Origin of the sequence: Shewanella sp. 10N.286.51.B7, assembly GCF_002873615.1 — a bacterium.
Lineage (GTDB): Bacteria > Pseudomonadota > Gammaproteobacteria > Enterobacterales > Shewanellaceae > Shewanella > Shewanella electrodiphila.
This window is the reverse complement of sequence record NZ_MCUF01000013.1, coordinates 13,207-70,877: the sequence shown is the minus strand read 5'-3', so window position 1 is coordinate 70,877 and position 57,671 is coordinate 13,207. Positions and strand designations below refer to the sequence as shown.

General features: G+C 41.0%; 46 protein-coding genes (1 of these 46 running past the window's edge). 10 read left to right on the top strand and 36 right to left on the bottom strand.

From position 1 onward, the window contains the following. Both BCU84_RS01450 and BCU84_RS01445 read left to right on the top strand, forming a co-directional pair. Positions 1-412 carry the end of a methyltransferase gene (locus BCU84_RS01450; protein ID WP_102526322.1) on the top strand. Its footprint begins 665 nt before the window's first position, so 412 of the gene's 1,077 nt are visible here — the last part of the coding sequence; its start codon lies off the left edge, out of view; its stop codon occupies positions 410-412. 562 nt (positions 413-974) lie between these two features. After that, the gene (locus BCU84_RS01445) at positions 975-3,647 is read left to right on the top strand and encodes a TonB-dependent receptor (RefSeq protein ID WP_102526321.1); all 2,673 of its coding nucleotides are present in this window, start codon (positions 975-977) and stop codon (positions 3,645-3,647) included. Positions 3,648-3,764: 117 nt separating this feature from the next. Here the strand turns inward: BCU84_RS01445 and yfcC are convergent, their stop codons facing one another. The 22 genes from yfcC to BCU84_RS01335 all read right to left on the bottom strand — a co-directional run bounded on the left by yfcC (position 3,765) and on the right by BCU84_RS01335 (position 31,518). Further along, complete coding sequence (gene yfcC / locus BCU84_RS01440) at positions 3,765-5,300, bottom strand: putative basic amino acid antiporter YfcC (RefSeq protein WP_102526320.1); 1,536 nt, start codon at positions 5,298-5,300, stop codon at positions 3,765-3,767. Positions 5,301-5,475: 175 nt separating this feature from the next. After that, positions 5,476-5,955, bottom strand: coding sequence for an AAA family ATPase (locus BCU84_RS01435; RefSeq protein ID WP_102526319.1), 480 nt, complete (start codon positions 5,953-5,955; stop codon positions 5,476-5,478). Positions 5,956-6,094: 139 nt separating this feature from the next. Further along, on the bottom strand, positions 6,095-7,279 hold the full coding sequence (locus BCU84_RS01430; RefSeq protein WP_102526318.1) for a BamA/TamA family outer membrane protein: 1,185 nt from the start codon (positions 7,277-7,279) through the stop codon (positions 6,095-6,097). Further along, entirely contained in the window at positions 7,276-8,595 is a 1,320-nt protein-coding gene (locus tag BCU84_RS01425; protein WP_241906329.1) for a DUF4056 domain-containing protein, read from the bottom strand. Before BCU84_RS01425 ends, BCU84_RS01430 begins: the two co-directional genes overlap by 4 nt. Continuing rightward, positions 8,592-9,509, bottom strand: coding sequence for an alpha/beta hydrolase (locus BCU84_RS01420; RefSeq protein WP_241906328.1), 918 nt, complete (start codon positions 9,507-9,509; stop codon positions 8,592-8,594). Before BCU84_RS01420 ends, BCU84_RS01425 begins: the two co-directional genes overlap by 4 nt. 2 nt (positions 9,510-9,511) lie before the next feature. Continuing rightward, a complete protein-coding gene (locus tag BCU84_RS01415; RefSeq protein WP_102526317.1) occupies positions 9,512-10,375 on the bottom strand; it encodes a virulence protein in 864 nt (287 codons plus the stop codon). A 520-nt stretch (positions 10,376-10,895) separates the two neighbouring features. Continuing rightward, on the bottom strand, positions 10,896-11,294 hold the full coding sequence (locus BCU84_RS01410; protein ID WP_102526316.1) for a hypothetical protein: 399 nt from the start codon (positions 11,292-11,294) through the stop codon (positions 10,896-10,898). Beyond that, positions 11,294-12,070, bottom strand: a complete 777-nt coding sequence (locus BCU84_RS01405; RefSeq protein ID WP_102526315.1) for a class I SAM-dependent methyltransferase — start codon at positions 12,068-12,070, stop codon at positions 11,294-11,296. Before BCU84_RS01405 ends, BCU84_RS01410 begins: the two co-directional genes overlap by 1 nt. Positions 12,071-12,331: 261 nt before the next feature. Then, positions 12,332-14,326 carry a methyl-accepting chemotaxis protein gene (locus BCU84_RS01400; RefSeq protein ID WP_102526314.1) on the bottom strand — a complete coding sequence of 665 codons (1,995 nt, stop codon included), beginning with the start codon at positions 14,324-14,326 and terminating at the stop codon, positions 12,332-12,334. 190 nt (positions 14,327-14,516) lie between these two features. Continuing rightward, a complete protein-coding gene (locus BCU84_RS01395; RefSeq protein ID WP_102526313.1) occupies positions 14,517-16,112 on the bottom strand; it encodes an ABC-F family ATPase in 1,596 nt (531 codons plus the stop codon). A gap of 330 nt (positions 16,113-16,442) precedes the next feature. Beyond that, positions 16,443-16,655, bottom strand: a complete 213-nt coding sequence (locus BCU84_RS01390; protein ID WP_229368873.1) for a hypothetical protein — start codon at positions 16,653-16,655, stop codon at positions 16,443-16,445. Between the two features lie 228 nt (positions 16,656-16,883). Then, positions 16,884-17,642 carry an SDR family oxidoreductase gene (locus BCU84_RS01385; RefSeq protein WP_102526311.1) on the bottom strand — a complete coding sequence of 253 codons (759 nt, stop codon included), beginning with the start codon at positions 17,640-17,642 and terminating at the stop codon, positions 16,884-16,886. A gap of 66 nt (positions 17,643-17,708) precedes the next feature. Further along, entirely contained in the window at positions 17,709-18,614 is a 906-nt protein-coding gene (gene mmsB, locus BCU84_RS01380) for a 3-hydroxyisobutyrate dehydrogenase (protein WP_102526310.1), read from the bottom strand. Positions 18,615-18,626: 12 nt separating this feature from the next. After that, positions 18,627-19,742 (bottom strand): enoyl-CoA hydratase/isomerase family protein, encoded by a 1,116-nt coding sequence (locus tag BCU84_RS01375; protein ID WP_102526373.1) that lies wholly within the window; start codon positions 19,740-19,742, stop codon positions 18,627-18,629. Then, entirely contained in the window at positions 19,742-20,515 is a 774-nt protein-coding gene (locus BCU84_RS01370) for an enoyl-CoA hydratase (protein ID WP_102526309.1), read from the bottom strand. Before BCU84_RS01370 ends, BCU84_RS01375 begins: the two co-directional genes overlap by 1 nt. Before the next feature lie 21 nt (positions 20,516-20,536). Beyond that, positions 20,537-21,694: an acyl-CoA dehydrogenase family protein gene (locus BCU84_RS01365; RefSeq protein WP_102526308.1), complete on the bottom strand. Its 1,158-nt coding sequence runs from the start codon at positions 21,692-21,694 to the stop codon at positions 20,537-20,539. Between the two features lie 264 nt (positions 21,695-21,958). Then, positions 21,959-23,452: a CoA-acylating methylmalonate-semialdehyde dehydrogenase gene (locus tag BCU84_RS01360; RefSeq protein WP_102526307.1), complete on the bottom strand. Its 1,494-nt coding sequence runs from the start codon at positions 23,450-23,452 to the stop codon at positions 21,959-21,961. A 162-nt stretch (positions 23,453-23,614) separates the two neighbouring features. After that, positions 23,615-24,808: an acetyl-CoA C-acyltransferase gene (locus BCU84_RS01355; RefSeq protein WP_102526306.1), complete on the bottom strand. Its 1,194-nt coding sequence runs from the start codon at positions 24,806-24,808 to the stop codon at positions 23,615-23,617. Positions 24,809-25,105: 297 nt separating this feature from the next. Then, on the bottom strand, positions 25,106-27,076 hold the full coding sequence (locus BCU84_RS01350; RefSeq protein WP_133146608.1) for a GGDEF domain-containing protein: 1,971 nt from the start codon (positions 27,074-27,076) through the stop codon (positions 25,106-25,108). A 373-nt stretch (positions 27,077-27,449) separates the two neighbouring features. Further along, on the bottom strand, positions 27,450-29,777 hold the full coding sequence (locus BCU84_RS01345; protein WP_102526304.1) for an immune inhibitor A domain-containing protein: 2,328 nt from the start codon (positions 29,775-29,777) through the stop codon (positions 27,450-27,452). Between the two features lie 287 nt (positions 29,778-30,064). After that, the gene (gene metA, locus BCU84_RS01340) at positions 30,065-31,009 is read right to left on the bottom strand and encodes a homoserine O-succinyltransferase (protein ID WP_102526303.1); all 945 of its coding nucleotides are present in this window, start codon (positions 31,007-31,009) and stop codon (positions 30,065-30,067) included. 95 nt (positions 31,010-31,104) lie between these two features. Next, the gene (locus BCU84_RS01335) at positions 31,105-31,518 is read right to left on the bottom strand and encodes a YbaY family lipoprotein (RefSeq protein WP_102526302.1); all 414 of its coding nucleotides are present in this window, start codon (positions 31,516-31,518) and stop codon (positions 31,105-31,107) included. Between the two features lie 126 nt (positions 31,519-31,644). On the opposite strand from BCU84_RS01335, the gene BCU84_RS01330 reads away from it, so the two are divergent. Next, positions 31,645-32,385 carry an SDR family NAD(P)-dependent oxidoreductase gene (locus BCU84_RS01330; protein ID WP_102526372.1) on the top strand — a complete coding sequence of 247 codons (741 nt, stop codon included), beginning with the start codon at positions 31,645-31,647 and terminating at the stop codon, positions 32,383-32,385. Positions 32,386-32,484: 99 nt separating this feature from the next. Here BCU84_RS01330 and ompW read toward each other — a convergent pair whose 3' ends face one another. Then, positions 32,485-33,159 (bottom strand): outer membrane protein OmpW, encoded by a 675-nt coding sequence (gene ompW / locus BCU84_RS01325; RefSeq protein WP_102526301.1) that lies wholly within the window; start codon positions 33,157-33,159, stop codon positions 32,485-32,487. A 425-nt stretch (positions 33,160-33,584) separates the two neighbouring features. On the opposite strand from ompW, the gene BCU84_RS01320 reads away from it, so the two are divergent. Then, positions 33,585-34,697: a hypothetical protein gene (locus tag BCU84_RS01320; protein WP_198589507.1), complete on the top strand. Its 1,113-nt coding sequence runs from the start codon at positions 33,585-33,587 to the stop codon at positions 34,695-34,697. 23 nt (positions 34,698-34,720) lie between these two features. Here the strand turns inward: BCU84_RS01320 and BCU84_RS01315 are convergent, their stop codons facing one another. The 6 genes from BCU84_RS01315 to phhA form a co-directional block, all read right to left on the bottom strand. Next, positions 34,721-35,272 (bottom strand): nucleotidyltransferase family protein, encoded by a 552-nt coding sequence (locus BCU84_RS01315; RefSeq protein WP_241906327.1) that lies wholly within the window; start codon positions 35,270-35,272, stop codon positions 34,721-34,723. A 219-nt stretch (positions 35,273-35,491) separates the two neighbouring features. Beyond that, positions 35,492-36,142 carry a maleylacetoacetate isomerase gene (gene maiA / locus BCU84_RS01310; RefSeq protein WP_102526299.1) on the bottom strand — a complete coding sequence of 217 codons (651 nt, stop codon included), beginning with the start codon at positions 36,140-36,142 and terminating at the stop codon, positions 35,492-35,494. 103 nt (positions 36,143-36,245) lie between these two features. Continuing rightward, the gene (locus tag BCU84_RS01305) at positions 36,246-37,232 is read right to left on the bottom strand and encodes a fumarylacetoacetate hydrolase family protein (RefSeq protein WP_102526298.1); all 987 of its coding nucleotides are present in this window, start codon (positions 37,230-37,232) and stop codon (positions 36,246-36,248) included. Between the two features lie 371 nt (positions 37,233-37,603). Further along, positions 37,604-39,145: a transcriptional regulator TyrR gene (gene tyrR / locus BCU84_RS01300; RefSeq protein WP_102526297.1), complete on the bottom strand. Its 1,542-nt coding sequence runs from the start codon at positions 39,143-39,145 to the stop codon at positions 37,604-37,606. A gap of 219 nt (positions 39,146-39,364) precedes the next feature. Next, positions 39,365-39,703 carry a 4a-hydroxytetrahydrobiopterin dehydratase gene (locus tag BCU84_RS01295; RefSeq protein ID WP_102526296.1) on the bottom strand — a complete coding sequence of 113 codons (339 nt, stop codon included), beginning with the start codon at positions 39,701-39,703 and terminating at the stop codon, positions 39,365-39,367. 50 nt (positions 39,704-39,753) lie between these two features. Then, a complete protein-coding gene (gene phhA / locus BCU84_RS01290; protein WP_198589506.1) occupies positions 39,754-40,551 on the bottom strand; it encodes a phenylalanine 4-monooxygenase in 798 nt (265 codons plus the stop codon). Between the two features lie 361 nt (positions 40,552-40,912). Here phhA and galE point away from each other — a divergent pair, with 361 nt between their 5' ends. From galE to BCU84_RS01275, 3 genes are all read left to right on the top strand, one after another. After that, positions 40,913-41,926 (top strand): UDP-glucose 4-epimerase GalE, encoded by a 1,014-nt coding sequence (galE, locus tag BCU84_RS01285; RefSeq protein ID WP_102526294.1) that lies wholly within the window; start codon positions 40,913-40,915, stop codon positions 41,924-41,926. Positions 41,927-41,961: 35 nt separating this feature from the next. Beyond that, positions 41,962-42,456: a ferredoxin-type protein NapF gene (gene napF / locus BCU84_RS01280; RefSeq protein ID WP_102526293.1), complete on the top strand. Its 495-nt coding sequence runs from the start codon at positions 41,962-41,964 to the stop codon at positions 42,454-42,456. Positions 42,457-42,615: 159 nt separating this feature from the next. Then, positions 42,616-43,047, top strand: a complete 432-nt coding sequence (locus BCU84_RS01275) for a polymer-forming cytoskeletal protein (protein ID WP_102526292.1) — start codon at positions 42,616-42,618, stop codon at positions 43,045-43,047. 22 nt (positions 43,048-43,069) lie between these two features. Here BCU84_RS01275 and BCU84_RS01270 read toward each other — a convergent pair whose 3' ends face one another. The 7 genes from BCU84_RS01270 to BCU84_RS01240 form a co-directional block, all read right to left on the bottom strand. After that, on the bottom strand, positions 43,070-43,771 hold the full coding sequence (locus tag BCU84_RS01270; RefSeq protein WP_102526291.1) for a DUF2982 domain-containing protein: 702 nt from the start codon (positions 43,769-43,771) through the stop codon (positions 43,070-43,072). Continuing rightward, complete coding sequence (locus tag BCU84_RS01265) at positions 43,764-44,540, bottom strand: ElyC/SanA/YdcF family protein (RefSeq protein ID WP_241906326.1); 777 nt, start codon at positions 44,538-44,540, stop codon at positions 43,764-43,766. Before BCU84_RS01265 ends, BCU84_RS01270 begins: the two co-directional genes overlap by 8 nt. A 206-nt stretch (positions 44,541-44,746) precedes the next feature. After that, the gene (gene mak, locus BCU84_RS01260) at positions 44,747-45,646 is read right to left on the bottom strand and encodes a fructokinase (protein ID WP_102526289.1); all 900 of its coding nucleotides are present in this window, start codon (positions 45,644-45,646) and stop codon (positions 44,747-44,749) included. 147 nt (positions 45,647-45,793) lie between these two features. Further along, positions 45,794-46,612 carry a 3'(2'),5'-bisphosphate nucleotidase CysQ gene (gene cysQ, locus BCU84_RS01255; RefSeq protein ID WP_229368896.1) on the bottom strand — a complete coding sequence of 273 codons (819 nt, stop codon included), beginning with the start codon at positions 46,610-46,612 and terminating at the stop codon, positions 45,794-45,796. A gap of 309 nt (positions 46,613-46,921) precedes the next feature. Further along, a complete protein-coding gene (locus tag BCU84_RS01250) occupies positions 46,922-48,988 on the bottom strand; it encodes a glycoside hydrolase family 16 protein (protein WP_102526287.1) in 2,067 nt (688 codons plus the stop codon). Between the two features lie 133 nt (positions 48,989-49,121). Next, positions 49,122-51,683, bottom strand: coding sequence for an exo 1,3/1,4-beta-D-glucan glucohydrolase (locus BCU84_RS01245; RefSeq protein ID WP_102526371.1), 2,562 nt, complete (start codon positions 51,681-51,683; stop codon positions 49,122-49,124). 148 nt (positions 51,684-51,831) lie between these two features. Further along, complete coding sequence (locus BCU84_RS01240) at positions 51,832-53,124, bottom strand: sugar MFS transporter (RefSeq protein WP_102526286.1); 1,293 nt, start codon at positions 53,122-53,124, stop codon at positions 51,832-51,834. Positions 53,125-53,422: 298 nt separating this feature from the next. Here BCU84_RS01240 and BCU84_RS01235 point away from each other — a divergent pair, with 298 nt between their 5' ends. The 3 genes from BCU84_RS01235 to BCU84_RS01225 all read left to right on the top strand — a co-directional run bounded on the left by BCU84_RS01235 (position 53,423) and on the right by BCU84_RS01225 (position 57,394). Continuing rightward, positions 53,423-54,757: a GH1 family beta-glucosidase gene (locus tag BCU84_RS01235; protein WP_102526285.1), complete on the top strand. Its 1,335-nt coding sequence runs from the start codon at positions 53,423-53,425 to the stop codon at positions 54,755-54,757. 64 nt (positions 54,758-54,821) lie between these two features. Next, complete coding sequence (locus tag BCU84_RS01230) at positions 54,822-56,141, top strand: glycoside-pentoside-hexuronide (GPH):cation symporter (RefSeq protein ID WP_102526284.1); 1,320 nt, start codon at positions 54,822-54,824, stop codon at positions 56,139-56,141. Positions 56,142-56,371: 230 nt separating this feature from the next. Further along, complete coding sequence (locus BCU84_RS01225) at positions 56,372-57,394, top strand: LacI family DNA-binding transcriptional regulator (protein WP_102526283.1); 1,023 nt, start codon at positions 56,372-56,374, stop codon at positions 57,392-57,394. Positions 57,395-57,671: the final 277 nt, after the last annotated feature.

Genomic DNA, 57,671 nt, shown 5'->3' with positions numbered 1-57,671 from the left:
CGCGCGTAATAATAACGTTGCGGATCGTGTGTTGCCATTTGAAACTGACTTGTTAGATGAAACTAAACCTTTTTGTCAGCATGCAGACTTGTACTGGATGAGCCAATTTCTAGACTGTTTTTCTAAACCGCAAATCATCACAATATTAAAACGCACAGTGGCTGCAATGAAGCCCAATAGTGAACTGTGTATTTTAGAAACCTATTGGGATAGACAGCCTTATGAAGCTGGTGCTTATTGCGTTAATGCAACCTCGCTATACTTTACTGCTATTGCTAATGGCTACAGTCGAATGTATCACAGCAAAGATATGCTCAAAATGATCAATGAAGCTGGGCTTTACGTCGATGAGGATATCGACAATATTGGTTTAGGCCATACATTACTGCGATGCAAAATAAAGCCCATCTAAACTTTCTTTAACATGTTAACTTATCCAAAAGCCCTTCAAGGGCTTTTTTTAACATTTAATACCCTCCATTTTTAAACAAGACTCCAGCTAACAGCCGTTTCAACGGCGATGACAGCACATGTTAAATAGTGATTAACTTCACAAATCCAATTGCGCAACATTAAATTTCCAATGTAAAAATGATGCATATTGTAACAATTGATAGTTCGGTTAAATTAAACCGGCCTCAGTCACATCATAAACAAATCAACAAACAGATAACCAATTAAACACATATTTATTAAGTTTGTTTACACAAATCTCTTAACTTATTCAGCAAAGTCCCCCGTCAAGCCCAAAATCAATATCAACACTCAAAACCACGTTAATCAAATGATCACAAAAAACAACCTAGCGCGCAACAATTACAACATCTAACACATGTAATCAGTCCGTTGTTTATGTTGAATAAGTATGGTTTTATCCGTTTTCCGCAAACTCCCGTTAACGCAATTCACAAGTTAGCAATGAGATCTACTAAATAAAAACGCGGTTTAAATAAAAGTTATAAGGAAGAGATGAGATGCAGCTTAATACAAGATTGGCCAACGCAATTCGCATTGCATTGGTAGGCGGTGCTTTTACCGCTGCCATTAGTTCGCCAGTAGTTCTTGCAGCTGAAGAAGGCGCTGATGTAGAACGAATTCAAATTACCGGTTCACGTATTAAAAGAACCGACCTAGAAACAGCAACGCCTGTCACGGTGTTGAGTGCTGATGATATGGCAAAGCAAGGCTTTACCACTATTCAAGATGCCCTTCAAAATCTCACCTCAACTACGGGTGCGATGACCACACAAGAAGTACATGGTTTTACCCCTGCTGCTTCATCAATCAGTTTACGTAATGCTGGTGCAAGTCGTACTCTGACGCTTATTGATGGTAAGCGTTTGAACCAGTACCCAAAACCAGCTGGCGGTACTGATAACTTCGTCGATACAGCAAACCTACCAATGGAAGCTGTAGAACGCATTGAAGTATTACAATCTGGCGGCTCAGCGATTTACGGTGCTGACGCAGTGGGTGGTGTGATTAACATCATCCTTAAAAAAGATTTTGATGGCGTTGCACTTAAATATCGTCATGGTGATACCACTGAAGGCGGCGGTATGAATGACCGCATCGCATTATCACTGGGCTCTTCAAACGATAAGGGCAATGTCTCAACCTTTATCGAATTCAGTAATAACGAAGCGTTAAAAGCAACAGATCGTGAGAATTTTGGTCTCCATACCGATAAAGTGCCGCACAGTGATTACTCAGCGTATAGCTCATACGGCGCTAGAATTGCAGGTACTGGTACTGGCGCACGCCAATTAACTCCAGAGCAGTGTGATGCTCGTGGATTTCTATGGACTGGAAGTACATGTGGATTTGATCGTTCAGAATGGCGCGATCTAGAACCTGAAAGCTACCGCTTTATCAGTACCACCAATTTTAATTACGAAATCGCAGACGATATTACCTTTTTAGGTCGTCTTGATTTCGCTAATGCCAAATCAACAACAAACTTTGAACCGATGGCCATTAATGACTACGATATCAAGGTTGCCGGTGATGACTTAACGGTCAGTTACGGCGATAGCATGAGCAAGACATTCAACAAGTCAACAGGACTTGGCGGTGACTTTGCCAACGCTACTGATGGTGATTATTACTATGCTCGTCGTTTACACGAGTTCAGTAACCGAAGCGGTGAAACCAACACCAGTAACTACTTCTTCTCTGCTGGCCTTCAAGGCGTATTAGTTGATGAGTATGACTGGGATATGTCAGTAAATTACGGCCGTACTAACGTCGATGTTTACCGCAGTGGTTTTGCTACTGTAGGCGGTATGTTCGATTACATCACAGCTGGTGAGAATGGTAATTCATTACTTGAAAACATGTCAGATGCTGACGTAGAAGCCGCATCTTACTCTCCATTTGAACGCGCTCAATCTACTCAAAAGAACATCCAAGCTAACATCACTGGTATGGCGTTTGAAATGCCTGAAGGCGATGCCATGTTTGCATTTGGTGCTGAGTATACTGAACAGGATTATGAAACAGAGTCTGATACCGAAACCCAAAATGGATCAGTATTAACAACTGGTGGTTCATCTGGTGCTGGCGAACGTGACTTCTGGGCAACTTATGCTGAAATCAGTGTTCCGGTACTTGACGAGTTAACTGTTGCTGCAGCGCTACGTTACGATCATTACAGCGACTTTGGCGGTAACTTATCACCACAAGTAACGGTAGAATACCGTCCAGTTGATGAGTTATTGATTCGTGGTGCTTGGAGCAGTGTATTCCGTGCACCAGACATGCACCGCGTGTATGGTGATGCCACAAATGGTTTCACTCAAGTCATCGATTACAAGCAATGTCAGGCTATGGGCGGCCAACCTGGTATTAAAACCGGTAATGAAACCCTTGATGAAATCTGTAATGAATTACACATTGATACGACCACAGGTGCCAACAAAGAACTTGAAGCTGAAACTGGTTATACCGCTAACATTGGTGCGGTTTGGGGCGGCGATAGCTTAGAAGCCTCTGTTGATTTATGGGAATGGAAACTTGATGACATGGTAAGCGATATTAGCGCTTCTACTGCCGCACAAGAATACGATACCTATGAAGATATGATTACCCGTGACGCTAGTGGCACTATTACCCACATCAATACAGTGGCACAAAACTTAGCATACCAAAAAGTTCGTGGTATTGATTTAACAGCTGGTTATAGCTGGGATTTCAATGACATGGGTGAACTAAGAGTAAACTTCAACGGTACTTATATCCTACTATCTGAAGGTCAGTTAAACCCGACCTCAGATGTGGATGATGACATTGAAGATGGTGGTTTACCTCAGTACCGCGCTAATATGATCTTTAGCTATTTTATCAATGATTTTGAAACCACATTAGGTGCTTATCATACTGCTCGTATGCATGGTTCATCTTACAGTTCATTCATTGATGAAGACGGCTTTAATGAAGAAGATTTAGAAGTCGCCTCACAAACTAAGTGGAACCTAACAGGTGCGTACAACTTCTCTGACAACATGAAGTTAACTGCAGGTATTGTAAACCTATTTGATGCTGGTCCTAACTTTGACCCAACCAATACATCATGGCCTCACTACCCTCGTGGTGTTTATAACGCTCGTGGACAAGAGTGGTTTATTGAAGGTGAAGTGAAGTTCTAATCAAACATTAGCTTCTGATTAGACAATTAAAAAAGCGGCATCTTTCGATGCCGCTTTTTATTAGAATAAATGTAATATCACAACTTGTCGCATAACTTTTGCCATTAACAAACTCGTTTAGCTAAACCCTAAGTAGTGCGCTAACACCACGATAATGCTCGAAATAACAAATAAACCCAGCATAAAGCGCCAGATAAACTTAAACCAATTTCCCCAATCAACACGGCACACACCTAATGTCGCCATTAATGAAGCTGATGTCGGTACTAATACGTTGGTAAAACCATCACCAAGTTGAAACGCTAATACCGCCACTTGGCGAGTCACACCGACAATGTCAGCCAAAGGTGCCATGAGTGGCATGGTTAACGCCGCTTGTCCTGAACCTGAAGTCACAAAAAAGTTGAACACTGATTGGAATAACAACATAAACCAAGCTGATAATGCCGTCGGCAATTGGCCAATCACATTACCGGCGCTGTGTAAGATGGTATTTAATACGCTCGGCTCTGTCGCCCCCGCACCACCAAGTAACAATAAAATACCTGAAGCACACCCTACTAAAACCGCTGGTTCTAACATGGTGCCTGCACCTTGCTTAAAGCTAACCGCGACTTTGTTCATGTCCATTTCATTAAGCTTAAATACCACCCCAATGATGCCAACAATGATCCCCATGGTAAAAAACTGACTGGCAATTTCAGGGATAAACCAAGCATGAGCAATCACGCCCCAAATAACCCAAGCAATAGTAGCTACAATGGTAAGCAGTACTAAAATATCGCCGAGATTAAAACGACTATCTTTGACATTACCTTGCTGGTTATCGCGAAAGAATTGATCCGTTTGATAACTAAAGGATGCACTTGGATTACGTTGAATTTTACTCGCATAGCGCATGGTAAAACCAATACCTATTAAGGTAAAACCAAGCCACATAATAGAACGTACACCCGCACCTGAAAGCACTGGAACACCTGCAATACCTTGGGCAATAGCAACACTAAACGGGTTCATCCAAGAACTGGCAAAACCGATTTGGGTCGCGACATAAGTGACCATCACTGTACAAATAGAGTCATAACCTAATCGAATCATTAACGGACAAATGATAATGGCAAAGGCTATGGCTTCCTCCCCCATCCCAAATACCGCACCACCCAACGAGAACAAACTGAATATGACAGGAATAAACAGCTTTTCATTGCCTTGAGTTTTATCTATTAAGCGTAATATGCCGTTATCAATCGTGCCCGTGGCCATGACGACGCCAAAAGAGCCGCCAATGACCAACATAAACATGATAACGCCAATTGCGCTGCCCCACTTAGAGCCAGAAACCATGCCCTCAAAAGCAAAATTGAAAAAGCCGATTTCGCCATTTCCTTTAAATAATGAAATGGGATCAAGCTTAGGCTCACCCGCTTCATTCAAGGCATATTGAAAAGAGGCTGGGTCGATTACACTGCGCGTTTTCTCAACTCCATCGATAACATAATGCGCATCTTGGGTTGAAAATGAGCCTATGGGAACAACAAACGTTAATAATGCGGCAGCAAGAGCAACAAAGAAAATGATCACTAAGGTATCGGGCATTTGCCGCACGGTGGCACTCGATTGTGCAGAAGAAGGGCTTGGGTGTGGAGAATTCATTAACAGTCCATTTATAAGTTATTGTTTTATGGATTGATGCCTAACGCCTTATACGTATTGGCAGCCAATGGCATACTACAATAGCTAATGGAAAATTCCCATCACCCTAACTGTCTTATCTATCTTAATTAAGGTAGCAAGTAAGGTTAACTGACTGCAGTTGATGGTAAAGATATTATCGATTCGAAGTGAGCATAGTTTTACTGCCTAAAAATTGCTCAAATAGTCTTTCATGCGCAACTTTAGAGAAGGTATCGCTACGGCTGTCATACTGCGCAATCCAACCGATTAGCATAGCTAAATTTTCATCTTGAGCTTGTTTACTGTCATATTTATGAGGTTCCCAAGGACGGTTTTTAGCATTTTCAATACACGCTGAAGTGGGTAAATTGAGAAAGATAACCTCATCGGTTTGTGGAAAGACTAATTCAAGCAAGTCGCTGTAACAGCCTTCAATAACCCATGATTGATTAAGGTTTAAAAACTTATCAATTAAAGTTTTTGAAACCGCTATTGGCATTCTTTGAGGAGGATTAACTGGCAACCAAGCAATAGTATCTAAATCTAGGTGTGCCAGCTTTTTGTTAGCTGCAACTTGTTTTGCTAGTGTCGATTTACCCGAGCCTGAATTACCAAAAATGACCACTTTACTCACAATAACTCCTCATAAAAGCACCTCACAAGAGCACCTCACAAGAGCACCTCATAAAATCACTTAATTAAGCAACCTATCTCAACAGGTATTTTAGAGTAACATATTCAATTTGGCTGATTAACTTAATGCCAAGTGGAAATTAAAAGGCTTCATTTACGTTAAAGTAAAAACCAGTATCACCATCACCAAAGGCTAAATCTAATCTTAGGTTTACGCGAGGTTTAACTTCGAACCTATAGCCTATACCTGTATTGGGTAGTACACTCGCCGAAGTCAGCTCACTGAATTTTTCCGAAATAACCCCTGCACCTACCCAGTAAACCATCCCATGACGGCCAGATAAGTTCTGTCGATATTCCACTTGTGCTAACAACATTTGCTTGTCGCGGTAACGACCTGAAGTATACCCTCTAAGTAAATCTCCGCCACCCGCTTTTGACAGCTGATCCCAAGGCACATCACCATGAGTAAAACGGCCACGAATTTGCCACGCTAAAACATCATCATCTGCAACTTGATAATAGGTACTGTAGAGTGCATTAACAATTTCAAAGTCGGTCTTACTGCCTAATTCTTTGCGATATATCCCCGTATCAATTTGGGCAATTCTCCCTTGTTCAGGATTAAGTACATTATCTCGACTATCGTAGTTGATTAAAAAATTCACCCCGACACTGCGTGATGTCTCTAGCAAAGGGTTGATCTCGACATCTGAATCTAGCTTATCGATACTGCTGGCTTTAGCGTAATTAAAATCAAAGCCTGCACCAATAAAAACGTTGGATGATAATCGGTTCAAGAACATTGGGTTTACACGGACAGTTCGACCATTAAAATCAACTCGGTTATCATCTTGGTGGTTTTCATCATAGCCAACGCCATAGAACACATCAGGAATATCAAACATCTCTGCAGTTAGATAAAAACGCTGTTGATCTTCATTTAGGAAGGTTTTATTTTCAAGTGAAACACCTAACGCGCCATTAATGGAAGCTAAACCGTTAATCACTAATGACGATAATTGACTGACTTCATCAGTAGGATCCACTTGATATAAACCTACGGCTGAAATGCCTACACCTAAGTCCATTTCGGGATTATAAAAAGGCCCAGGAAGAAAACTAAAATCAATCAATTTATCAGCGTCAAACTCACCATCTGCACCAAGCTTTTGTAAAAAGCTTTCCATCCAGCTCAACTCTTCATCAGAAGCTAGCGTCTCAGTTGTTTGCTCAACACTCGCTTTTTCTGAAGCAAATGACGCTGCACAAGCCAATAGCCCTATCGAGAAAAAGCCGATTCTCATGCCGTGGAATAAGCTCATTTCAACTCACCTTGTGATGTTTGTTCTATCGCTAACGGTAAGTGAGAATGTTGAGATAAATGCTCACTCAATAATGTCTCATCCAATTTTTCGTTATATCGAGTTAACGCTAAAAATGATTGCTGAGTAAAACCATCACGCCATAAAGACTCAGGTACATGTTCAAAATGCGATTCAAATTTTGCATCTACATGTAACCATTGCTTAGCGACATTATCGATAGTAATTCCGTGGACGTGATTGGCTAAACTTAAGTCGTGAGCGACGTTAGGTGTTTCATAAACACTTACAACATCGGGCCAAGTATCACTGTTTTTCGCCATATCCATCGGCACTAAATAAGGTGATTGATGTTCGCCCAGATCGTAATGGCGTTTAAGTAACATAAATTTGTTAGGCATAGGTTCATTTGAGTCCCACCAATAGCCATCAATCACATCAAAAAGTGCATCCGTTTCTGCTGCAGTGACAGGCTCTAACCAATCTAATGTTGCGGCAATCCATGACGTCATATGATAATTATATTGCTGTCGAGTCATGGCCAAATTATTGGTCAGTACTGCAAGCGCAATTTTTGCACCTAGCATATTGGAGTAAAGATCTTCTGGTGAGTATGCCGAAACATCTTCGGTCCACGGTCCAAAGCTGCGATAACCGTGGTACTGAGCAATTTCATGAGCTTCAGCCATCGAATAGGCAAGGCGCACAGCCATTGCCGCTGCCAGCTCCCAACGTTGAGTTGCGGTTAAAAGTTTTACTTCAAAACGATCAATTTCAATCGTTCGAGGACCAATTTCAAATGGCAATGCAATGGATTGCTTTTCACCAAGGTTTGGGTGGATTTGGTAAAACAGCGCCACCGCGTTGTCTGCAGTGTCTCTTACATGAGCTAAATCAATAAAGCCGCCCTTTCTGGTATAAATAATACCGTTGTTCTCGCCACTGCGGCCTTCATCAGGTGCCGATTTTTGATGACTAAAACTGCCTGCTTCATAAGCATGAGCACCTAAATCTTCTAACGAGATAGTATTGGCATGACGATAAAAAGGGATGGTCATAGCACCAAGCTTTACCTTCTGACCATTACCAAATGCACAACATGGTCGAACACTTGTCGGTAAAGTCATAGCCGCTTGTTGAGGTAATGCAATATCACGTAAAAGTGCAGGATCGGGTTGATTATCTAACGCCGCAGATACAGCGGAGTCAGATGGGGTTGCACTCACCTGCCATTCGCTACTTGAGCATGCTGACACTAGCGAAACCATTAAACCTACACTCAATAAGATGACGCGTTTTTGAGAATGAAACATCATTGAATAAAGTCTCTTATCATTTGGCTAATTGACTCTGGAAAATCATTACTTAGGCCATGGGATGCATCAGGGATAATTATGATTGGAGCATTTAAAAATTCAGAAAATTCAATGCCTTTTTCAAGTGGAAACACACTGTCATTTTCGCCCCAAATTAATAATGAAGGCGGAAGCTTAACTTTAAATTCTGCAGGGTTAAGTTGATCTCGATATGCAGGTAAAGTGGTAATCAATGATTTTTTCTGTATATGAAAATCTGCAAAGTAGCTTTGATAGATTTGCTCATCGATAAAACTTGGGTACCAAGGGTGATCAACAAACGTATGCTCAAGTAAATGTCTTACACCTTCTTTATTCTCAGGCACAAACACAGCTTCTGGCACACTTTGTCCAAAACGTTGACTCATGGCATCCATGTCTTCATCGCCAAACACAATACCTGGGCTTGCCAACATAATAGCTTTATTGACGGTAGGTTCTTTGATCATTAGGTCAAACGTAATAAACCCGCCAAACGAAATACCCACCACATTGACATTTTCAAGCGCGAGCTCTTCAATCAAGTGTTGAATAGCTTGGGTTTCGCTACTGATAGTTGCTGGAGCGTTACTGAAAGATGCACCAAACCAAAGTAAATCAGGCACGATAACGTGATAATCAGACGCAAGCTGTTGCATAATCTCATACCAGCTAGTTAAGCCCGTACCGCCAAAACCATGAAGCAAGATAACAGTGGGAGCACTCGTATCTCCACCTTGCCAGTAGTGCAATTCGCCTTGACTCTCTAGCGACAACTGTTGCCGTTCAAAACCCGCTTTCATTAATTGGTTTTGCTGATAATTATCCACCATAGAAACTGCTGAGCAGCCACCTAGGAAGAAAATAAATACACTAACAATCATTAGTCGCATCATGGTTAGAACCTATAGCCAATGCCAGCCATAAAGCTTGTGCGTGTGCCAAAACCACCTTCAAGTAACAAATCAAACCCCTTACCTAAGTTGATTTGACCACCAATCAAGCTATTCCACTTATCTTCGAGGTGTTGGGTAACTTCAAATTTACCATTACCTAAAGGAATGCCGATATCTTTAAGGTAACCACTAAAAGTTTGCTCAACATTTTGATACATAGCACCGACCCAGAACTGGCTTTCATGGCCATAAACAGTGGTGCGGTAACCTACACGCGGTGAAACAACAATTGAACTGATCTCACCATCAAGAATATCAAGATCAGTATTAGTGTAATTAACATCTAATAAAGCAAACCAATTGCCTATGCCACCCACGATTGTGCCGCCCGCACCGTATGTAGTACCTTTAAAATTCAGCTCAAAATCAAATGGGTCAGAAACCACTGGCGGCAAAGGCCATGGCATTTCTACTTCAACTTGAACATTGGCGACACTACTGCCTTTTGTTTGGCCAATCACGCCATAAAGGTTTAGAAATGGAAGTACCCACATATCAGCTCTTAAAGTAATGGTTTCTGAATCTTGCATCGCTTCACTACCATTAATACTCACTCTGTCATCAATAATATCGCCAAGACCTGAAAAGGTGACACCATCAACCACTAACGGTTGCTCCATCGACATATAGTTAACAGTAAAACCATATGGCTTAGGTAATTCATGGCCTAAATCCATCGCTTCTTGTGCCCAAATAGGAAATGCGCGTTGATATTTTTGCGATACTTCTATGGCTTCATCAGCCACTACAAACTGACTGTATAGAGTGAAAATAGATAACAGAATAACGGAGGAATTTCTTAGCATTCGAACAGGTAATCCTTATACAACTCAACAATAAGCTTTAAGTTGCTCTCAATATTAATTGCTCCGCATGTCATCAACTCTGAGGCAGTTCCTGTAACAAGGTTGTAGATAATTTAAACAGCGGAAATCTGGGAGGAAGGATAATAGAGATAGAATATTAATTTAAACTTAAAAGAATTGAATATGAATTATTTCTAATGAGGCACATATGTTATCTGGTTAACCCGATAACAGTCGTGGTTAAAGACTTAACACTCAACACGAGCGCTCACCTACGTGTAACAGCTGTATCCAAGGTGATACATAAAGCTGATAAAGCTACGAGCAGTTGAATAAACCACTGCACTGTAATAATAAAGTTTTTTTCTCTAGCACTTAAACTTTACCAGATTTGATTAGCCAAACATTTTCAGTCAAAGTTGTAATCAAGGTGCCAAGGTGCAGTGTATTGGCTTAGCTTTATGATTTAATGACAAGCCAAAAACACCACGCTATTATGATTAAAAGGATAAAGCGAAGATTAAAATTGACAGCTAATTTCACCAATATCATTCAAAACAAGCACTACCCGCTTATTAATTTCAAAATTAGTGATATAACCACAAGTTCCTTCGAGTAAATCGCCACTATCAAGCAGCAAATGGTACTCATATTGTCCATCTAGCTGAGCTAAATCATAATAAATGGTATTGTCTTGTGATGTATGAATCTCGCCAAAATCAAGTCGACTCAAAGGCAAATTTATAATCGCTGACTCAATAACAAACTCTGAACGATTTTCAAGCGTGACACTTGGGCTCGCATAAAAATAACTTAAATACATCAACACTATGACTGCTGAGATACCTGCAGCGACTTTGATAAAAATGCTGCACCAACGATTGGTCACATCCAGTTTTTGTTGTGATTCAAATAGCATTAACACTTAGTTCCTTTGATGGAAAAAACCAACGGAATGGGTTGCCCCTTCACAATGGATTGAAATTGTTTAGGCTGTTTTTCTATTAGGTTTTCAAAGCAATTGTATGGGCTGAATGGAAATTCGTTAACCGCATCAATTCGAATCCCCGCTTGAATTAACGCATTAATCACTTCGCTTAATGAATGCGCCCACGTCACCATAGTCTGCTCATGGTCTGAATTATTACCCGCTTGTGTATAACTCCCCTCAACGACCACATCAGGCTCAGCTTGATGAAAATATGGGTAACCATCTAGGACGTCCTGTACTGGATGAAACTCAGCCATATAAAATGTACCGCCTTGGTTCAAGCTGTCACTAATGACCTGCGCCCATTTAGTTAAACAAGGTAACCAACAAATTGCGCCAAAAGACGTGAACACAATGTCGAAACTTTTCGAGCGCTTATTTGCAAATTCATAGACATCAGCACAAACGAACTCAGCCTCGATATTACACTGAGTCACAAGTTCACGTGCCTTATCAATCGCTTCATCAGATAAATCAACACCAGTGACACTCGCGCCCAGCCTTGCCCATGACAAAGTATCTAAACCAAAGTGGCATTGAAGGTGCAGCAAAGACTTACCCGCTACATCGGTGAGTTCCGCAGTTTCAATTTCTGTTAATGAAGAATTACCTGCAAGAAAGCTCGGCACATCATAAAAAGATGAATCAAAATGTACTTTTGCTCGTTCATTCCAAGCTTGTTTATTGATGTTGAGGTAATCCATTACTCGTCCTTTATTTATCGGCAATCGTTTATCGACAATAGTTTATCGACAATAGTTTATCGACAATTGTGTATCGACAATAGTTAATCGGTTTCTAATTTAGGCGTCATGTTAGCAAAGTATAATTAAGATTCACATTTTGTCGCATAAGTTTACTTTTTCTTGTCCATAAAAAAACCGACGTAAATCACGTCGGCTTTAAAATACTGATTAAAAATACTGATTATAAATCAATTATTTCTATTTCATTTTTCTCATTGGTTAACGACTGCTCAATGTAAACTTCTGCACTTGCTCAGACATTGCTGCGGCATCTTCTAGTAAGCTGTCATTTAGTAGGCTCAGCGATTCTGCAATTCTTTGAGTTTGGCTATATATTTCACTGATCCTCATCGCATTTTGATTCACTTCTTCAGCGACTGCAGCTTGCTCATGAGTTGCAGAAGCAATTTGCTGATTCATGTTGTCAATAATATCGACATCGGCAACAATCTGTTGTAACTCTTTACCAGCATGCTCTACTTCATTGACACTTTCTTCAGCACTGACCATGCCTCGTTGCATGGTTTTAACCGCCAACTGCGCACCTGACTTTAATTTCTCGGTCATGCGCTTAATATCATCTGTTGAAGACTGAGTGCGTTGGGCAAGCGTTCTGACTTCATCAGCGACCACAGCAAAGCCTCTACCTTGCTCGCCTGCCCTTGCTGCCTCAATGGCTGCATTTAATGCCAGCAAATTGGTTTGCTCTGAAATGGCACTGATCACATCCAAAATGGTGACAATAGAATGTACGTCTTGATCTAACGTTTCTATGGCATTTGACGCCTCATTAATTTCTGATGCAAGGTGCTTGATCGAAACAGTGGTTTTTGACACTTCTGTATTACCAATATGCGCTTCTTTATTGGCTGAAGTTGAAGCGTCAGAAGCTTGTACTGCATTGGCTGCAATTTGCGTCACTGTCGCGCTCATTTCTGTCATTGCTGATGCAACTTGCTCAGCTTCGAGGTAACCGGTTTCAACATCTTTTTGCATAGTGTGAGCATGACCATTTACTTCTTCTACGACCTTAACCACCTGCGTTGCACTTTGACGAACCTGCAAGATAATGGTTTCAAAGTCATTCATCATGGCGTTAAATGCATCAGAAAGTTGCCCAAATTCATCTGCTGACTGATGTTCAATCCGGGTGCTTAAATCAAAGTTATTTCCCGCATGAGTGACCTTACTGAATAAATGACTCAGACTGCGATTAAGGTATTTCGATACAGATAAGCTTAACCAACCTAATAATACAATTGATATGGTTAAGGTTAGCAAAGATAACCACATATGTTGGTTAGCTGAATTTAAACGTGTTTTGGTCAATAGAATTAAATCATTCACAAGAAAGTGCTCGAAATCTGTGAGTACGTTAATTCTCGCAGTCGAAGTTTTAAACCACTCTTCTGGGTTTTGCTTACTGATGTCACTAGCAACTTGCGCTAAAGCTATTTGACGCATCTGCTCTACTTCACTCACTTCCCGTGAGCGAGCCACTTGTGAAAATCGAGATAACCAATCTGCTGTCGCTAAGGCATTAAAGCGCTCGGCATAGGTATTTTGCTCTGACATTAACGTAACAAAGCGCGCATACACGCCATCTTTAAAGCCTTCTTGTCCAAAGGTGGTACTTAACACTGCTCGCTCAATGCCAGCACGCTCTTTTAACTGTAAAAATGCACCAAAGGATGCAAGCTTTAAAGATAATTCGCTATCAGGGCTTTGCATGGCTGCTTCATCAACCACAGACAATAAAGCCGTATTCAACCCCGTGTAATACTTCACTTCTTCAGCCACAGAAATGGTTAAGTTATCGACAGAACGTCTAATGGATTGTAATTGCTGTAACTGATTGTGAATTTGCTGCAAGGTTGAGCTGATTTGTACTGGGAAAGCATTGATATCAGGAATATTGTTAAACTGGCTGATTTGTCTATCGGCTGCAACTCTCTGATTAGGTAGCAAACTTGCAAACGATTTACCTTGTGAACCAATAAAGCCTGCACTCATACCACGCTCAATTTGTAATTCATGCACCAAGGCACTATTGATTACGGCCAGCTCGCTTAATGAAAGTACTGTGGTCAATTCCGATTTGGTTTCATATTTATTATGAACAAACATGCCACCATATATGAGGCAAATAACCAAGGGTGGAATAATCAGTAAAAGAAGTTTATGTAGCGTTTTAAGATCGGTAATCCATTTCATTATATCTTTACCCTTAGAGTAAGTGCTCCATGCAATTTTGCGATAAATTGCATGCTTTGATGCAAATAAGGCGACTTAATTCTAGATCAAAAAAAGTTGCTGAGTATCGTTCGCGCAAAAAAAAACCTGTATCAGCTAAAAAACTAGCCTTACAGGTTTCTTATCGGCGATTAAAGTAAAAGCTTTAAGCTTATCCTTCAACACCTTTGCTTGCTAAGAACTCATCATAAGTTCCTTTGAAATCGTTAATGCCGTTTGGTGTCACTTCTAAAATACGTGTAGCAAGTGATGATACAAACGCACGGTCGTGAGAAACGAATAACAAAGTACCTTCATACATTTCTAAGGCATTGTTCAATGATTCAATTGATTCCATATCCATGTGGTTTGTTGGTTCATCAAGAAGTAGGATATTTGGCTTTTGCATAATCAGCTTACCAAAATACATGCGACCTTTTTCACCACCAGAAAGGACTTTGACAGATTTTTTAATATCGTCAGAACCGAATAGCATACGCCCTAAAATACCACGAACAGATTGATCATCATCTTCTGGTTTGCGCCACTGGCTCATCCAATCAAATAACGTCATGTCGTTAGCAAAATCTGCTTCATGATCCTGAGCATAGTAACCAATGTTTGAATTTTCAGACCATTGGATAGTACCAGCATCTTGAGGCAAGTCATGTACTAAGGTACGTAATAGTGTCGTTTTACCCACACCGTTTTCACCTAAGATAGCAATACGCTCGCCTACTTCAGCCATCATATCGAAGTTACTGAATAATGGTTTTTCATCAAAGCCTTTAGCGAGTTGCTCAACCACTAATGCGTTACGGAACAATTTCTTTTCTTGTTCAAAACGAATGAATGGGTTAACACGGCTAGATGCTTTGATTTCTTCAATTTTAATCTTATCGATTTGCTTAGCACGTGACGTTGCTTGCTTTGCTTTAGACGCGTTAGCAGAGAAACGAGCCACGAAGCCTTGAAGTTCAGCAATTTGTGCTTTCTTCTTAGCATTGTCAGACTGCAGACGCTCACGAGACTGCTGCGCAGCCATCATGTATTCATCGTAGTTACCTGGGTAAACACGTAATTCAGCGTAATCGATATCAGCCATGTGAGTACAAACAGAGTTTAGGAAATATCTATCGTGCGAGATAATAACCATGGTGCTGTTACGCTGGTTCAACATTTCTTGTAACCAACGAATAGTGTCGATGTCCAAGTTGTTGGTTGGTTCATCAAGTAACAAAACATCTGGATCGGAGAACAATGCTTGTGCAAGTAGTACACGTAACTTGAAACCTGGTGCGATTTCGCTCATCAGACCGAAGTGTTGGTCTACGCCAATCCCGACGCCCATCAGTAAGTCACCTGCACGAGATTCGGCAGTGTAGCCGTCCATTTCAGCAAATTCCATTTCAAGCTCAGAAACTTTGATACCGTCTTCTTCACTCATTTCTGGTAAAGAATAAATACGGTCACGTTCCTGCTTCACTTCCCATAGCTCTTTGTGACCCATGATCACTGTGTCTACAACAGAATAGGCTTCATAAGCGAACTGATCTTGATTCAGCTTACCCATGCGCTCACCTGGATCAATCGACACATTACCGCTTGTCGGTTCAAGGTCGCCAGTTAAAATTTTCATGAAAGTGGATTTACCACAGCCATTGGCTCCGATAAGACCGTAGCGATTACCGCCACCGAATTTAACTGAGATATTTTCAAACAGTGGCTTTGAACCAAACTGCATGGTGATGTTAGCTGTAGTAATCAAAATGAGATTCCAAAATTCAAGTTATGACAAAAACAAAAAACCAGCGCTGACTTTATTAGCTGCTTTGTTAAACAAGTCAGTATTCATTGACGAGTATAGCGGCTGTACGTAAATAGCACTGGTTTTAAACCACCCTTAAAACAATAAGCATGGTCACAATAATTAGGCGGCGTACTATAGCATTTCAGCTTATTTTTTCAACTTAACTTATCAGAAGTAGAGGATAATTCGAGGGAGATTTGATGAATTTAATGTGTCTGTTAACACCAAAGACAAAATAGCCAACACACTCGGCCATTTTTACAACAATGAACGGTAAGTACGGGGGGGTTACTTTTTAGCTGTGAACTTTTTGAAGGAAAACTTTTTCGTGAACCACGCAAGCGTGTCGATTTGCTGTTGTTGGTTCAAGCCAAAATAAACACAAATCCAAGGTGACAGCAAAAAGTACCAAGGCATAGTCATCCCCAGTTGGTCATTGAATTGCAGATAGAAAAAACCAAAATAGATCACTGCGATGCCTGCAATTCCTACAGTCATCATCGTCATCCTCATTGCCTTTTCTAGCCTATCCATCTGTTATTCCTGTTTATCATGTCTTTTTATTAGTTTTATTGTGACGACTTTTACGAAAATATGCATCTTGGTTAATGCTGCCAAGATGGTAGCAATAAATCCACCAATAAAAAAGCCAACCTTTAACAGGTTGGCTTTCATTTAATAACAAAGAACTGACACTAGCATCAATCCACCATTATCATCGCCAGCAGATTACATGCTTAAGCCGCCATCAATTTCAAATACACGGCCATTTACGTAATCGTTTTCAACGATAAATTTAACTGTCGCAGCCACTTCTTGCGCTTCACCCAAACGGCCTACTGGCACCATTTTTTCTAGACGCTCTAGCGCTTCTGGTTTCATGCCTGCTGTCATTTCAGTAGCAATCACACCTGGCGCTACTGCTGCACTGCGAATATTGTAACGTGCAAGCTCTTTTGCCCAACCCACACTCATTGCTGCGACGCCTGCTTTAGATGCAGAATAATTAGACTGCCCCATGTTACCGGCTTTAGCGATACTAGAGATATTGATAATCACACCCGCTTGTTGTGAGTGGATCATCGCTGCAGCGGCTTCACGACCACAAAGGAATGTGCCGGTTAAGTTAACATTAATCACTGACTGGAATTGGTCATAAGACATGCGGTCAGTGACCTTGCCTTCTTTCGCTTTAACCATTAAACCGTCACGTAAAATACCAGCGTTGTTAATTAGCACGTTAACTTGACCAAAATCTTCCAAAATGTAGTTAAAGCCAGCAACCACATCTTCTTCGTCAGTAATATCCAGTGCATAGCCTTGTACTTCCGTTGAAGCGCCAAGATCTGCACAAGCACGTTCTAATTTTTCTTGGTCTACATCGATAAGCGCCAAACGAGCACCTTGGGCCGCAAAGTCTTGCGCCATCGCTAAACCTAACCCACCAGCACCGCCAGTAATGACCACAACCTTATCTTTAATTTCCATTAACTGGATCCTTAATACGCTAAATTAACCTGAGGTTTCTTAATCAAACCTCAGTATTCAAATTCTCTATTTTTTATCAGCAGGTGTAAATTGCTCAAATATGCTTGAGAAATCACGGCGACCATTGCCTTGACGAGCATGGTTTACATACATGCTGCGTGCTAACGAACCCATAGGTGTACTTGAATTCGATGCCACTGATGTTTGCTGTGATAATCCTAAATCTTTCACCATCAAGTCAACCATAAAGCCGCCTTGATAATCATTTGAAGAAGGCACATTTTCCATCACATCAGGACAGGGATTATATTTCTCTAAGGTCCAATTGCCGCCACTGCTGACTTTCATGATATCAGATAACACTTTAGGGTCTAAACCATTATCAATACCTAATTGTAATGACTCACTGGTGCCGACCATTAATACTGATAACAGCATATTATTACAAATTTTAGCGATTTGACCTGCACCAGTGGCGCCAGCATGAAAAATATTGGCACCCATGACAGTTAACACGGTTTGGGCTTTTTGGTAAGCCTTATCACTGCCACCACAAATAAAGGTCAATGTACCTGCAGCTGCGCCAGCTGTGCCACCTGATACAGGAGCATCCATAAACTCGATGCCTTTAGCGTGTGCATGCTTACCAACCACTTGTGCAGATTCAGCATCAATGGTGGAGCAATCAATTAACACAGCTTCTTTTGATACAACATCCAATAGGCCTTTTGTATCGTCGTCACCCAAATATAAATGACGTACATGTTTACCTGCTGGCAGCATGGTAATGACAAAATCAGCTGAGGCGGCTGCGCCACAAGCGGTTTTAGCACTCAACGCACCTTGAGCTGTTAACGCTTCAACCGCCGCAGGTACTAGATCAAAAACGGTGACTGTCATTCCCGCTTTAATCAAGTTAGCCGCCATAGGCCCGCCCATATTACCTAAACCAATAAATGCTACTGTGGCCATAATAAATTCCTTTTAGATGTCTTTTAAAGGGTGCTTATCAGCATCCCAAGGTGATGTCAGTAATTGAGTAACGGCTTGTGCAGTGACGTCACTTGCATGACTAAAATGCCATTGAGGCTGACGGTCTTTATCAATTAATAGTGCACGAACACCTTCACAAAAATCACCATGAGAACAACAATTAACGCTTACACCTAATTCCCATTTAAAAGATTCTGCCAGTGTTTTAGTCGTACCAAGATTGGCTTGAGCAAATATCAGGAACCAACTTAATGGGCTGCCAGCCAGAGCTGTTTTTTGCGCGCGTTTAAGCCAATCAAGCTCTGTTTCTAAACTGGTGATTTGATGATGAACTTCTTCAATTTCACCTGCCATCAATTGATCAATTTGCGGCTGAAAATCAGACAATGGACTTTGACCTATTTCAGCGTTCGAGCTGGTTTGCATTTTATTAAGCAATAAACTCAATTGCTGATGATTTAATGCGGCGTCGTCACTCCAGCTCACTTCAGCAATGGCATCAAATAATGGTTCTTTGTCATCACTTGCCATGAAATGATTACCGACATTGACAAACAATGCATCGGCCGCATTCATGTTATATGCAGTTAGCCCTAAAAATAAGCCGATTTTACCAGGCATTCGATTCAGGAAATAACTGCCACCCACATCAGGATATAACCCAATGGTGATTTCAGGCATCGCAATGCGGCTTCGCTCAGTTAATACCCGGTGACTGCCTCCAGCCATTAAACCTAAACCTCCGCCCATCACGATACCGTCGCCCCAGACTAAGACAGGTTTTTCGTATTGATGCAGCAAATAATCTAATTGATATTCTTGACTGAAAAAGTCGCACGCTTCTGCGGTCATGGTATTAGGGTTAGCAATTGAAGCATGATAAATTGCCCGAACATCGCCACCGGCGCAAAATGCTTTATCACCAGCGCCATCAAGCACCACAAAGGCAATATCATTATCGTCTTTCCAAGCCTGTAATTGCTTGGTCATGGCTTGCACCATATCAAGGTTTAATGCATTTAAGGCTTTTTCAATATTGAGCGTAACCACACCAATTGATTTACCGGATAACGTCCCTAAGGTTTGAAATATTACATCTTGAGTCATTAGCAATTCTTCCATTTAGCTGCACGTTTATCTAAAAAGGCATTAACCCCTTCAGCTTGATCTTCAGTATCAAATAAGCCGACAAATAATTCACGCTCTAAAAGTAACGCTTGCGTGCGTGGTTGGCTACGGCCTGCTTGAATTAAGGTTTTGCACACACTCACACTGCTTGGAGATTGACGAGCCACTTTCTCAGCTAGCGCCATTGCAGTGACTAATCCTTGACCTTGTTCGACAACTTCTTCGACTAAGCCTATTTGCAGCGCTTTATCAGCTTTGATTCTTTCGCCACACAAAATCATCCGTTTTGCCCAACCTTCGCCAACCAATGCTGTTAAGTTTTGAGTACCACCCGCACAAGGGAGTAGGCCAACAGTGGCTTCAGGTAAAGCCATTTGAGCATGGGATTCTGCAATGCGTAAGTCACATGCTAAAGCCACTTCTAGCCCGCCCCCCATGGCATAACCATTAATCGCTGCTATCGACACACCACGAAAAGCACTTAGGGCCTCAAACGCTTCACCAAAGTGTTGTGCCATTAATGCTGCATTTTGTTTGTCACCGTCAGCAAAAATATTTAAATCCGCGCCCGCTGAAAAAAACTTCTCGCCCGCTCCGGTAATCACTAAAGCGTAAATGTCTTTATTGTCATTTAGGCGCAGTACTATGCTTTTGAATAATGAAAGGCTTTCTGCCGTCCATGTATGAGCAGGTGGGTTATTGAGGGTTAACACTGCAGTGTTACCCTCAATGGTTTCAATGATAGCTGTCATAATTTTCCCTTTATGAAGTCGTTACAGAATCGCGTGAGCATTTTCATCTAATAAGCGACGCGCAATAATTAAACGCATGATTTCATTGGTGCCTTCAAGAATTTGATGCACTCTTACATCTCTGAAATGACGCTCAAGTGGGTATTCACGAATATAACCATAGCCACCATGAATTTGCAGCGCGCTATCACACACTTGAAAGCCAATATCTGTGGCAAATCGTTTCGCCATTGCGCAATATGCGGTAGCTTCAGGGTCGTTCTGGTCAAGTTTAAATGCCGCTAAACGCACCATTTGACGGGCAGCGACTAACTCAGTTGCCATATCGGCTAACTTGAACTGTAATCCTTGAAAAGCAGCAATAGGTTTACCAAATTGCTTACGTTCATTCATGTATTCGGTTGCACGCTCTAAGGCTGCTTGAGCAGTACCTACTGAACAAGTCGCGATATTGATTCGGCCGCCATCCAGTCCTTTCATTGCAAAAGTAAAGCCTTGGCCTTCTTCACCAAGTAAATTTGCTTGCGGTATACGGACATTTTCAAAACTAATTAAACGGGTCGGCTGCGCGTTCCAGCCCATCTTGTCTTCAGCTTTGCCGTAAGTCACCCCAGCAGCATCGGCAGGAATCGCAATAGCTGAAATACCTTTAGCCCCTGCTTCGCCTGTGCGGCACATTACGACTAGTAACTCAGTTTCACCCGCACCTGAAATAAACATTTTTGAACCATTAATGATGTAATCATCACCATCTTTAACGGCTTTGGTTTGTAATGATGCCGCATCACTGCCCGCTCCTGGCTCGGTTAAACAGTAAGATGCCAATAATTGACCAGTAGTTAACCCCTCAGACCATTGCTGGCGTAAGGTTTCGGTGCCCCATGTTGTGACCATCCATGTGGCCATATTATGAATCGTTAACATCGCAGTTGTAGCCGTACAACCATGAGATAACTCTTCAAAAATGATTGATGCATCAAGGCGAGATAAGCCCATGCCACCTTCAGATTCTGGTGAGTACAATGAGCAGAAACCAAGCTCGCCTGCTTTTTTTAATACGTCTTTTGGAAAATGATGTTCTTCATCCCATTGAGCGGCAAAAGGCGCTAGCTCTTCTGCTGCAAATTGACGAGCAAGATCGGCGAATTGGCGTTGGTCTTCGTTGAAATTAAAATCCATGGTCTGAATCCTTTTTTACTATGACTCTTAGGTCATTTGGTGCGCTTAACATCCCGCGAAATTATTAGGTGGAGCTATACTGCTCGATGTGCGGTGATGCTATACGTGAATGGTTGTTGTCGCAGCGTCTTGCTGACTTGTTATTTACGTTGTAAAAGGCCTTCTCCCAAAAGAAGGCCTTGGTGAAACGATTTACGCTAAGCATGTCAACTCATGACTTAAGCATGATTTAGACATGATTTAGACATGATTACTTAAGCATGACTATTTAAGATCGATACTCATATTCGGGCCACTGACCACTTCGTCTGCAAACCAGCGTGAAGTAATGGTTTTTGTTTCAGTGTAAAAACGCACAGCTTGCTTACCGTAAGCATGCTGATCGCCATAGAAACTACCTTTCCAGCCAGTGAAAGAGAAAAATGGCAGTGGTACAGGAATAGGTACGTTAATCCCTACTTGTCCTACTTCGGTATGATGTTGATACTTACGCGCCGCGCCGCCAGATGCAGTAAAGATTGACGTGCCATTGCCGTATGGGCTGTTATTAACCAGTTCAATTGCTTCATCTAAATCGTCAGCTTCCATACAACACAGTACTGGGCCAAAAATCTCTTCTTTGTAAATAGCCATATCAGTAGTGACATTACTGAACATTGTTGGTCCAATCCAATTACCCGACTCGTAACCTTCAACAGTAAAATCGCTGCCATCAAGTAAGCACTCAGCGCCTTCTTCTTTACCTTGAGCAATCAACTTAAGGACTCGATCTTTAGCTGCAGGGCTTATTACCGGGCCATAAGCTGCATTTTTATCATCCCATAAACCTGGACGTATTTTGGCTAATGCTTCTTTAAGCTCTGGGATCCATTCTTTTGCAGCGCCTACAAATACCGCCACAGAAATAGCCATACAACGTTGACCTGCAGCGCCAACCGATGCACCAACCATGTTGTTGATCACTTGCTGTTTATTGGCATCAGGCATAATCACGCAGTGGTTTTTCGCACCTGCAAAGGCTTGAACGCGTTTTAGGTTATCTGTACCTGTTTTGTAAATGTATTGCCCTACACCGACAGAACCCACGAATGAAATAGCTTTGATGGCAGAATCATTTAATAAAATATCTACCGCAGCTTTGTCACCGTGAACAAGCTGCAACACACCTTTTGGCGCGCCAGCTTCAACAAACAACTCAACTAAGCGTTGCGGAGTCATTGGATCTTGTTCTGACGGCTTGAGAATGAAGGTATTACCGCAAGCAATGGCGAGTGGGAACATCCACAATGGGATCATTGCAGGGAAGTTAAATGGTGTAATCCCCGCACAGACACCTAGTGGTTGAGTGTAGCTGTAGGTATCGATATTACGGGCAACATTTTCAACGGTTTCGCCCATCATCATAGAGGCGATATTACATGCATGCTCCGCCACTTCAATTCCACGCCAAACATCACCTTTGGCATCTTCAAAGGTTTTACCTGTTTCTTGCGCTAGAATCGTAGCCAGCTCATCATGGTGTTCTTTTAAAAGGTGCTGATAGCGAAGCATCACGCGCGCACGTTCAGAAACAGGCACTTCTTTCCATGTTGTAAATGCTTCTTTGGCACTATGAATTGCTTGATTCACTTCGTCAGCAGTGGCTGCATTGATGTTAGCAATGACCTGGTTATCTGCTGGATTAGTAACTGATATAACCTGTGAACCTACGCCTTCGGTAAATTCGCCATTAATATAATGTTTAACTTGAACCGTCATGTTGCTTCCTAAATCCCTGTTGAGCCCCAAAGCTCATTTAAAGTTAAGTACTGGCTGCTGTTTTATTGTGGCTATATAAATTGCCAAGCTAGTCCAGTACTTACGTCTTGTTGAATTTCTAATCTTTTACCACTGTACTTTTTGTCATTAAAAACGTTATGACTAAACTTCAATCGCCATCGCAGTGGCTTCGCCGCCACCGATACATAATGACGCCACACCTTTGGTTAATCCTTTCGCTTTAAGCGCATGGATTAACGTCACTAATACACGTGCACCAGAACAACCAATTGGATGACCTAAAGCGCAGGCACCACCATTAATATTTACTTTTGATTCATCAAGTTGTAGCTCACTGATTGCAAGCATTGTCACCATTGCGAACGCTTCGTTGATTTCAAATAAATCAACGTCAGCCTTAGACCAGTTCACTTTGTCGAATAATTTATTCATTGCGCCTACAGGCGCGGTGGTAAACATTGATGGTTCTTGCGAATGAGTTGTGTGGCCTTTAATTGTGGCCATCACATCAAGCCCTAACGACTCCGCTTTTTCGCGGCTCATTAACATAAGTGCAGCTGCACCATCTGAAATTGAGCTAGAGTTTGCCGCTGTAATCGTGCCGTCTTTAGCAAATGCAGGTCGCAGAGTTGGAATTTTTTCAGGACGGGCGTTACCCGGTTGCTCATCAGTATCGATAGTGACATCACCACGGCGACTTGAAATGGTCACAGGCACAACTTCTTGCTTAAACGCGCCTGAATTAATCGCAGCGTTGGCTTTTTCAAGTGAGTTTAGGGCGAATTGATCCATACCTTCGCGGGTTAAACCAAAGTCATCTGCCGTTTTTTGCGCGAAAGTACCCATTGCACCGCCAGTGTAAGCATCTTCGAGTCCATCAAGGAACATATGGTCTAACACTTTGCCATGCCCCATACGCATACCGCCACGCGCTTTATCAAGTAAGTATGGTGCTTGTGTCATGCTTTCCATGCCACCAGCAATCACCACTTCGCTCGAACCCGCTTTAATTAAATCATGCGCCATCATGACGGTTTTCATACCTGAGCCGCAGACTTTATTGACTGTGGTAGCACCAACACTTAATGGCAAATCAGCCCCTAAGGTTGCTTGACGTGCAGGCGCTTGGCCTAAACCTGCTGGTAACACACAGCCCATTAACACTTCATCAATTTGTTGAGTATCGATATTAGTTTGCGCCACTAAGCCTTTGATTGCTGTCGCGGCTAATGTAGGAGATGTAACGGCTGACAATGCGCCTTGAAAACCACCCATTGGGGTACGTTTTGCTGCAACGATAACGATATCTTGTGGTGATGAAAGTGTTGTACTCATAACTTCTCCGCTGTAAACCGGCTTAACATGGCCGAGATTAATACACAGTAAAATGTGATCTAGTTCAATAATCACACTCTGACGTTTACGCTAACGTAAAGCAAGGGAAATCAGTTAAATAAACATTAAGAATTTTAAATCGCTGTCATTGAAAATTTACAAACAGGATAAGCAATTGAAAAAATTACATTTTAAAGGAGGATGAATGGCTTAGATCTCGTTTATCAATCTGACTACCAGGTCGTATGACTGCCAGCATTGTAGTTATTTGATCTTTATTTTTGTTTGGTTAGCTCATCATGCAGAAAACACCTGATTACGACCGCTGTTTTTCGCTTTATATAAGCCAGCATCGGCAGCTTTAATCATTTGAGCTAAGTTGTCAGAATCATCATGCTTAATACTCACCCCTAAGCTTATTGTAAACTCAAGGGTAATATCATTAAATTTGAATTGATGTTGTTCAATGCTGATACGTAATCGTTCAGCAACCTCAACGGCTTGGTCTAAGTCAGTGTTAGGCAAAATGAGTAAAAACTCTTCGCCACCGATACGACCCAGAATATCCGATTTTTTAAACCAGTGTCTTGCTTTACTCGCGGTCGCTTTAATGGCTAAGTCACCTACTGCATGCCCATATGTGTCATTAATAATTTTGAACTTATCAATATCAAAAATGATAACAGCGAGTGGTTCATTGCGCTTTTTAGCCAGTGCAAATAATTTATTGCCTTGTTCCATGGTATAGCGGCGATTGGAAATACCAGTCATATAATCAGTTTGAGAACGGCGTTTAAAAAAGCGTCGTGACTGCACTAAAAATGCCATCATCACCAATAAAACGGCAATGATTAACGCTGTTACCGTTAAGCTCAACTTAGAGATTTGCTGTTTATCTATTTCAGATTTTAATTTCAACAGATTAATCGACAGCTGGTTCTCGAGAATTTTAACCTCATACTCCGCAACTTTAGCACTGTGCTCTAACGAAGAATAAATCACATCTTTGTCCATAATCGACGCATAAGTTTTGCGTTCATTGCCTAAGCTAGTGAGTAAAATATTAAAACTGTTTTGATAGTCTTTTTGCGCAAATTTATCTAAAGCTAGGACCGATGTTTGCAAAAATTTGGGGCTTGATTGATAGCTATTGGAATGAATAAATTGTGACGCCATTTCAAATGCTTTATCCACTTCGTTTTGCTGCATATAACTTAAGGAAAGATAGCCGATGGTAATATCGATAAAAAATGTTTCATTGGTCTGCGCTTTAAGCTGCAAAGCACTGTGTAAATGCTCCACTGCTCGTTGAAAGTCTTGCTTAAAAAAATAGCTACGCCCCGCGTTATGATGAGCAAAAAACATAAAGTCATCGAATTCAGGGTGCTGCCTCGCCAAATCAAATAATCCAGCAACGGCTATTTCAGCCTGTTCCCAGTCAGACACTTTTATCGATTCACCCACCATATTGTGGAGCATATTAAACACATCTTGATGATCGTCGACTGAGCGCCATAAATTATATGCTTCACGAAAGTATTCGTAAGCGTATTTATGTAATCCGTTTGCGCGATAAATCGCTCCCGTGGAGTTATAAATCATCGCTTGTCGGTTAGCTGTAAATTGATGCTTCTTGGCTAACATCAAAGCTTCATCTAACCTTGATAAGCCTTCTTCAAAAATATCCACATCGGCATAGCAAAATGCGCTTTGGGTTAACGCTTTTACCAGAGTATCAGGTGAGTTTAATTGGCGAGCAAGCCCCAGCGCATGCTCTCTATCAGGGCAATAATCGGCTTTCACATTTGTTTGTAAATATTTGATAAAAGAACGCTCAATATACGCAATAACCAATAAGTCAGAAATGGGCTCTCTTTCTAGCATACTAACAATATGACTATAGCTATCGTAAGCATTATCAAGTTGATCAACAGCCTCTTGCTCTATTGCTAATAACACATAAAATTCGGCTTGTTGATGGACATCCCAATAGGCTGTTTCGCTCTTTTTCTCCATAAGAAAAGCTAACTTTTCATCAGCCAGCTCAATAGAGGATAAGGTTAATTTTAGTTGGTTAATGTCAGTGGTGGATTGTTCTGTGGGTTTAGGTTTTGATTTTTCTTTTTTAGAAACTGGACTAGCGTCTGGATTATTAGCTTCATTGGCTAATATAGGAAAACTGAATGACATGATGCATAGCAACATGATCAAGATGACGATAGGTTTATTGCTCGCGTTTAATTTATTCATGGAGGAATGAATTAGCACCAAATTTCCTTTTTATCTGCGAAAACCATATGTACCCTACGACAATCATATTTAATCTACGACAACTATTTTTAACCTGCTATAACCATATCAGTATAACAATTTAGCGGCGTAATAAGTTAACACTATACCAACATGGCTAGAATGTAATAAATACAACGATAAAACATATAGGTGTATACGCCAGTCTCTGCACCACTATTAAGTCGATAGAACTAAATCCAGGATAGTTAGCGTTTGAATTAACTAAAAAGAGTCAATTTCCCGCAGGTATCACCCAAATTGCTGTTTAATGAATTTTCTAAATTAAAATGTAAAAAAGCGCTGAAATCAGCGCTTTTGTATAATTTAATCCAATTAAATTTGAGTAAATCTACTTGGTAATCATTACTGCACCAACACTTCTGTCTTCACTTTGGTTTATTAACCGAATAGTTAAACCATACTCAGGAATATTACGCCCAGCATCTAACAAGTCACCGCCGGTATAATCTCTTGAGTCTCTGAAGGTACGTTGAGCACGAGTGCGGTTGTCATACATAGTAATGCCGTATTGCTCAGACAAATCGATAAACATTTTCTCTGGTCTATCTATTCTGAACGTTGCGTCGTGAATTTGATAACGAGTCGTCGCAATATTGCCATTACTCCAAGACAAGGTATTTTGATCTGCATCGACCACACCTAAGAAACCATCGCCAGGATGCACTCCAACCCAGTTGTCAGAATATTGATTATCAACATACCAAATCAACATACCTTTCTCATAGGTCATTGGCTGTCCGGCAACATTAATATGCTCTAAGCCGCTATCAACGCCATGATGTGTACGCCACTCAACCAGATAGTAATGCTCTGTTTCCGATGAACCTGAAGACACCTCAAAACCATTTAACATCATCACTTCTGGTGATGAATCTGCATTCGCAGTAAAGGTCTCAACGTCATCAACGACTAGATTAATATCATCAACATACATACCTGGGTTCGTTACCGCGCCATCAGTTTGATACATCACGTAAAGATTAAATGCATTGCCTGCAAGCGAGGTTAAATCAAACTCTGCATTAATCCATCCAGCTGAAACTCCGGTAATACCGTTACCTAGGTTGGTATCATTTGGATTGGTTGTAGAGGTAATATTGCCCTCTAGCATAACTTGTCCAAACTCGCCTACAGCCATGACATAGGCGTAATCCCAGTCTGTTTCGATATCGTACCAAGCTTGAAATTGCAGTGAAGCCGTCGTGGCATCGCTAAGATCAACAGCAACGCCCATTAGATTTTCCAAGTTATCGCCTGAACCACTGAAGTAAGCATATTCGCCACTCGTAGGCTCGGTAATCACTTGAACTTTATTAGGAAGAGTAACCTTAATGACATCATGATTTGTTCCTTTACTAGATGCTTGATCAAGTAAACCCACCACGCCACGACGAGGAATATCATCGAAATTAACGATTGCACCGTGCTGCCAATTTCCGCCTAAAGTGGCTTGAAGATGCTCTTTAGCAAAGGGACTAAAGCCAACAGGCTCAGTACCACCTAACTCACCAGCCCAGCTTCCTGAAGACATGACTGACCACATGGACACTGGCTCGCCTTCACCAGTGTATTGGGTATCATATTCATCAGGTAATCCTAAATCATGACCGTACTCATGGCTTATCACACCCACTGCACTATCGATGGGTGCAATGGTGTAATCAAATGCTCCCATTAAACCGCCCCAATATGGTACATCAGTATTTGAGTCTGGAATGCCGTATACGCCACCGAGGTTCCAGCGATGTGACCAAATAGCATCTTCGCCTACTTGACCGCCACCAGCCTCTTCACCCACGGCAGAATGGAACACCATTACGTGATCCACTAATCCATCAGGTTCCCAATAATTACCATCACCATCAAGATCATAGCGATCTTCTATATCAAATTGGCTTAAATCTAAACTCGGATCTAATGAGGCAGCAGTCAGCGCTTCTCGAATTAGGCTGCGGGCATCACCATCAACATTGTTGCCGTAAAATGCTGCTGGCATCGTTGCCATATACCAACCTGCAACATCACCAGTTACTGTGTAGCTATCACCAGATTGTTTTTCATAGAATTGTCTAAATGAATTGGCATGATGACCATTCGGAGCAACCCAACCATCATCACCAAATAAGATTTGGCGGTAGTGGTCTTGATTGTAATCCTCATAATACATGCCTGACTCTTCTGGCAAAATTGAGTTATGAACAAAGTCTGGAAACTCCATTAAAATAGCCAAAACTCGCGCTTCTCGAGTTGATCCATCATAAAGTTCTTCTTGAACGTTTTCAGGTGCGTTTCGAATCGAGCGCCCCGTTAAACTGCCTTTCGACGCTTCATGGCGGCGTTCCATTTTAGTTTTACTTTTAATTTCACTGGTCATTGAATAATGGCTGGTGATATTTGCATCTTGAGCTGCAGCGTTCACTATCGCTTCAGCTTGACGCTTTTTAAGATAGGTTTTTAATGCCGACTCCGCTTCTTTCAAGCTAGCTGACTGTGGGATTTTTCCTGACTTCTTAAGCATTTGAATCAGTTTTTGCTCATCAGCAATCACCATATCAAATGCGCCAGTTTGTGGTATGGGAGCATGCTCTGCTGCTTGCAAGCTTCCTGAGAGCCCAGCAATAGCTAAGGCTAGTGGGATTAATTTGTTGTTATTCAATTGAATACCCTCATGTAAAATTCAGTTCCGTTTGAAATTTCTACTCAGAAAGACTCAGCTGCGCTAACTAAGTATTCAAAAACCCTAACTGAAGAACTGCTGAGACGAAATAGACACAAGGACATTTCATTCCCAAGTATGAACCCAAGCTTAATACCTCATTCTTATGGGTATTTTACTGGTTTCAACATATACAAAAAGAGCCATCTAGTAAGACTAAATGGCTCAAATATTAAAGACTGTTTGTATATGATTTTGATAAAGCTACAAGTTAAACCATAACGAAGTTAACTTTTTGACTCCCAAGGCGTTCGGCCACTCATATCTGAAAGGTCATAAGGGGTAAGCTGATATACATAGTAGTTTAACCAGTTACTCACCAACAAACTGCCATGACTATGCCACCTAGCAATGGCCTCTTGACTCGGATCATCATTTCTAAAGTAATGAGTCGGCACTGATGGTTCAAGCCCTTGTTCAAGGTCACGTAAATATTCATCTTGCAAGGTCGATTTTTGATACTCAGGATGCCCCATCACAAACAAATTGCGACTATTACGGCTCAGTACAATGTAAGCGCCCGCTTGTTCTGATTCTGCAAGTACCTCAAGATCTGGATGTTGCTTAATGTCTGCTACATTCATTTCAGCAAAACGAGAATGTGGCGCAAAGAACTCATCATCGAAACCACGTAGCAGCGGATGTGGCTTTGTGCTGCGGCGGTGACAAAAAACCCCAGAACGTTTTTCATCTAACAATTTTCGATGTAAATCATAAAGATGAAATAAACCTGCATGTGCAGCCCAACAAAGAAAGAGTACCGAAGTGACATGTTGCTGTGACCAATCAATAATTTCTTTAATGTGCTCCCAGTAAACTACATCTTCAAAATCTAACTGACCGAGCGGTGCCCCTGTAATAATTAAGCCATCGTAGTTTTTACTTTTAACCGCTTCAAAATCACGATAAAAAGTATTCATATGGTCAATAGAGGTGTGTTTAGAGGCTTTATCATGAATGCGCAATAAGTCTACATCCACTTGCAGTGGCGTATTTCCTAGTAAGCGAAGTAACTGAGTTTCGGTTTCAATCTTATTAGGCATAAGATTTAAGACAAGTACCCGCATAGGACGAATATCTTGATTAGCTGCCCGGGTTTCGGACATCACAAAGATATTCTCTGATTCTAAAATTTCTGCAGCAGGTAAATTATCTGGAATTCTAACCGGCATTAAAAGCACCTTTTTTTACTGAATATTCGGTGCCATTAGCCTGACTGCAAATAATCACAAGTATTGGTAATAACCTGTGATTTTTGAAGTTACGCTTATCCACCGACCTTATTAACAACAACATTAACGGGTTGCACCTCGTCAATATTGACAATGTAAGACTGAGTATTGATAAACCACAGCTCGCCATTGACTTCTATTCTTGCGCCGATCGCATAGGTGTGACCCTGCTGAAACTGATCTCTGGTAATTTGGAACTCAAATGAATATGGCGTCATTGCGTTCTCAGACATCATTTCAGCCAACACAATGGCTTTGGTATCTTGTAAAGACACATCTTTAAGCTGCACTTTAATGACAGCATCTGCTGGTAAAGCGATACGTTCTCGGTAAGTGACATCACCAGAAACCGTCACTAAGTCATTACTAGAAGCACAAGCTCCAAGACCGACAATGATAGCTACCGATATCAACATTTTGCTTAAAATTCGCTTCACTGCATTACTCATGTCACTCTCCTTTATCATACATTAAGACTTCTGGAAGTCTATACGTCTCACGTTGAATAATATTCTTGCTTGTTATCGAAAGCAGTTGTTTTTATCATAGGTCATCATTTCGAAGCCATAAAGCGTATGACACAAGCAAACGCAATAATAGTGGGCGCTAGCTCACACCTTAGTAAAGAAATCGCCACTCGATTAGCGCAACAAAACGTTTCATTGGTGTTGTTTGTTCAAAACCCTGAAGATATGCAAGAGTTTGCAGATCAATTACCCACTAAAGTTGAAGTTTTACCTTTAGATATTGAGAACCCAAGCGCAATTATTAGCCAATTAGAAAAGGTTTGGTTAAGCATAGATGGCGCACATTTGGTTTTAGTCAATACAGGGCTTAATGGTTATCATGAATCGCTACCTTGGCAATTAGAGCAAGATATCATTGATGTCAACGTCAGTGGTTTTACTGCGATTTGCAATACCACCTTCCGTTTAATGCGTGAACAAGGTTATGGCCAAATCGCTGCGATCAATTCAATCGCTGGATTACGTGGTGGCCCTAGTGTGGCTTACCATGCATCAAAAGCCTATGCACAAAGCTACCTCGAAGGTTTGAGCATGCATGCGCAGCGATTAAAGCTTCCTATTACCATTACCGATATTCAATTAGGTTTATTGGATAAAGCAGCGATGCAGCAAAGTAAACTGTGGTTACCGCCTTTGCCTAAAGTGGCGGCGCAAATTATCAAAGCTATGCAAAAAGGTAAGCGAAAAGTATATGTCACTAAGCGCTGGCGCCTAATTGCTTGGATGACAATGTGTTTACCAGAATTTATTTACAATACTCGCCATTGGAAAACAAAAAAGAAGAAATAAGTTGATATCTGGCATATACGCTAATGCCCCATCATCTAAAACAAAAAACAGGAGCTTAGGCTCCTGTTTTAATGGTGTAAGTTATCTCGCTTAAGATAATTAGAACTTATAACCCACACTCACCATATAAACCCATGGATCGATATCAGTTTCAATCGTCACTGGGACAGAAACATCACCGCCTTCTGGAGCATAATTAAAGCTAGCATCGGTTGAGATCTGTGCGTACCAAACTGACGCATTCACCAACCAGTTATCATTAATGTTGTAATCTAATCCGACTTGAGCAGCCAATCCCCAAGAGTTAGACAAACTTAAATCAGATAAACGATCACCAACGCTATCGGTAATTTCATTATCAAAGAAATTGGTAAAGTTAACACCCACTCCCACATAAGGACGTAATTTAGATTGAGCATTTCCAAAATAGTATTGAGCGACTAAGGTTGGTGGTAAGTGTTTGGTTTCAGCCACTTTCATACCAGCAATTGAGATATCATGAGTAAATGGTGTTGCCGCTAGTAATTCAAGCCCCCAGTTATCAGTCAACATATAGCCAAAATTCAAACCAACTTGCGTATTATCATCAACAGAGAATTGTCCCAAATCACCTAAATCTGGAGTGACAACATTTTCGCTAGAATCGTTTGGTGCAACAGCGACTGCACCCACTCGAAAGATGAAATCACCTGCTTGATGAGCAAAAGCTGAAGAAGAAATCCCAGCAGATAGTAAGCTAGCGGTAACGAGGCTAAGGGCTAATTTTTTATTCATTATGACGACTCCATGTATGCAACATAATTAGTGCTTTTACGTAAACACATTTAACAATTGGCGCTACACTGCCAGAAATTCCCCGTAACAATATTGATATAGATCAACAAAAAGCCTTACAACTAAATAGGTAGTTACCAGCGTTGATCAAGATCACAAAAACCAAGCTTACTTTGATAAAGATGCTTTATATTTAGATGTTTAAAGTGATTATTCAGAGGTTTGATCTGCAAATGTCATTGATTATGCTTTTTGTATGTAATGCTTAAAGCCCGCTTAAAAATCACAATTTGTTAACACTAATCCCTGTAATTAATCATACAAACACTTTATTTACAGGAGCAATTGTTACTCTTAATCGATAGAGAAATGATACGATTGCGATACAAATGGAATTTACAGTAATAAGGCAGTGATCATTTTCAATGACATTACGATTGAACAGCCATTTATGGAAGATAATTTGCTCACTAGTGTTAACTGCTAGTCAAGCCGTTTCAGCAGCGCATACTGACCTCAGCCAATCAACAGCCCTTGACCAAGCGTTGACAACAAGTACTGATAATAAAGTCAGCACAATTGTACGTGCTAGAGATGAAACAGCTCCTGAGATCAATGAATCTGATGACATTAGCTCTGATGACATTCACACTAGTGATAATGTGCTTGTTGAGACAGAGCACTCCCCCTGCTACGATCATGCGCAATCAGACACTCGATTAGACAAGACCTTCGCCTACTTAAATACCAAGTTCTGCGAACCCGCCATTTGGTTTGATAGTTTTTTTGTTGACGAGCGAATAACAGATGATGCAAGAGCTGGCACTATTGTTCGTTGGTATAATGACTTTTCCTATTTTGAAAAAGAAGGTTTCAAATACCGCTCTAACGTTAAAGCGCATTTAAACCTGCCAGGTATGAGTAAAAAGCTTAAATTAATACTTGATTCAACAGGTGAGGACGACCCCTTTTCATTCATTAAAAGTCCTGATGATGACAATGAACGTGAAGTCGGTTTACGTTATGATTGGTATGCCAAAGAGCGAACCAGCTTTAATATTAAGGCAAGCTTTAAACCTAAAATTGAAGCGCGTTATCGTTATACCTACCCTATTTCTCAAAATACATTATGGCGATTTACACAAACGCTATATCAAGAAAAAAAAGTGACTGGCGAAACCTCAGAATTTGATTTCGAACATGCTTTTAATGAGTCATTTCTATTACGATGGAATAGTGCTGCTCAATATGAGAACAAAAATAATGGTTGGGAATTAGGTACAGGATTACAACTTTATCAATATCTTAGCGATACTAAAGCAATCAGTTATCAAGCGAGGATCAATGGTGTAACTGAGCCTTACCATTATATTGAAACCGCCAGTATCGGCCTAACATATCGTCAAAACTACGCTAGAAAATGGTTATTTTTCGCAGTAACACCTGAATATACATGGACTAAAGAAGACGATACCGCTGAGCGGTTAAACCAAATGGTCATTACATTCTCCATAGAAATCCTGTTTCAGAATGTCTAAGATTAATCAATTGAGGCCGGCACTTACAACTCTAACGATAATCTCGGGTAATGATTAAACCAAGGTTTGCTGGCTACACGCTTCATGAATGCTGACTCATCCGCTTTGGGGTTATAGTTAACCGTCAAGTTAAATACGCTTTCTAAACCAAATACAGACTCTACACATAGCTCACCCTCTTCATCTAATTTAACGGCTATAGCGGTTTGCTTTTCAGGCCAATATGACATGGCGTTCATGCAAGATGTATAAGCTGGGTGGTTATTTTTCTTATGCATTCTCGCCTGATTTTTGACAGACCAAGGTAAATTCATTTGCTCTGTTAATGCCAACTCAATCAGTTTGTCTCTATAAATACTGGTTTCTTCATGGCACCAATAAATAACGTCAATATCGTTCAATTTAGACGCAGGAGCATCGTGTAATTTGTCCCAGACTAAATTACGAACAAAGCCTGCGGCAATGAACCAATCTTCTACTTCATTTTCAGCAAAAAACTGCGCAGTTAACTTAAGCGCAGACATTCTCATTGCATCACTTAACAACCAATCTTTTAATTGTGCTTCATAGTCCATAATCAGTACCGACATTATCAAATGAGCAAAATTACCTAAAGTTAATAAAAGATAGTCTTATCAAGACATAGATAATACTCACTGAAAACCTAGATTTAGTCGGTAAAGCTAGCACATTATTTTTGATGGTTCACTGATTTAAATGTAAATATTAACGATTGCTAATGCAAATAATTCAAACTGATTAATAATTACACCTGTGCTCATTATACTTTTAAGTTAACTGACATCATGTTGTTGCTCAGGTGCGGCCTGTGCAAACGCTGGTAACTGATTACATTCGTTCCATATTCTAACAATGTTCGGATATTGTGATAAATCCACATTAAAGCGATAGGCATTATAAACCTGCGGTATTAAGCAAATGTCAGCCATTGTCGGGCTGTCACCAAAACAATATTTTCCTGCCGTTTTAGACAATTGAATTTCGAGCGCTTTAAAACCAAGATGGATCCAATGGTGGTACCATTTCATTTTATCTTCTTCATTTACGCCCATTTCTTTCACTAAAAATTGTAATACTCGCAAATTATCCAAAGGATGAATTTCACATGCAATGGATTGCGACATAGCACGAACAACGGCTCTGTCTTTAGCTGTGCTAGGCAAAATGGCAGCCTGAGGGTATTGCTCCTCAAGGTATTCAATAATGGCCATTGATTGGGTTAGTGAAAACTCGCCTTGTTCATCTTCATCGATAAAGGCCGGTACTAGGTGCTGCGAGTTAAGCTGACTGAACATCTCACTGTATTGTTCACCACCATTTTTAACTAAATGAACAGATATTTGCTCAGCATTTAGTTGTTTTAAATTAAGCGCTATACGCACTCTATAGGCCGCACTTGAGCGCCAGTAACCGAGTAATTTCATGGTATGTCCCTATGTATTCTTTTTGAGCTTAATAGATATAAAAAAAGCAACAACGCTAAGCGTTATTGCTTTTATTGATTACAACACCCATATTTATCGGCGTTTAACCTTTATATTCAACAACTTTCTGATCAATCGAACCGAATATACTGCTGTCATTGTCATCGAACATTTCGATGCGCACTGTATCACCAAAACGCATAAATGGTGTGCTAGGTTTGCCATCGGCAATGATTTCTAACATGCGCTTTTCAGCTAAACAGCTTGAACCTGCACTGCGGTCATAGTTCGAAATTGTGCCTGAACCAATCACAGCGCCAGCACATAGTGGGCGAGTCTTAGCAACATGAGCCACTAATTGACTGAAATCAAATGTCATATCAACACCAGCATTTGGACGACCAAACAGCTCACCATTTAGATGGGTAACGAGTGGTAAATGGACTTTACTGTCTTGCCATTTTTCACCTAATTCATCAGGGGTAATCGCCACTGGCGAAAATGCGCTTGATGGCTTAGATTGGAAAAAGCCAAACCCTTTAGCAAGTTCACCTGGAATAAGGTTACGCAGTGAAACGTCATTAACCAGCATCAATAATTTTATGTGTTGCTGTGCATTTTCAGCGCCAACGCCCATTTTTACATCATCAGTGATCACTGCTATTTCAGATTCAAAATCAATACCGTATTCTTCACTGGCCATTTCAATATCAGCTTTAGGGCCAATAAAGCAATCAGAACCACCTTGATAAACCAGTGGGTCAGTCCAGAATGTTTCTGGCATTTCAGCGCCACGGGCTTTACGCACTAATTCCACATGGTTTACATAAGCACTGCCATCAGCCCATTGGTATGCGCGTGGTAAAGGCGATAAACAACGTGCTTCGTCAAAATCCACTGCATTATCCATTTGACCCGCATTCAACGCTTCATACAGCTCTTGTAGCTGAGGATTCAGTAAATCCCATGCATCAAGTAATTGTTGCATTGTTTTCGCAATAGCAGGTACTGCAACGGTTTTAGTTAAATCTTTGCTAACCAACATCAGCTGGCCATCGCGGCGACCGTTGTTATAACTTGCAAGTTTCATTCTGACTCCTAAATAGGTACAAATAAGGTTGATATCAAATAAATAAAATTGTCATCACTGCTGAGTGTGTAGCTGAATAAAACATAGCTTATGTTCCACTTTTAACCGATACACATCGCAGGTTAATACCAACAAAAATAGCCTTCTTAAGGCTAGAAATACCTTAAGCTTAGCCAAATTAATATAGCGTGAGGCAAATCACATTTTTGCAAGGTAGCCTAGGTTTTGTAAACCTTTTGATACATTGCTCAAGATAATGCCAATTAAAGCAATAAACGTCTTGAAAACACGACAATGCCAGCGTATTGCTGGCATTAAATCGTTACACAAGGTTTGAGTCTCAGTTTCTACACATTGACCTTTACCGCTAATTATCGTTTTTTGGTAATTTTGTAATCTCGTAACTTATTAGCAATTGCGGTGTGGGAAACCCCCAGTTTTTTCGCCAACTGACGCGTACTTGGGTAAGCAGGATATAAGCGCCTTAGTAAGCTTGCTTCATATTCTTTCATGGCTTGATCTAAACTGCCTTCGAACTCTTCGTCAAAGTAACCAAAACCTTCTGCATAAGATGGCAGTTTTAATTGTTCAACGGTTAACTCCGCAGAGCCATCCCACATTGAAACAGCTCTAAATATCGCATTTTTTAATTGGCGAACATTGCCAGGCCAAGCGTAAGTGAACAGATAATCACGACAACTGGCAGAAATACGTCGAAGCGGACTAGAGAGTTGCTGGCTGTAATGCTCTAAGAACATCTCCGTTAACGGTATAACATCGACTTTACGCTCACGCAATGATGGCATGTGATAGCTCAAGACGTGAATGCGATAATATAAATCTTCTCTAAACTCACCTGATTGACATAACTCAGCTAAATTCTTCTGGGTTGAACAAATAATACGTACATCAGCACGCACTTCTTCATCACCGCCGATACGTCTAAATGTACCGTCTTGCAACAGACGCAGTAATTTAACTTGCGCCGCTTTCGACATTTCAGCGATTTCATCTAAAAATACCGTACCGCCCTTTGCTTCTTCAAACAAACCGCGTTTAACGACTTGGCCTTCATTAGAAACAAAGCCAAATAACTCTTCTTCGGCAACACTGTCTGGAAGCGCGGCGCAATTAATCGGGATAAAGGGGTGTTCACGTCGCATGCTGGCATCATGGCTGGCTTTCGCCATTAACTCTTTACCTGTGCCCGTTTCACCAGTGATGAGTAACGGTGCATCAAGTTGCGCCATTCGCTTAGCTTGCTTAAGCACATCTTTCATTTTATCGCTAACAGCCAATACATTATCAAAACCAGTGGTTTGATTCTGTAATGCATTGAATTGCTTACCGACTCTTGCTGGAGATTTAAGTGACACCACTGCGCCCGCAAGAATGCTGGCATTATTTTCATCGGGTAGATAAATCGGCAGCATTTCGGCTAAGTATTCATTGGTACCAATTTGAACCCGTGTAGCTTGTGCAAGCACTGGGGCTTCGGTTAACCAACGCGAAAAGTTAAATCCTTGCACCCAATGATTTAACGACTCATCAATCACTTCATGTTCTTGCATATTTAACGTCAATAAAGCCGACTCGTTTACAATACGAATACGTCCTTTAGCGTTGATGGAGAACACAGAATCAGGTAAGGTTTTTAATAAGGTTTTTAACGCATAATGTTCTTGTTCTGAGGGCATAAACGAGACAGTACGAACATCATGTACACTTTCTACTTTACGAATAAGAGGCATTAATTCGCTTAAGGTTTCGAAACCGATTTCAGCAAATTGTAAGTATAGAAATCCCCGGTTACTGGCATCAATTGCGATTAAGTTAATGCCATAATTTTCTAGCACTTCGAGAATATCTTTCGCAAGGCCGATGCGATCTAAACAGCTCACTTCCAAACGCATATACAACTATTCCCTATCAGTCATTTTTTCTGGAATATACGAGGATTAATGAAAATCTCATTTAAAAATAATGAGAAATACCATCCTTCTTTATTTGTGAGCGATACGTTAAAAGGTTATGAGGCGTGTGGCAAGTGTTGTTTACAGTGGAATTGTAACAGGGGAAGTATTATAGCAGGTTACGTTAACGTAACCTGCTGAAATTCATGATGAAGATAATTAACCAATTAACTGGTCTGTTTTCGCCGCCATGATGAAATCATTCTTATGTAAGCCTTTTATTGAATGTGACCACCACGTTACCGTGACTTTTCCCCATTCAGTTAAAATTCCTGGGTGATGAAATTCTGCTTCAGCAAGCTCGGCTAATTGATTAGTAAATACCATCGCAAGTTTGAAGTTTTTAAACTTATACACGCGTTCTAGTTGATTAATACCATCGCGATTTTCAACACGCCATTCAGGTACCATTTTACTGAACTCAACCATTTCTTGCTCAGTTACTTTCGGGGCATCAATTTGGCAAGCTTCACATTTCAACTCTGATAAATCAGACATAACAACTCCTGGGTAAAGTAATTTATTCTTATTAAATTTAATTCTGTCGCTTAACTGGCAATGGTTTTGGGTGCAAATTTGGGTTCAAGCAGTCCCAACTTACGTGCTTCAGTCACGGCTGCCATAATATCCATCTTGGCAATTTCATCAAGATAATCAACACTGTCGATAACGTAATAAACAGGCTGCATGATATCGATGCGATATGGCGTTCTTAGCACTTCAATCAGATCAAATGGCTTACGCTCAGGTTCATCGCTTAATGCATATAAGGTCTCACCGGGAGAGCTTAAAATGCCGCCGCCGTAAATATTCAATTCGCCATCTGCACCTTTTACTAAGCCAAACTCTACAGTGAACCAATAAAGTCTCGCTAAAAAGACTCTCTCTTCTTTTGTCGCAGCTAACCCTAATTGACCATAAATATGCGAAAAACGCGCAAATGAAGGGTTGGTTAATAATGGGCAATGACCAAAGATTTCATGAAAAATATCAGGCTCTTGTAAGTAATCAAACTCTTCCTTAGTGCGAATGAATGTCGCCACTGGGAATTGTTTATTTGCCAGCAGCTCAAAGAACTTTCCGAATGAAATAAGTGCAGGCACGCCAGCCGTTGTCCAGCCAGTTGCCTCAAGTAGCACCTTATCGATTTCTTTTAATTGTGGCACTCGGTTGCTTGGCATAGCCAAAGCATCCAATCCTTGCATGTAGGCATCACAAGCGCGTCCAGGCATATTGATGGCTTGTCGCTGATACAGTTGATGCCATACATCATGTTCTTCATCTGTGTATTGAATATAGCCCTGATTGTCAGGGATCTTAGCGGTATAGTTTGTTGCTTTGCTCATAAGTGTCACTTTACGTAAACTGCTCTCCCTTCATAGTGTGCTAAGGTTTCAAATTTGTTAACAACCTCAGGGTTTATTCTTGGTCCATGTGGTAGCAATAAACGTAAACTATTCACTACAAGTTACCATAATTATAAAATTACTCTTTTAAAATCAATAAACTAAAATGTAGTTAATGTTTGACAAACGAGACACCAACTTCAAAATCACTTTGTTGGCATTTTGCTTTAGCTTCTAGCTGAGACGCTAAAATAGATAAAAGACAACAAATGTTATATTCAGCTCGATAACTTCAGTACAATAAGTTTAATTGTATAATTCAATCGAATAGTTTGTCGTACGACAGCGTTAAGGAAAGACCATGGCAATTTTAGTTACAGGCGGTGCTGGGTACATAGGAAGCCATACTGTTGTTGAACTTTTGAATGCCGATCAGCAAGTCATTATCGTAGATAATCTATCGAACGCCAACGTTAACGCCCTTGGGCGTATCGAAACCATAACTGGTAAATCCTGTGTTTTTTACCAAGGCAGTGTGCTTAATAAAGCCCTACTACATAAGATTTTTACCGATCACCCTATTGAATCTGTGATTCATTTTGCAGGTCTTAAAGCTGTAGGTGAGTCTGTTATTAAGCCTCTGCAGTATTACGAAACCAATGTCACTGGCACCATTATTTTATGCCAAGTGATGGCTGAGCATAACGTAAAACAGCTGGTGTTCAGTTCGTCCGCGACCGTTTATGGCATCCCTGAAGGTTTACCTATTCGTGAAGACTTCAGCACAGGTGCAACCAATCCTTATGGGCAGTCAAAATTAATGGTTGAACAACTGTTACGAGACTTACAGGTGGCCGATAATCAGTGGAATATTGCCGTACTAAGATACTTTAACCCGGTTGGCGCCCATCAAAGTGGTTTAATTGGTGAAGATCCAGCTGATATACCCAATAATTTAATGCCATTTATCTGCCAAGTTGCTGTGGGGAATATCCCTGAGCTAAAAATATTCGGTAATGATTATCTAACGCCAGATGGCACCGGAATTCGCGATTACATTCATGTCGTTGATTTAGCTCAAGGTCATTTAAAAGCGTTACAAAAGTTATCAGACCAACCTGGCATAGTGACCTATAACTTAGGTACAGGAAGGGGCTACAGTGTTATCGAAATCATTAAAGCGTTTGAACTGGTCAGCGGTAAACAGATCCCCTATCGTTTTGCCCCACGCCGTGATGGCGATCTTGCTGCATATTTTGCCGATGCAAGCCTTGCTTATGAAGAATTAGACTGGCAACCATTGCACACGCTTGAATCAATGGTTGAAAGCAGTTGGTTGTGGCAATCTAAGAACCCTAATGGTTATAACGATTAGCCTAACTTAATCTATTTTGTGTTACCGGAAGAAATATGAGCCAATCAATTAATCACAGTCGCAGAAACTTGTTTCGTCGTAAAAAGTTTGATGCGCAAAGACCACCTTGGGTAAAGTCTGATATTGAATTTACCGATGAGTGCACCCGCTGTAATGCCTGCATCGACGCATGCGAGACCAAGGTATTAGTTAAAGGCGACGGCGGTTTTCCGGAAATCAAATTTACTGAAGATGAATGCACCTTTTGTCAGCAGTGTGTCACTGTGTGTAAAGAGCCCATTTTTGACCTAGCTCAAGAGCAACCATGGACGATTAAAGCGACTATTAATGACTCTTGTTTGACCTATAAAGGGGTTTGGTGTCAAAGCTGTAAAGATGCATGCGACCCAGGAGCGATTAGTTTTAAGATGGCGGTTGGCCAGGTACCAAAACCAATTATTGATACTGAAGCTTGTACTGGATGCGGCGCTTGTGTTTCGCCTTGTCCATCAGTGTCAATTAGTATCAATGAGTCAAAAATCGGCGATTAATGGTGATTTCTACTGAGCAGCGTCAGAAAAAGTCAGTGTCGTCAAAATATAATGGTTTTTTTTGATTTTATTTGCAGTTATATTAATGTTAATTTTTATAATAAAGCCATTTCGGTCGCTTATGTATAGTGGACTAATTTGCGAAAAAAGAGAGCCTACATGTTTAGTAAAAAAAGCCCTACCAGTAACTTAAGTTTCATCGCTAATGATTGTGAATTAACGGGTAATATTAAAGTCGCTGGAGATGTACTCATCGCGGGTAAAATCAATGGTGAAATTCGTGCATCAGGCAATGTAACTGTAGAACCTTCTGGCGTGATTACAGGCGGCGTTGTCTGTGTTGAAGCCACCATTTCAGGCTTAATAAATGGCAATATTACTTGTGAGAAGCTTTCGATTACTAACACAGGAACCTTTGACGGTGAAGTGTACAGTAAACGTATGGAAATATTAGATAATGGGCAGTTTATTGGCTACCGTAAAGCCTATGACGAAAGCTTAGAACACAAGAGCTTGCTTAATGAAAAGGTGGTTAGCCCAGAAGCTGATAAATCAACTGATAACCCTCAACTGTCAGCAGTTAACGCGTAATTGACAGCTAAAAACTAATAATTTAGTTATCGTTTGTATTGATAAAATGCACTTGCTGCCACTCGCGAAGTAGCTCAACGAACTCTGAGGGTGGTCTATCAAGACTATCGATTGAAATATACAGATGAAACCCCAAATGACTTTCTAGGGTTTGACAACGATGCCCGAACATCGCTAATACACCTCGATAGCGATCCCCGTTCACCACTAATGGGGTAAATTCAGCCCCAAGATACGTTTCTAGACTCTGTAAATCTTCATCTTGTGTCGCAGCTGTCATTAATAACGGACGTTGTTCCCCTAATAACCCGGTTGCCAACCTCGGTGAAATACAATCTAAAATCGGATTAATTTGCTTTAATTTAAAACCAATATAAGGCAGTTCAATTAACTCAAGGTTTTGTGTCACTCTAGATACATCAACACGTTGAATATTGTCCCAACTAATGTGCACTGTGCCACGTTGATGAAAGTAATCTAGTCCCGCCTCGGTCAGTTTAAAGCTTGCCTTAGGCTGATTAACTTTGGCTATCCCTAAAATTAAACTCACACTGCCAAAACCAAATAACACAATGCCGATACCAAAAAGGTGTTGGGCATTGATAAACAATATCAGGCTGATAATCAGCGCTATTGCGCCAAAAACACTCAATGTGATGCCATTTCGTTTGCCAAATGGGCTGATTAATAATGTTTTATCATCTAGGTTTGTTTCATTAGACATTGGTGACTAACCCTTTGACTTTTATCCATAGCATGCCGATATACTCGTGAATGGAGCGTTGAGAAATAAATAGGTTTTCAGCACTAAAACGCCACCAGTAACCTGGAGAGCTTAAAAAATTAGTTGGTGCAGCAACCGGTGAGAGCTCATTAGCAGTGAAAATCATCATCGAGCGAGGCATATGGGTCGCTGATGTCACTAAAATAAATGGTTTTTTACCAACAATGGTTTTCATTGAACGTGCTTCTTCGATGGTATCAAGTGCATCAGGGAAAGTGACGATGCTATCTTCGCTAACGCCTAGCTCAATTGCCGCTTGTTTCATGATGATGGCATGTGGTGTTGGGGTTAAGCCGCCACTCCAGCCACTCACCACTAAAGTACACTGTTTATCTGAAAGCGACAGTTGCCTAATGCCCTCAGAAAGTCTTGATAAAGCAGTAGCCGATAATTGCTGAACTGCACTGATAGCGTTATTTTCTCGATGGCCAGATCCCAGTACCATCACAAAACAAGCATCATGACTAATTTGTGTCAACGGTAACTCGTTAACTGGATATCTTGACTCTAAACTGTTCGCGAGGTTGGCAGAAATAAAAGAGTTACTTAATAGCATTAAGCTCGATATGCCAACCAATAAACATAACTGGCCAAATGACTTAAATTTTTTAGCCTGAAAACGCCAAATAAAAAGTGCGAACAATAAACAAATTAAAATAAACGGCACCGGCATTACAAATTGCGACAGGCCTTTTTTAAACCAAAACATCAATTTCATCTGCTGTTTATCTGCTCAATTAGAAGGGGCTAAAGTAAATTAGCTGTATTGTATCTTTTGCGACAGCAGATTGCGAAAATTACCGATATTCAATTAGATTTTGCAAATAAACCCAATAAAAAAGGTGCTCACGGAGCACCTTAATATCAGCTATTTAAACTGGCAAAGCTTATTAATTGATGAGGACCAATTAAGCGTTACTCTTTGCCCCACAACCATGCAGCGCCACGTACACCTGATGAAGCGCCAAATTCATTCTTAACCACAATTGTGTTGCACTCACGGCCGACTACGTATTTAGGTAACACTTTTGGTAGCTCAGTATAGATTGCATCAATATTTGACACCCCACCGCCTAATACAATCACATCAGGGTCTAACATATTAATCAGATGCGCTAATGAACGTGCTAAACGGTCTATATAACGAACAAATGCTTGGGTCGCTAACGGATCACCTTCTGCCATCATTTGTGAAATTTGAATACCACTGTCTGCCACGCCGCCTGCTCGGCGAAAATCTCGCACCCAACCCGTGCCCGATATAAAGGTTTCAATACAATCTTTATTGCCACAAAAACATGAAGTTGAGTTGAATTCATCAGATGTCATCCAAGGCAGTGGATTATGTCCCCACTCACCTGCAATACCATTGCCGCCAGCATGCACTCGACCATTAATCGATAAACCGCCGCCACAACCAGTGCCAATAATAACCCCAAAGACCACACCTTTACCTGCAGCTGCGCCATCAACGGCCTCAGATACAGCAAAACAGTTTGCATCATTTGCAATGCGCACTTCTCTATCAAGACGTGCACTTAAATCTATATCTAATGGATGGCCATTAATCCAAGTAGAATTTGAGTTTTTAACTAACCCTGTAAAGGGTGAAACCACTCCAGGGATCCCAACGCCAACCGAGCCTTTTTGTTGAGTATCAGCTTCAGCCTCATCTACTAAACCAATAATGGCATCTAAGGTATCAGGATAATTTCTCGGGGTAGGAACACGTTTACGAAACAATTCGCTACCATCTTCAGCTAATGCCACTAATTCAATTTTTGTCCCGCCAAGATCAACACCCATGCGCATCATAGCTTTACTCTCCATTTAATTATAATCTGTCATTCGATACGCATTTGATGCTGCAACCATGATGGTTCATAGGATGTTTAATGACTTAATCTCTGTGTGCTACCACTTTAATACACACAAATATGTTAGCCAATAAACAATACTAAGCTATGTACGCTCAAACCATTTTGGTGATGCTGCTATAAAATACGGATTTAAAATATTTTCTTTTTGGTTGTACTCAAGCGGTGTGAGTTCAGGGTAAATAAGCACCTGACCACCCGCACTTTCTAATACTGCTTGCGCCGCACCGGTATCCCACTCGCTAGTTAAGCCTAAACGTGGATATACATCAGCATTGCCTTCAGCAACTAAGCAAAACTTCAGCGAACTCCCCACACTTTGCATTTGGTGGTCGCCGATATTAGCAACGTATTCAGCAAGGCCAGGGCTAATATGTGAACGGCTACCGACCACAATAGGCTTATCATTAATCTGTTGCTGACTGATATCCAACACTTGCTGCTTTGCGTTACTTTCTAACCATGCACCCTCGCCTAAGAGGCCTGAGTAGCATTTATTTAATACAGGGGCGTACACGACACCCGCCACGGCTTTGCCGTTATGGATAAGCGCAATGTTGACCGTAAACTCGCCATTGCGTTTAATAAATTCTTTGGTGCCATCTAATGGATCAATTAACCAATAGGTTGACCAGTTTCTTCTTACATTCCAATCAATGTCCGCAGCTTCTTCACTCATCACTGGTATATCAACAAAATGTTTTTCAAGTTCAGCGACAATCACATTATGGCTGGCGATATCGGCTGCCGTAACTGGGCTGTCATCTTGCTTTTGCTCAATTTGCAAGTCAGGCTTTGAATACACTTGCATAATCGCATCACCTGCCTGCTTGGCAATGGTAATGACGGTATCGAGCTGTGCTTTAGTTAAACTTGTATGTTGTACTAATTTTTTATTACTCAAAGGGAATTCCTTAGAAAATACCGACATTTAAGCCAGAAAATTATCAACATACATTATGCCACCTTGCTTATTAAAGATTTATAACTATTTTGTTTGTCTTAGACATTTAACATGATTGAAATTAATGCCATTAAATGGCTTGTACCACGGGTTTTCTTTATTCACTCACACTAGATTTCTAACGTGATGTAATCTGATTTCACTCAAGGCTAAAACTTTATTGTTACTTATTTGTAACGCCAGCTTGATAGTAAGCCAAGAGCGATGAGCTTAAAACCCTCATCGCCTTAACTGCATTCGTATTCAAACTTATTTAGTCAACATCACATTATCAACTTGCATCACGACACCACTTTGATTACCCCATGCAGGAAAGATAACTAAAGGTGTATCCACTTGAGTTAAATCTAAACTAGAACCTGTATTGGCTACGACATCTGCAAACGCTATTTTGTAATGAGTCCAAACACCAATTTCAGGCGCATCAATCGCAAAGTCACCTGAACTGCATGGATGACCACAGTCGACTTTAATATTAAAATCTCTTACTTCACGTGGGTCGCTGGTGACATTCAAATCAAACTCGACAAAGTTAAAGCTACTGACGTCTTGCTGAAAATTTGCACTTTGAAAATACACCACGGCTTCATTAGTATTAAAGCTAAATTGGCTCACAAGATTATTGTCACCACCAACATCAACCTGTTCAATTGCAACACTCCCTGTTGCCGCATAATGACCAATTTCAAAAGGCGCTTTAACTGCATCATCATAAACAATTAATTCATCAGATTGAGACACTTCATATTCATAGCGCACATTATCAATTTGCAGGCTCATATTGCCTAAAGGCTCTATCACAAAAGGGTTGGCTACCGAGGCTAAATCAACAAAGCTTCCCGGTGAAAATCGATTACCACTGGCAACAAGGTCGGCAATAGGTAAGCGAATTTCACTCCAAGTATTTAACTCGGGTAAAACCACGCTGGTGTCGCTAACATTGGGCCAGCCACTGTCTATTTTAACCAATAGTTCCACGTCATTATCGGTGCTAATGACATTCAAATCGAAAACTAACACGCCATTCGTCGCCCAATGGGATAAATCAGCCGTGGGAGGGTATGCAAAATAAGCGTTCCCCGTTGCGCCAACCTTGTCTAACTGAAGCACTTCGCCGCGCCCTTCAACCTCAACAGCTGCAAGCGTGACAGAACCATCAGGGTTATAGCTGTCTAAACTTAGCCCTTCGCTGAGCTCATCATCATATAAAATGAATTCTGGCCCAGCTCCAATATCAGTCGATGGCGTGGTTATTTCAGGTGCTGTATGGCCTTCGACCATTTCAGCGCTTTCGCTAATAGATGCACAGCCTTGTCCTGTTTCTGGCGAAACACTGCATTCATACACTCGTACATAATCCACTTCTAACGTCTGTGGGAATACGCTTTCATCCACCCCAGTATTATTGACATTCGCCGCCCACGTGCCGCCAACTGCTAGGTTTAAAATCATATGAAATGGCTGATTGTAAGGCGCATCTTCTGGAGCACTTTGAAGGTTCCCATCTGCATCCGTGTATTGGCTATACCAGCCTGCTGAAGTTTGAGTGGCAAAATGAACCTCATCAACATACCAACGGATCTCATCTTTTTCCCATTCCACTGCGTACACATGAAAATCGTCAGCAGGGTTTGACCCTTCTGGCAGTGAATATTCTGCGCCAGAATAAACATTTCCAGGCCATGCTTTGCCATAATGCAAAGTACCGTGAATACGAGACTCAGGCTCAGAACCTTCGGTAACCACTTTTAAATTCACCGCTTCCATGATGTCGATTTCACCCGACCCCGCCCAAGGGCCATACACCCAATCCGTCGGTAACATCCAGATTGCAGGCCACGTTCCTTGGCCTTGAGGCATTTTGGCGCGGATCTCAAAACGGCCGTATTTCCAATCCCCTTTATGGGTGGAATCTAATCTTGCCGAGGTATAAGGTTGCTGCTTAGATGTATCGGTTGCATCGTAATTAGGATCGCCTAAAGCCACGGCTGGACCGCTAAAATCTTCTCGCTCAGCCGTTATCACTAACATGCCATCAGCTACTTTGCTGTTTTCATCACGCTGGGTATAACACTGATGTTCTTCATTGCCCCCGCCATAACAGTTATGGGCAAGATTCCATTTTTCTAGATCAATCGCAGTTCCGTCAAACTCATCACTCCAAACTAGTGTCCACAGGCTTTCTTGTGGCTGTTCGACGGTGTTATTAACCGGTGTAATATCATTTTCTGTTGAGCTATCTGAACCACAACCAACTAGCAATGCTGCGGCGATACTCATACTGGTGAAGGTTAAAGTTGATGTTAATTTTTTCATTTTCCCCCCAAGGAAATAGTAAAATAACTTGAAAAAAATCCAACAAAATCCCTTACAAAGTTAATTGCAAGTTCACAACAGTGCAGGAGTTATTGCCAGTTGATTGTCTTAACAATCAACTGGCAAAGATTAATTAAGGCGCTGGACAGGTAATCGTGGCGTCATTAGCCGCATTAGGCACAATCAGTAAATCACTGAAATTAATTTCGGCTTTACCTTCTGTCGCAATATAGAAAGGTGTATTGATATTGCCAAACTCAACTTGCTGATTTGCAAAACACTTCAAATCAACACTAATAGTTTGCCAAGTTCCAACTGACTCATTTAAGGCTCCTGCAATATCAACATCTGCGCGGCAATCTCTATCGCACGCCACACCTAACATGACCGGTTTTTCAACCTTGTTGGTGGTTTTAATTAATACAGATAAAGCGGCATTACTGTTTGAATAAGCACGTAAGTCACGTGGGAAGTTACTGATTAACCCAACAAAGCCCATGCCTGTTCCGTTAAAGTTCACTAACCTTGCGTCTTCTTGCACTGCTTTATCAAAGGTTCTTAAGGTCAATGCATCATTTTTTTGAATACTGCTACTTACTGTCTCCATTGAGGTTTCTGTACCAATAATCAGTTTCCAAGGTGCTTTTACAGCTCGCTCAAATAAGGCTAACGTTTCAAGCTTAGCGTCAGATGCGAAGTTATCTTCTGAAAGCGTATCTGACACCTGGCTTTTTTCACCGTATTTAAGACCATAACCATAGGCAAATAAGGGTTGGTAGTCTTCATCATTCACATTAACCGACGTTTGCTGCGGCGTTGTTGGCCATGAGAAAGATAGCTTACCGGCAAAGTCAGCATTGACTTTTCCATCTATCTCAGTGAAAAGTACTTGAGCTACGCCATCACCTTCTGTGCCAGGTAACCAAGCAGCGACAAAGGCGTCTGATGCGTTTAATTCAGGGTTAACCCACATAGGACGGCCACTGATAAATACTGAAACCACAGGAATACCCTGAGATTTTAATGATTGCAGTAAAGCTAAATCACGCTTATCTCCACGTTGGTATTCAAGGTTATCAATGTCGCCATTACCTTCTGCATACGGCTCTTCACCAAATACCACAATTGCCACATCAGGTTTGTTTGTTGCGTCAAATTGACCATCAACACTTAACCAAGCTTGACCACCCGCAGCATCCACAGTTTGCTCAATACCCGCAAAAATCGAAGTTGCACCTGGGAAATCTTCATTTAAGTTATCAGTACCCTGCCAAGTAATACTCCAACCACCAGATTGCTTACCGATATTATCGGCTGCATCACCCGCCACTAAAACTTTGGAATTTGGCGCTAATGGTAAAATGTTAGCGTTATTTTTAAGCAGTACTAGTGACTCACGCACCGCTTGTCTTGCGACATCTCGATGCGCTTTAGCACCAATTAATTCTGTTTTGCCTGAAATAGCGCGATTAGCAGGACTTGGTTTTTCAAATAATCCAGCTCTGAATTTAACTCTAAGAATACGACGTACTGCATCATCAACACGTGCTTGACTAATTTCGCCATCTTTAACTTGGGCAATAGTGTTTTCGTAAAGAGGTTTCCAAGCACTGGTTGGCACCATGAATACATCTAGGCCTGCATTGGCAGCTTGAGCACATGATTCATTAGTACAGCCGTCAACTTGGCCATGACCGTTCCAGTCACCTACCACAAAACCATCAAAACCCATTTTGTCTTTTAATACATCATTAAGTAGGTATTTTTCGCCGTGGATTTTTTTACCTTGCCAGCTATTAAATGACGCCATGACGGTTTGCGCGCCAGCAGTTAAACCGCCAACATAACCCTGAGCATGGATATCAAATAAGTCTTGCTCTGAATCTAGGTTTTGCCCCTGATCAATACCCTTTTCTGTTCCACCATCACCCAAGAAATGTTTTACCGTTGAAATGACATGTTGGTCAGATAAAAAGTCATCACCGACTTTTCCTTGCAAACCTTCAACAATCGAGTGCGAGTAAGCTTTAACAATGCGTGGATCTTCTGAGTAACCTTCATAGGTTCTTCCCCAGCGATCATCCCTTACAACCGCAACCGTTGGAGCAAACACCCAATCAATTCCTGTTACCATTACTTCTTTGGCTGTAATGGCAGCAATATCACGGATCAAGTCTGGATTATTCGCCGCACCCAAACCAATGTTATGGGGAAACAAGGTCGCACCAATGACATTGTTATGACCATGAACCGCATCGGTTCCCCACATTGTTGGAATAGCGATACCATCAACGCTGTCGTCCATAGATGCTTGGTACATATCTTCAGCTAACTTAATCCAGTCCGCAGGTGTTGCGTGTTTATCATCATTTGGATAAGCTCCGCCGCCATTCAAATAAGAACCAAATCCATACTTACGCATATCTTCAACGGTGATATCACGGATTTCAGGTTGGATCATCTGAGCAATTTTTTGCTCTAAGGTCATCTTTTCCATTAACGATGAAGTGCGCTGTTCAAGTTCAGCATCTTTCGCTAATGAAATCGCAAGCTTTGGCCAAATATCAATATTATTTACTGTCGCTACGTCATTGTTTTTGGCTGCAACTTCTACTTCAACCACAGGCTGTTTATCCGCTTTAACCGATGCCATTGGCATATCCTTGTTTTCACCTGAACAAGCCGATAGCCCCATCAATACGGTTAATACTTGCAGTGGCAATGCTAATTGCTTCCTTGCGATAACCTTATTTGCCTTTTTCATAAAATTTGCCTTATGTATTCTTGTCATAAATTCTATATTTGTTTTTAAATGTTTCATCATTAAGCGTTTCAGTCGAATATTACGCAGCTTCTGGGCGTTTAGCTTTACTGCCCACTAAACCGTAATAAGCAATAAAGGCGTAACACACTAGCGGTAAAACAAACGCCAATTGAATGCCAAGGGTATCAGCTAGCATGCCTTGCAATAATGGGACAATCGCACCACCAACAATCGCTAAACACAAGACACCAGAACCTTGACTGGTATGCTGCTTTAAATCTGTTAACGCTAAGCTAAAGATCGTTGGGAACATAATAGAATTGCATAGTCCAACCAATAGCAATGCCCACATTGCTGTTGTGCCTTCAGATAACATCGCTACTGCCACTAATAAAACTGCGCAGGTAGCGTTAAAAGCTAGCACTTTGCCAGCAGCTATTTTTTGCATAACCAAAGCACCAATAAAGCGACCAACCATTGCACCACCAAAATAATAAGCAATGTACTTAGCAGCTTGCGATTCAGTAAATCCACCAATGTCAGGCTGAGTCAAAAAGTTAATTAAAAAACTACCTATGCCAACTTCGGCGCCAACATAAACAAAGATACCTACAGCGCCTAATACCAAATGTGGATATTTCCACGCACTACCTGTGCCCTTTTGTTGTTTGGTTTTTTGCTCGCTAATACCAAGAACGGGTAACTTTAAAATGAAGAAAATAATCGCTAGCACACACAAGGCGCCAGCTAACATTAAATAAGGAACTTGCACTGTACTGGCTTGATGTACAGCTGCAATAGATGACTCTGCCGCACTAGAAGCTGCTTCATGGGGTTGATTACTTAAAATCAAGTAACTGCCAAAAAATGGCGCGACTGTGGTACCAAGCGCATTAAATGCTTGAGTCATGGTTAATCTTGAAGACGCGGTTTCTGCAGGGCCTAATGCACTCACATAAGGATTAGCGGCAACTTGTAATATGGTGATACCCGATGCTAATACAAAAAAAGCACTTAAGAACATCCAATAAGAGGCATAGCTCGCTGACGGGTAAAAGAGTAAGCAACCTGCGCAGGCAATAGCCAGTCCGGTAACAATCCCTTTTTGATATCCAATTTTACCGACTAAAGAGCCCGCAGGAATTGATACAATAAAATAGGCGCCAAAGAAACAAAACTGAACTAACATCGCTTGGGTATAGCTTAATTCAAACATATTTTTTAAATATGGAATTAAGATGTCATTTAAACAGGTTAAAAAACCCCACATGAAAAATAGTGAGGTTAATGCCATCAAAGCAAACCGAAAATTCCCAGTTTGATGAACACTCCCCATTTCTGCAGCATCTGCATTTAACGGTGCGTTAGCCATGACATTTCCTCTTTAATTATTATGTATTTATGGTTTAAGTCTATCTAAGCACCCTTGTCCTACATCTTTGGTAGTACATGGATAGGCCGTTTCGAGAATTATCTAAATCAATTATTGACGTTTGGTTAATTAATCACTAATCTCGATGTAAGCGCTTTCATTTTTAACATACCGATAACGAAAGTCAACGATTTTTATTAGTAAAAATTGTAACAGCACCTCAGTAACCGCCTGTGTTTAGGCCTTTGAAGCGCTGTAGGCAGAATTACATCAGAAACATATTAAGTGAATAATAAATATGAAAATATCATTACCATCAGATTCTAAAATGCACTCAAAAGAATTTACTTTTGGTGTTGCAACCGCCTCTTTTCAAATTGAAGGAGCGGCTGATTCTCGCTTACCTTGTATCTGGGATACCTTCTGCGCAACACCAGACAAAATCCGTGACGGTTCTGACGGCAAACAAGCTTGCGAGCATGTGGCATTATGGAAAGATGATGTTGAGTTGATTGAATCATTAGGAGTTGATGCTTATCGATTATCTATTTCTTGGGGGCGTGTGATTAATCAAGATGGTAGCCTCAATCAAGAAGGTGTGAGCTTTTATACTAACTTGATGGATAGTCTTATCGCCCGAGGGATAAAGGTATATGCCACGCTTTATCATTGGGATCTACCACAACATATTGAAGATCAGGGTGGTTGGTTAAATAGAAAGACTGCCTACCTCTTCCAAGACTACGCCGATAAAATCACTCAAGCACTTGGTGATCGCGTACATTCTTACGCCACATTAAATGAACCTTTTTGTAGCTCTTATTTAGGCTATGAGATTGGTATTCATGCACCAGGCCTTGCAACAAAAGCCTATGGTCGTAAATCTGCGCACCACTTATTGCTTGCTCACGGTCTTGCCATGCAAGTGATTCAAAAGAACTGCCCAAACGCATTAAACGGTATCGTGCTTAACTTCACTCCTTGTTACCCTTATTCTGACAAGCCAGCTGATATCAAAGCCAGCCAAATTGCTGATGACTACTTTAATCAGTGGTATATCAAACCAATAATGGATGGTAAATATCCTGAAATAATTAATGATTTTGATGACGGTGACAAACCAGATATTGAACCTGGGGACATGGACATTATTAGTCAACCAATCGACTTTTTAGGAATTAACTTTTATACCCGAGCCGTGTATCAAGCTTGCAGTGAAAACCAGTTTGAACAAATTGATATGAAAGATGCCCCTAAAACTGATATCGGTTGGGAAATTTACCCTGCTGCCTTCACCGACTTATTAACTAGCTTACATAACACCTATACATTACCGCCAATTTACATTACTGAAAATGGCGCAGCTATGGATGATAAAATTGTTGATGACGCGGTAAATGATTTAGACAGACTTGAATATTACCAAGCGCATTTAAATGCGGTTAATGATGCTATTGAGCAAGGCGTTAAAATCGATGGTTATTTTGCATGGAGCTTAATGGATAATTTTGAATGGGCAGAGGGCTATTTAAAACGCTTTGGGATAGTGTATGTTGATTACCAAACACAAAAACGAACAATAAAACACAGTGGTCTTGCCTACCGTGATTTTATTAGCCAAAGAGCTGAATAATAGCAAAATAAAAATAATGCCCAACACCCTACATTAGAAAAATAATAACCCGAAAGAGGTTTGCATGATTAGCGTTAAAGAGAAGATAGCCTATGGATTAGGTGATACAGCCAGTAATATCGTTTTCCAAACGGTGATGTTATTTCTTACGTTTTTTTATACTGACATATTTGGTATTTCACCTGCATTTGTCGGCACAATGTTTTTGGCTGTTCGATTTATTGATGCTATAACCGACCCTCTGATGGGTGCACTCACTGATAGAACAGAAACCAAATGGGGTAAATTCCGTCCTTACCTTATGTGGTTTGCCCTGCCTTTTGGCTTGATTAGTGTTTTAGCATTTACGACACCTGACTTAGCTGAAGAAGGCAAAATGATTTACGCCTTTGTCACCTATACGGCGTTAATGATGGTTTATACCGCGATCAACATTCCTTATTGTGCATTAGGTGGTGTATTAACAGCCGATCCCAAAGAACGAGTTTCAGTACAGTCTTACCGCTTTGTGTTTGCCATGATTGGCGGTTTAATGGTGTCAGGATTAACATTACCTTTAGTTGAATATTTCGGCCAAGGCGATCAAGCTAAAGGTTATCAACTGACCATTGCAGCAATGAGCGCATTGGGCGTGGTGATGTTTATTCTGTGTTTTCTTGGCACAAAAGAGCGCTTACACCCGCCGAAAGATCAAAACTTAAGCTTTAAAAGAGATTTCAAGTTACTGTGGCAAAACGATCAGTGGCGTATTCTATCTATAGCCGCTATATGGTTGTTATCAGGCATGGTGCTTAAAACCAGCTTAGCAATCTATTACGTAAAGTATTATTTGCATATGCCAGACTCAATCACTTTATTCATTACTCTTGGTATGATTGGTAATATAGTTGGCTGTATTTTAGCTGAGCCTTTAGCTAAACGAGTCTGTAAGGTCAAAGCTTATATCACCATTCAATTCATTGCTGCTGCTCTGTGTATTGCGGCCTATTTTGTCTCAGGCGACCAAGTTGAACTCGCATTTGCACTATTTATAGTGTGGGGCTTTACGTTTAATATGGGCACCCCACTACTATGGGCGAAAATGGCAGATGTAGTTGACTACGGTCAGTTTAAGACTGGCGTAAGAATTACCGGAATGATTTATTCTTCAGTTATTTTCTTTATCAAGTTAGGTGTTGCGATTGGTGGTGCAGCCGCTGGTTGGTTGCTGGCATTATATGGTTACCAAGCTGATGTTGAACAAACCCAAGCAACTCAACAAGGGATTTTGATTTCATTTACTATCTACCCTGCAGTGGGATCAATTATCGTGGCTATCGTCATGAAGTGGTACAAGTTAGACAATGAGCAAGTTGAGAAAGTGCACGCTGCAATTACACAATAAATATGTTCAATAGTCACTAATGAACAAATATTCATAAATTGTAGAAACTTATTAATTACAGAGCTTGATACAATTGATATGCACAACAGATAATACTGTTTATTTGGCGAACTGATTTATTAATGTTCGTCAAATAAAACCGTTTTTTAATGAATGTGCTAAATAGTTCATGCTAGTCTAACCGACGTTTTGACTCTCATCATTAGCTAGACAGTATTAAATAGGGATATATGGCGACAATATATGACGTATCAGTTTTAGCAGGCGTTTCACTCGCGACAGTGTCCCGAGTGATGAATAACAACACTAAAGTCAGCGAAAAAACGAAACAGAAAGTATTAAGTGCAATGGATCAATTGGGATATCGTCCAAATACCATTGCGCAGTCCCTTGCGTCTAACCGTTCAAATAGTGTCGGTGTGTTAGTGTCTCAATTAGACGGTCCCTATTACGGCCCAATGATGACTGAGATTGAAACTGCACTTCGAGCGGGCAATAAACACGTTATCATTGCAGCTGGACACAGTGATGAGTCCCAAGAAAAAGACGGGGTTGAGTTTTTAATGAGTCGAGGCTGTGATGCGTTAATTCTTGACGTAGAAGCTGTTGATGATGAATATCTGATTAAGTTGCACCAGGGTGATACTCCCATCGTGCTGATTAACCGCTACATCGAAGAAATCAGTGATGCTTGTGTTTATTTAGATAATGATCTTGGTGGTTACCTAGCCACCAAACACATTCTCAGTCATGGACATAAAGACATTGCGTATATCTCAGGCCCCAAATTTAAACTCGACGCTCAAGACCGATTACATGGTCATCAACGGGCATTAACTGAATTTGGTGTCGAATTTGATGAGCAACTGTGCTTTGAGGGAGACTTTAAAGAGCACAGCGGCTGTTTAGCAATGGAGCACTTACTTAGCGTCAAAAAGACTTTTACCGCAGTAGTGTGTGCTAACGATCAAATGGCCTCTGGTGCCATTGCAGTATGCCTTGAAAAAGGCATGAAAATCCCACAAGAGTTGTCATTTGTGGGATACGATAACATCCCTTTCCCACAATATATCTCCCCTAAACTCACGACAGTGAATAACCCGATCCATGAAATGGGCAAAATGGCTGCATTTTGGGTATTAAAGCATGTTTATAATGACCCTAAAGCTGAAGTTGAAAATACCTTTACACCACAGTTAATAGTTAGAGATTCGGCAACTAAGCCTTCTGACAATCACAACAAACAATTATAAGCGCAACAAACAATTATAAGTGCAAAGCACCAATCCCTAGATGATTGCCTGTCAGACCCAATTTAGCCGCGACTTATGCGGCTTTTTAATTAGCAGCATTCAAGCTTGCTACATCAAAAATCAATTCTCATACCTCACTTCTCATTGCTCATTGCTCATTGCTCATTTCTCAAGTTATTGCACAACTAGTCTTATTTCAATATGGGGATCTGCCACCAGTTTCAGGCCTGCTTTTCTGCTTTCTGCTTTTCTGCTTTCTGCTTACTGCTTACTGCTT

What these genes read in the sequence shown, in the direction of transcription:
- BCU84_RS01445 (WP_102526321.1), top strand. Translation starts at nt 975, where the DNA reads ATGCAGCTTAATACAAGATTGGCCAACGCAATTCGCATTGCATTGGTA.
- yfcC (WP_102526320.1), bottom strand. Translation starts at nt 5,300, where the DNA reads ATGAATTCTCCACACCCAAGCCCTTCTTCTGCACAATCGAGTGCCACC.
- BCU84_RS01430 (WP_102526318.1), bottom strand. Translation starts at nt 7,279, where the DNA reads ATGAGCTTATTCCACGGCATGAGAATCGGCTTTTTCTCGATAGGGCTA.
- BCU84_RS01425 (WP_241906329.1), bottom strand. Translation starts at nt 8,595, where the DNA reads ATGATGTTTCATTCTCAAAAACGCGTCATCTTATTGAGTGTAGGTTTA.
- BCU84_RS01420 (WP_241906328.1), bottom strand. Translation starts at nt 9,509, where the DNA reads ATGATGCGACTAATGATTGTTAGTGTATTTATTTTCTTCCTAGGTGGC.
- BCU84_RS01415 (WP_102526317.1), bottom strand. Translation starts at nt 10,375, where the DNA reads ATGCTAAGAAATTCCTCCGTTATTCTGTTATCTATTTTCACTCTATAC.
- BCU84_RS01410 (WP_102526316.1), bottom strand. Translation starts at nt 11,294, where the DNA reads ATGCTATTTGAATCACAACAAAAACTGGATGTGACCAATCGTTGGTGC.
- BCU84_RS01405 (WP_102526315.1), bottom strand. Translation starts at nt 12,070, where the DNA reads ATGGATTACCTCAACATCAATAAACAAGCTTGGAATGAACGAGCAAAA.
- BCU84_RS01400 (WP_102526314.1), bottom strand. Translation starts at nt 14,326, where the DNA reads ATGAAATGGATTACCGATCTTAAAACGCTACATAAACTTCTTTTACTG.
- BCU84_RS01390 (WP_229368873.1), bottom strand. Translation starts at nt 16,655, where the DNA reads ATGATGACTGTAGGAATTGCAGGCATCGCAGTGATCTATTTTGGTTTT.
- BCU84_RS01385 (WP_102526311.1), bottom strand. Translation starts at nt 17,642, where the DNA reads ATGGAAATTAAAGATAAGGTTGTGGTCATTACTGGCGGTGCTGGTGGG.
- mmsB (WP_102526310.1), bottom strand. Translation starts at nt 18,614, where the DNA reads ATGGCCACAGTAGCATTTATTGGTTTAGGTAATATGGGCGGGCCTATG.
- BCU84_RS01375 (WP_102526373.1), bottom strand. Translation starts at nt 19,742, where the DNA reads ATGACTCAAGATGTAATATTTCAAACCTTAGGGACGTTATCCGGTAAA.
- BCU84_RS01370 (WP_102526309.1), bottom strand. Translation starts at nt 20,515, where the DNA reads ATGACAGCTATCATTGAAACCATTGAGGGTAACACTGCAGTGTTAACC.
- BCU84_RS01365 (WP_102526308.1), bottom strand. Translation starts at nt 21,694, where the DNA reads ATGGATTTTAATTTCAACGAAGACCAACGCCAATTCGCCGATCTTGCT.
- BCU84_RS01360 (WP_102526307.1), bottom strand. Translation starts at nt 23,452, where the DNA reads ATGACGGTTCAAGTTAAACATTATATTAATGGCGAATTTACCGAAGGC.
- BCU84_RS01355 (WP_102526306.1), bottom strand. Translation starts at nt 24,808, where the DNA reads ATGAGTACAACACTTTCATCACCACAAGATATCGTTATCGTTGCAGCA.
- metA (WP_102526303.1), bottom strand. Translation starts at nt 31,009, where the DNA reads ATGCCGGTTAGAATTCCAGATAATTTACCTGCTGCAGAAATTTTAGAA.
- BCU84_RS01335 (WP_102526302.1), bottom strand. Translation starts at nt 31,518, where the DNA reads ATGAGTAATGCAGTGAAGCGAATTTTAAGCAAAATGTTGATATCGGTA.
- BCU84_RS01330 (WP_102526372.1), top strand. Translation starts at nt 31,645, where the DNA reads ATGACACAAGCAAACGCAATAATAGTGGGCGCTAGCTCACACCTTAGT.
- ompW (WP_102526301.1), bottom strand. Translation starts at nt 33,159, where the DNA reads ATGAATAAAAAATTAGCCCTTAGCCTCGTTACCGCTAGCTTACTATCT.
- BCU84_RS01320 (WP_198589507.1), top strand. Translation starts at nt 33,585, where the DNA reads ATGACATTACGATTGAACAGCCATTTATGGAAGATAATTTGCTCACTA.
- BCU84_RS01315 (WP_241906327.1), bottom strand. Translation starts at nt 35,272, where the DNA reads ATGGACTATGAAGCACAATTAAAAGATTGGTTGTTAAGTGATGCAATG.
- maiA (WP_102526299.1), bottom strand. Translation starts at nt 36,142, where the DNA reads ATGAAATTACTCGGTTACTGGCGCTCAAGTGCGGCCTATAGAGTGCGT.
- BCU84_RS01305 (WP_102526298.1), bottom strand. Translation starts at nt 37,232, where the DNA reads ATGAAACTTGCAAGTTATAACAACGGTCGCCGCGATGGCCAGCTGATG.
- tyrR (WP_102526297.1), bottom strand. Translation starts at nt 39,145, where the DNA reads ATGCGTTTGGAAGTGAGCTGTTTAGATCGCATCGGCCTTGCGAAAGAT.
- BCU84_RS01295 (WP_102526296.1), bottom strand. Translation starts at nt 39,703, where the DNA reads ATGTCTGATTTATCAGAGTTGAAATGTGAAGCTTGCCAAATTGATGCC.
- phhA (WP_198589506.1), bottom strand. Translation starts at nt 40,551, where the DNA reads ATGAGCAAAGCAACAAACTATACCGCTAAGATCCCTGACAATCAGGGC.
- galE (WP_102526294.1), top strand. Translation starts at nt 40,913, where the DNA reads ATGGCAATTTTAGTTACAGGCGGTGCTGGGTACATAGGAAGCCATACT.
- napF (WP_102526293.1), top strand. Translation starts at nt 41,962, where the DNA reads ATGAGCCAATCAATTAATCACAGTCGCAGAAACTTGTTTCGTCGTAAA.
- BCU84_RS01275 (WP_102526292.1), top strand. Translation starts at nt 42,616, where the DNA reads ATGTTTAGTAAAAAAAGCCCTACCAGTAACTTAAGTTTCATCGCTAAT.
- BCU84_RS01270 (WP_102526291.1), bottom strand. Translation starts at nt 43,771, where the DNA reads ATGTCTAATGAAACAAACCTAGATGATAAAACATTATTAATCAGCCCA.
- BCU84_RS01265 (WP_241906326.1), bottom strand. Translation starts at nt 44,540, where the DNA reads ATGTTTTGGTTTAAAAAAGGCCTGTCGCAATTTGTAATGCCGGTGCCG.
- mak (WP_102526289.1), bottom strand. Translation starts at nt 45,646, where the DNA reads ATGATGCGCATGGGTGTTGATCTTGGCGGGACAAAAATTGAATTAGTG.
- BCU84_RS01250 (WP_102526287.1), bottom strand. Translation starts at nt 48,988, where the DNA reads ATGAAAAAATTAACATCAACTTTAACCTTCACCAGTATGAGTATCGCC.
- BCU84_RS01245 (WP_102526371.1), bottom strand. Translation starts at nt 51,683, where the DNA reads ATGGGGCTATCGGCTTGTTCAGGTGAAAACAAGGATATGCCAATGGCA.
- BCU84_RS01240 (WP_102526286.1), bottom strand. Translation starts at nt 53,124, where the DNA reads ATGGCTAACGCACCGTTAAATGCAGATGCTGCAGAAATGGGGAGTGTT.
- BCU84_RS01235 (WP_102526285.1), top strand. Translation starts at nt 53,423, where the DNA reads ATGAAAATATCATTACCATCAGATTCTAAAATGCACTCAAAAGAATTT.
- BCU84_RS01230 (WP_102526284.1), top strand. Translation starts at nt 54,822, where the DNA reads ATGATTAGCGTTAAAGAGAAGATAGCCTATGGATTAGGTGATACAGCC.
- BCU84_RS01225 (WP_102526283.1), top strand. Translation starts at nt 56,372, where the DNA reads ATGGCGACAATATATGACGTATCAGTTTTAGCAGGCGTTTCACTCGCG.